Source organism: Sinorhizobium sp. BJ1 (genome assembly GCF_002531555.1).
GTDB classification, from domain to species: Bacteria; Pseudomonadota; Alphaproteobacteria; order Rhizobiales; family Rhizobiaceae; genus Sinorhizobium; species Sinorhizobium fredii_B.
The window spans coordinates 1-57,671 of the sequence record NZ_NWTH01000036.1 but is presented as its reverse complement, the minus strand read 5'-3'; the positions used below and the strand labels follow the sequence as shown (position 1 = coordinate 57,671).

The window sequence follows — 57,671 nt, the reverse complement described above, 5'->3', positions numbered from 1 at the left end:
CTGACTCAGGGCGAAATCGAGCCGGTTGCGTGCCTGACGGGCTTCTTCGAGCGCGCGTTCGGTCGAATCTTGCTGAGCGATCGCCATATCCAAAGCACGTTGCGCATTGGAGACCTCCGGGTGTTCCGATTGCTGGGCTGGGGCTTGAGCGCCATTAAGGGCGGGTGGCTCTGTTCCATTGGAAGACGGTTCCGGCCTCCTTCCGCCATACTTGGCAAGAGCATCGTCACGAGCTTTTTTCAGCTGCGGAATATCAGTGCGAAGCGCTTCTAGCTGTAGATCAAGATTGTTGATCTCGATCTTTTTGATGTCTTCCATCGCAGAAATGGCGGCTTTCTGCGCTGCTTCGAGGCTGCCTGCCCCGCAAAGACTCTCCGGACCTTCGACAATATTTTGCCATTCCTTATTGAGTTCGCGATCCTTAAGCTCGCCGCTCACCCTCTTGTCATTGCGTGCGAATGTCAGCTGAACTCGCTTCGGGTCGCCGTGCTCATAGGTCGTCTCAAGATATAGTTGGTGGTCTTTTGGATCCTCGACGACGTCCTGCTTCAGGATCTTGCCAAGATAATCCCCGCCATAGGTTGTGTACTCCTTTTCCCAATCGTGTAGATCAGGGTAATCCTTCCGATGTTCGGCGATAATTTTCTGCGTTGTGCCCTCCGCCTTTTGCTGCAGGGCCGTCAGCTGCTTGTTGGCGCTGTAGTAGATCCCGTATGTCTCCGCGGCGCGCACATTCTCGCTCGCCTGCTTCTGCTGCTTCAGGGCGTTATCGAGTTCCTGTCTGGCTTTTTTGTTCTCAGTCGTAGCAGGCTTGGTGGCATCAAGCTGCTGCTGCTTCATGCCGACCAGGTAGTCGGCGAAAGACTGGTCGCCCCTGGCAGTATAGGTATTCGCCCGGGCAAAGAGATCATCGACTTCAGCCTTTTTCGCGTTTCGATCAACGATCGCCTCGCCCCTGTTGTAACCGGGCGCGGAAACGTACGTTCCGCCCTTTGCTATGGGAGGGGGCAATGTCCCAGTCTTGGCCACGGCCTCGCGGGTCAGGCGCTCGGCTTCGGCATACTCTTTTGACGTCCCACTGGCTGCCACGACCTGTTTGTCGGCCACAGAAAGCCTTTGCCGGGCCTGCTTGAGTGTACCCAAGGGTGCGGGTTTCTCCCAACGCAGGTCATGTAGGGCCAAGGCCTCGTCAAGAATCTTCGTTGAAGCCCTAATAGCCGTACTGTAGGCGGGATCGAGAGCGTAGACGTTCAGTTGCTCAGTCGCCTGATCGATCTTTGCCTGCGTCTCGATCAGGCTCGCTGCCGCTGTGTTCTCCGCAGCCATGGCCCTGGCGACCTCGGGATCCATCCAGAGGCCGCCAACCTGGACCCATTCCTTGCCGGATGGCGCCTTGGGCTCCGTCGGTTGCGTCGTTTGGCCGACGCCGTATTTCTCAATCGCCGCCTTCGTCTCTTTCGATGCTGCTTTCGCTGCTGCATCCAACTCATTATAGTTCTGACCAAGCAGCATCGCATCTATGGCCGTCTTGGCGACGATACCTTCTTTCGCCTTGGCGGGATCGTTGCTGTTTGGATTCATTTTCAGCAGCGTTTGCGCCAGCGACAATTCAGGCGTCCCCGGCTTGAGGGTCAGTCGCGTGTCGTCGGTTTCCTTGAGCAGCGTTGAAGTGCCGTCCGCAGCGGTCGTCAGCGTATAGCCGTTGAACGAGACCCTCTCCGTGGCCTTCCCAAGCTTTGGATCCTCGACGCGCGTTGTTGTCTCACCGGTCTTTGCATCGCTGACGGTGCGGCTGCTTGCGCCGTCGCTATACTTGATTTCCGTTATCCCCGTTCCATCCTCATTGAACTTCGACGTGGTTGCGCCATGTTGGAAATCTTCATAGTGGGCGGCAATGACCTTACCGTTGGACTGATCGACGATTTTTACTGTTCTGACGTCACCATTGTCGCTGGTTGGCTCGACTATTTTGATTTGATACTCGTATCCATTCGCTTCAAACTTTTTTTTCTGAGCCGCAATTAATCTGTCGAACTTTGCCTCGGGTGGTTCCGCAGCGGCTTCAAGTTTGGGAATGACGAGAACAACACCTGCCTCGAGCTTCTGATCCAGGCGCAAGTCGTTAGCCGCAGCGATAGCGCGCCCACCATCGCGGTGGCCAAGCACCTTGGCGATTGTCTGCGGCGTCTGCTCGTTGCGCACGGTATAGGTGCTTTTGGATGTCGATACCTGCGCCGGCGGCGCCTTCTGCAGATTTTCGATACTGCGGAAAAATCTCGCGATGCGACCAATGTTGAACGTCAAGAAATCACCTCCGCCCCGACCACCGCCTGGGTTCCTCTGACTTATGCATCATCTTTAGTTTGATGGTGACCAGCACGAGCCGGTCACAGGCATTTGGCCCGAAGCAGGGATGGACGTTGGGCGAGCTTCGGATCGAAACGTCCAGGCAACATACGAGAACTGGTGTCCACGCCGTCAGGGACGGGAGGTCTCCCGTAAGCCTCGTTGCCACCGAGCGCCTGTAAAGCCGTCATCTCACGCTTGGTGCTCGCGTCATTCGACCGAAACCTTTGGCCGACGGCCTCCAAAGTGAACGCCATGCTTACCTCCCCTGCGTGCGTCAATCGTGGTGGAGTTGCGCCTACCTACAGGCGTCTGATGTATTCAGCTCTCTGCGGTGCACCCCATACGACACGTTTTGCAAGATGAAAAGAGTTTGCCGCAACTATTAGTTACTGCACATTTTCGAAAGAACTTGAACAGGGGACTTATTAGCGTTGCTTGACTTGAACCTGTCGTTTCCAGGATGTCGGCAACCTGAGCGGTAGTTATCTCGCTTTGTTCATGTCGCCTGGGAAATGCGGGTGCCAAGGCAGCACGGCATAACAATGCATGATGCCGTTCCCTCACGCACAGGCATCGCAATAAGTAGAAGGTAAAAAAAGGCGAGTGCCCGTGGCTTGGCTCTGCACCGGCCCCTGCACCCTACCCTGCTAGAACCTAGAATTCCCTTGCAAGCATTGCTGCCTCTCTCTTGGCATTCTCTCTCGCCTGCGTATCGATTTCCGCTCCATAAAGGGTCTTCTCAACGATGATCGTGCTGATATCGCTGATGCCGATGAAATTCAGCCACATCTCCATGTAGGGCCGTTGAAAGTCATAGCCTGCTTGGGGAGTCGCCGTCGAGCTCGAAAAATAATCGAGCCCGCGCGCATAAATAACTGCTGCTTTCTTTCCGGTGAGGCGGCCTGTAAAGCCATTCTCATCGAAGTTGAAAAGGACGTCCTTTTGCGAGATCAAATCAATAAGGTGTTTCAACTTGTAGGGAATGCTGAAGTTCCATAGCGGCACGGCAAACAGGATCTTGTCGGCAGCTGAAAAAGGTTGCGCGAGTTGCTTTATTCTATCCCAGGCGGCCTCTTGAGAACACGTTCGTACTCCACCGCTCAGTCCAGTATATTTTGCGGCCATGGCCTCTTCGTCGAACTCAGGCAGGTCCGTATTCCACAGGTTCATCTGTTGGACCGTGCTCCCCGGATGCTTTTCCTGATAGGCGTCAAGAAATGACTGCGAGACTTCGATTGACGCCGAGCGCTGTTTGCGGGGCGAGCATTCCACGTAAAGCAAGCTTGTCATGATCTGCCTCTCTGGTCCTTGCTTGGTCGACGCACCAGTTCGATTGCGGTTGGCGCAGTGAACTGTTTGGGGGACCATAGGAGCGGTGTTTTGCAGACACCAACGAATTAAAGTGCGGTCACTTAGAACGATTCGCGATAGGTGACCTGAATGTTCAAGTTAGAACAACTGCGCTGCTTCGTGGCAGTGGCCGAGGACGGCGGATTCAGCCGCGCCGCGGCGCGGCTTCACCTTACTCAGTCAGCCGTGAGTGCACAAATAAGGCGTCTGGAGGATCAGGCCGGATGTCAGTTGCTGACCCGGAGCACACGCTCAGTCGCCCTCACCCCCGAAGGCGAAAGGCTGTTGGGCTACGCGCGCGCCATTCTGCGTCTTAACGAAGATGCTCATGCCGGTGTCGCTGCTTCGCGGTTCGTCGGCAAGGTCAGGATTGGGGCGTCGGAGGATCTTGCGAGCACCTGGCTCCCACGCACCCTACGGCGGTTCAAGGCATTGCATCCTGAAGTACTCCTCGAAGTTGACGTCGGAATACCGACGAACCTGTTCACAGCACTCGACGATGAGCGCCTTGATGTGGTGATTGGCAGCCGCTGTCGTGGCGAGGGCCGCGGATGGCGGCTCTGGCGGGAGCCGCTCGTCTGGGCATTCGCCGAACACGATAGAATTGTGTCCCCGGAGCCAATTCCGCTCGCATTTTTCCCAGAGCCATGCCCATACCGCGAAGCTGCGATCGAGTCGCTGGCGGAGAGTCAGCGGCCATGGCGGATCGCTTACACTAGCCCGAGCATCGCTGGTGTTCGAGCTGCCGCGCTTGCAGGCTTGGCCGTGACACCCCTGCCACGCAGCTCGCTCTGTGGCGGATTGGTCGAACTAGGACCAGAAGTCGGCCTACCTGTTCTTCCCGATGCTGAGTTTTTGATTGCCGTGAATGAGGCCAAGTCTTTCGGCGCAGTGCGGACATTGGCGGACATGATCCGGGGCACTGCCCCCTCTTCTCGAGAAGATACCGCTTAGTGTTAGAAAGGGTTCGGATAACTTCGTTCACCCGTTCCTAGATCTAGGATCAGGCCGGCCGCGCTCCTTCCAGTGCAGGAAGACTTCGACCACGCCGAGCACCACAAAGGCGGATCGCGATTGGTGCGGTCGTCTTCAGCATGGAAACGACCTCGCATGCAGGCAGGCAAAGCCGCAGGTCGGCGACTGGAACAGCGCGACGCCGGTTAAGCATCCGGCGAAGTCCGGTGGAGCGATTGCGCCCAATGCACCTGTAGTTACGTCGCGAGTCCGCAGCTTGCGACGTATCCAAGGGAGGATTTTTTGGGGTCAAGCAGTCCGCTATCCTGTGTGTTCGACTTTGTAGCCCTCCGGCAGCGTTAGCTTGTCTCCCACTACGAGCTCATTTGGATTCCGACCGCGCGTCCCGCCTCCGAGCTGCGACCATTGCTCGAGCCTGTCATCCAGCCAGGGGTTAAGGCGGTAGATCTCGTCGACGATGAGATGATCGTTCCCAGCGATCCTGTAGATGCTGTCGCCCCGCTTGACCTCATAAACGTTCAGCCTATCGACTGGAGGGGGCGCCGGTTCAAGCGGTTTCGCCGGTTTCAGCGGCACGACGTCCATGTGATGTGGACCCGGCACACCGTGCGCGTTCAGCCAATTTTCTAGGCCTTCAATGCTGAGCGGCCTGATCGGCATCGAGGTCACTCTCGGTTCGGTGACGTGGGTCCTCGGATCGTACTCGTAGACGGCTCGCCTGCCCGAACCATGTTCGACAGTGACCGGTGGCACGCCGAGATCGTGATCGTAGCGCCAGCGCTCGTCGCCATCTCGAAGAACCATTCCGGTGGCAGGGTCTTCCCAGCGTTTCTTCTCCGCGTCATATTTGATGTTGGAATAGAGCTGGACGTTGACCCGGGACGGATCGGGCGGCAATCGGAGCAACGCCACGCCGGGCTGCGAATACGGCACCTCTCCGCCATTCTCCGGAGAGAGACCAGCGGCCGCCTTCATGGTATCTTCAAACTTGTCCGGCGGGATGCCGTTGACGTAGTCGATGAATTTCTCCGGATCACCGCCCATCAAATGATAGGCGAACGCGAAGCCGTTCGCTTGGGAACTGCCTGTCCACCAGCCGTGCCTCTTCAGCACCTCGGCCTGCGGTTCCGTGATACCCGCGCCCATCAGGAAGGTCTTCTCGAGGCCTTCCAGCTTGTTCTGCGAGCGGTTCTGGTCGACCGCCCAATTGACGATCGTTGTCGTCAAATAGCCGATATTGACAAGCCAGCCGATCGGGTTGGAAGCGAGGATCGGGATCCTGAACAACGCCCGTTCGATGAGGTCTAGCCCCTTGCTCGTGGCCAGCTTGCCGAGGACTTTCTTGTAGACTTCGTTGCGCAGCATTGGCGATTCGAGGATTTTCTTCGCCAGTTCGCGTGTCTGCAAACGCAGCAGGATTGTATCGCTTGCGAGATTAGCGCCATGTGTCCATGCTTTGACGTTGTCTTTGCCTGCGTTGTACCAGACGCCCGACGCGTCCCAGACGAAAGCGACGGCCATCATCCCAGCCAAAGTGCCGACCAGCGGCGTGGTCGCCTCAACTACTGCACGAGTCATCATGTCGCGCTTGCTGCCGGGCTCCACGTAGATCCAAGGCGCATTTTCGGCCAAAGCGTCGCGCAGCCGGGGCAACTGATCGAACATATGCGGGCGCAAGCGCGCCATCGCCATGCCCGCTTCGGCCAGGTGGAAGGCGGCGAAGCCGCCGACCAGTCCGAGCAAGATCGGCTTGCGCCACTGCTGGTCCTGGTCGAACTTGACGTTGTCGTAAAGATAGGCGGTCAGCGCAGCCTGCAGGCCACCACCGACGGCAAATATGGCGGGACCGGCCAGCGCGGGCAAATGCGCGATGCGCGATGCCTGAACGCCGGGGACGTTCACACCCCCCGCGACGCCCTTTACGACGTAGGTTTCCGCCAGGAACTCGGTGAAATCCCCTAAAAACTGCGCCCCGAGGCCGTATTTTTGCGGCAGCGGAGCACCGGCCGCTTCCCAGGAGTCGCCGAGCATCTTGCGGGCGGCCTGAGTCGCGACCCGCCGGGTGGCCGAGTCACTGAGGAAGAGGGCGCTCGCCGTTTCTTGTTGGCTCATCAGGTTCACGCGCGCGCCGTCGACTTCCTTGTAGCCATCTAACCCGCCGAGTTCGTTGCGGTAGAACTGGACGGCCTCACTAGAACGGATCAGTCGATAGCCGAGATCGTCCAGCTTCTTACGGTCTTGGCCGATCGTCTCGAAGATCTTTGGATTGTTCTTGCCCAGCGCCTCGATGCCGGCCCGCAACTGTTCCTCGGTCATCGCGGTGCCGTAGCGATCTGTCGGCACCAGGAAAGGCGAGAGGTTCTTTTGAACACCCTCGAGTTCGGTCTTGGTATTCTTCTGGAACTGCCCCAGGCCCTGCTCTACTGCAAGCAGCATACGGTCGAGGATCGCGCCCCTGTTATGTTCGAAAATATCGAAGTCTTTGCCAGGGGGTAGGTCGCCGCGGTCGAGGTTCTTGATCTGCGTTATGGTTTCCAGCGCCAGCGTCACATGGCCATTAGCCACCGCCTCCTGGAAGCCCATCATCTGAAGCGGTGCGTTCGGAATGGTGGCGACCAGGTGGCCGACTCCCTGGACGGCATTCCGGATCGAATCGGAATCCCATCGGCTATTGATCGGGTCTGAGCCTGCAGCTGCGAAATCAACCGCTGCCGAAAGATCGACAGCCACACGGTTGATATCGACCTGAACCGTGCCCATTCTCACATCATTTGACCACCGGGTGCTTCCCCCCGGGCTGATATCCTTGACGATATCGGTGATCGTTCCAGGCAACGCCTCGTTGATGATGCGCGCCGAAATCTCCGGCGTCACCGCCGGATTGTTTTTCGGATCGACCACCTCGCGCAGCTTGGCCGCCGCCGGCAGGGTCCCTTCCTTCTGGTAGGTCTGGTCGACCTGCGTCTTGGCGTTGGCGACGTAATTGTCGATCACCTTCTGTACTCGCGGATCGCTCATCACGACGCGGCGAACGGTCGGATCGAGCGACTTGGGCGTCAGCTCGCCGAGTTTCTGCATTCGGTTCTCTTCCGGAGCCTCGCCGACTTCGCGGATGATGCGAGCCGCATCGGTCGCGTTCTTCAGTTCCGGATCACTGAGGTAGCGGTCGTAGACCAGGCGCTGCGCATAGCCCAGCGGGTCGAGGTCCTTGAGCAGAACTGTGGTTGGCAGCCCCTTATAGGTGTCCTCGAGCTCTTTTGTCGCTGCCGCCAGCAGCTCTTTGCGCCGCGCGTCGAGATCATCGGAGGCGCCCTGCAGATCCCTGTCGGAAACCGGCTTCTTGTCAGCCTTGTCGGCAAGCAGTGCATCGAGCTTGTCACCGGCCCGATTGACCTCATGAAGCTTCTCATTTGTCGCGCGCTGGGTGGGCGTTTCCGTTTTGGCCGTCTCGAACGCCTTGGCGACGATCCGCTGAATCTGCGGATCGTCACGGTATCGATAGGCGATCTCGTGGACGGCAGCTTCGGTGACGCCTGCATTTCTGGCGTCGCCGCGGTAAAGCCGCCGCAAACCGGCCGCGATCGCCTGTTCGGCCTTTGCCATGTCCTGATTGGCGATAGCCTTCTGCGCAGCGTAGAGGTTCCAGGCCGTCGGGTCGCTTCCCGGCTGCTTCCTTCCAAACGGTTTGTGCAACATTTCCGCATGGCGCTGCGACGCCTGTGCTTTCGTGATCGCCGCTTCGATCTCTGCTGGGGCGTTGGTGCGCTGTGGCGCCTGTGGCACGGGCGACGCTTTCACCGAAGCGCCATTGCGCAGCAACGAACGAAACTTCGTTTCTGCTTCGCGATTGAGCGCCGACGTGCGCAGGATCAAAGAGAGGGGGAAGTCTGTTCCTATCCGTGTCAACCGAATACTCCGGCCTTGGCGACTCCGACCCAGTTGATCGGATTCATTCCATCATAGTCATCGCCCCGGTGTAACCGCCCTCTTTCGCCGGCTACCAAATCAGAACGTGCATGTCAAGTAGCATCCTCAAGTCAGGGTAGCATCGATGGCTCAACGCCTGCGTTCCACTTCTCTGCAACGCTCGAGTCGCGATCACGCCGATCGCTTATCAGGAGATCATCGACATCGGGCGCCATGTCGGGCTGGTTCTGCCCCTCTGGAACGATCTTTCCGCATTGATCGATCAAGAAATCGCGACGGCCTCATCACGATTGCCGGACCCTCGCGGGGCTTAACAGGGATCGCCGCGCGGTAGGCGTTGCTCCCTCACAACGCGCGGATCGGCTCGAAGCTCTTGAGAGTACCCGCTGGCACAGAACGCGATCTTGCCGCCTGGAGGCGAGTTCAAGCTGATCGTCCAACGCCAAAACCCGAATGGTCGCGCCAATCGCTCGCGCGTTGCCCTGTCGATCGACAGTTCACTCATCGCGGTTCTACCGTCACTGTCGCCGTGATCTATGGAAAGCTGCAGATCAGCGACATCGTGAAACGTCAGCGTCGCTGGCGCTACGCGGAAGCTTTTCCAGAAGCTTCGCAAAGGCACTCGGCGATGAAGGCGATGTCGAACACCAGGTCGCTGCGCCAATCCTGCTTTTCGGGATCACCGATATCGAACCGTATCCCGTAGATGCGGTTGTCATGCCATAGCCAGTCGAGATCGTCGTCGCATATGCCGTCATCCTTGGCGCCAGTAGTCATCAGAGCCGTCCCCGCGGCATCCGCACCGAGCACAGCTTCAAGGCCCGTGCCCTCTGATCTATCGTGCTGTCTACCAGCAAATGCCGACAAGTTCGAGTTCGGTGGAACCGCTCAATACGGTAACCACGGGAAGGTTTAGCACGGCAATCGCATCGACCCGATGTCCTCAGACCTAAAAGGGCAGCCACTCCACCCACCATGTCGGCCGCAAAAAGCGCTCGGCCTTCTTTCGATCATGACCAAGTGCTGGCTCCTATGGATAACCACGGTGTCAAACCAATTTGAAGTGCGCCGAAATTGGCAAACACCTGCCGATGACCATGAGTGACGATCCGTCTTCGAGCCAAAAATGCTGGTGCATCCGTCACACAGCCGCTGAACGCGACTTTCGCCAAAAGTCGTATCGCTCTAGTGTCTCGGCGTTTGGCGGGTAGACCCCAAGCGTCGGCTTGCCTGACTCGATTTCAGCTTTGAGGAATTCCTCCTGCTCTTCTATGGCGATGGCTTCGTCGGCGATTTCGTTGACATATTCTCGCGGAATGACAATGACTGCAGATCGACAACGCCGAGGGCGACGCGGTCTTCACTCTGGCGAACCGGTTTACCAGCGACGGCAACACCTCGACGATTGACGACCCCAAACTCGACAGCCTGATTGCCGACGCCTCAAAAGCCACCGGGGAGGAACGCAAGCGCCTGTTCCAGGAGGCGTTCAAGTATATCGCGGTCGATGCTGTCAATATCGTGCCTCTGTTCCACATGGTCACGATTGCACGCGTAGCATCTGACGTGAACTATACGCCCGATGTACAGGCGGGCAACGAGATCAAGCTCAAGTCGATTTTTTACCGCTGACCCTTTCGGAACGGGTGGCACTCCGGCTCGAGGAGAGGCGATGACCCTCATGTATTTCCTCAGACGCGCGGCGTTCGCGGCATTTGCGCTGGCCGCGCTGATGACATCTGCGTTCTTCCTGGTCCGCCTCACCGGCGACCCGGTCGATCTTTACCTGCCGGTCGATGCTTCGGATGTGGCGCGAGAAGCCATGCGGGTGCGGCTCGGCCTTGATCGACCGCTTCTGGCCCAGTTCGCCGATTGGGCGGGCGACCTGCTCCGCTTGGACTTCGGCATGTCGCTTTGGCACAACCGGCCTGCGAGGGATGTGGTGCTGGAGGCGCTGCCGAACACGCTGGCGCTCGGCGCGATCGCGCTCACGCTGGCCTTCCTGATGGCGATCGTGTTCGGCTCCATTGCCGCCGTCCAAGCCGGCGGGTGGATCGATCGTGGCGTGAACGTTCTCTCGCAGGCCGCGGCGAGCGTTCCCGACTTCTGGCTCGGCCTAATGGGCGTATTGCTTTTTGCCGTAACGTTCCGGATCCTGCCAACCTCCGGCTTCGGCGGGCCGAGCTATTGGGTTCTGCCGGTCGCCTGCCTCTTTGCGAGGCCGTTTGGCACCCTGGTGCAGATCGTCCGGGGTTCGATGATCGAGGCGCTGAACGCGTCGTTCGTGCGTACCGCACGGGCCAAGGGCGCCCAGTCCGGTCGCGTCGTCTTCATCCACGCCCTGCGCAACGCGCTTCTTCCGGCCGTCACCGTCACAGGAGACCTCGCCGCGCAGTTTGCGGGTGGCGGTGGGGTGGTCGAAGTGGTGTTTGGTTTTCCGGGGATCGGCAAGCTCCTGATCGACGGCATCCTCAAGCGGGACTTCGCCATCGTGCAGGCGTCGATCTTTGCCGTGGCGGTGGTCATCTTCGTCATCAATATTCTGGTCGACATGCTCTATGCCGCCATCGATCCGCGCGTGAGGGTCGAATGACGGAAGTCTCGTCGGAACTCCTCCCTGCCCGCGAGCGCTTGAGCCGACGCATCCTCTGGCTCATGCGTGCGCTCGCGGGCGATCCGATGGCAGTCGCCGCGACGATCTGGCTGTTGATCGTGGCGATCGCGATCGTCGCCGATACGCTCTCGTTGTTGGGAGACAACCGTATCTCGCTGAAGGCGCGCAATCTGCCGCCATTCGACTTCGACCAGTCGTGGACACTGTGGCTTGGGGCCGATGCGCTTGGCCGTCCACTCCTCGTGCGCCTGGTCCAGGCGGCCTCCACGACCGTCGGGATCGCTCTCGCTACCGTCTTGACGAGCCTTGTGGGGGGAACGCTGCTCGGCGTCGTCGCCGGTTATTTCGGCGGCATGATCGGCAATCTGATCATGCGAGTCTCGGACATCATCCTCGGCTTCCCGACGCTGCTCGTGGCGCTATTCGGTCTCTACCTGTTCGGCCCGAGCGTCATGAATCTCGTGCTGGTTCTTGCGATCACCCGCATGCCCGCCTACATCCGGGTGGCCCGTGCCGAGACGCTCGAGGTTCGCGAACGTCTGTTCGTCGACGCGGCCCGGGTCTTCGGCGGCGGTCCAATATGGATTCTCCGAATCCACATTCTGCCGAGCGTTGCACCGACGATGCTGACGCTCGCATCCGTTAACCTTGCCATGGTCATGCTGTTTGAATCTGGGCTCAGCTACATCGGGCTCGGCATCCAGCCTCCCGCGGTCAGCTGGGGTTTGATGGTGGCGCAGGGTCAGGGATACCTCTCCTCGGCCTGGTGGCTGGGCTTCTTCCCCGGGCTTGCGGTCATGCTGACCACCATGTCTTTCAATCTCCTCGCCAACTGGTTCCGGATCGTCAACGACCCATCCCAGCGCTGGCGCCTTGCGAGCCGGAGGCGCTGTGGCTCTCCTGGAAATCACCGACCTTGAAGTCAGCTTCGATACGGCGGGCGGACGAATCCTTGCCCTCAACGGTGTTTCGTTTTCGCTTGACCGCGGCGAGGTGCTCGCCCTTCTCGGCGAAAGCGGTTCAGGCAAGTCGGTGACCGCCGCTGCGATCATGGATCTGATTCCCGATCCGCCGGGGGCGATCAGCCATAGATCGATCCGTTTCGATGGCCATAATCTGCTCGAAATGTCGACGACCGAGCGGAGATCGCTCTGCGGTGCCCGCATTGCCCTCATCTTCCAGGATGCCCTTGCCGCACTGAACCCGGTCTATCCGGTCGGCTGGCAGATCGCGGAGATGTTCCGGATCCATGGCCGCAGGCCGGCCGGCGGCATCGAGCGGGCCGTGCTCGCGCTTCTTGCGGCGGTCGGCATCCCGGACCCGGCGCTGCGTTCCAGACAGTACCCGCATGAATTTTCCGGCGGCATGCGTCAGCGGATCATGATCGCCATGGCAGTCGCGCTCGAACCGGACATCATCATTGCCGACGAGCCAACCACGGCGCTCGACGTCACCATCCGGGCGCAAATTGTCGATCTGCTGAACGCGGTACGCAAACGCAGTGGGGCCGGCATGATCTTCATCACACACGATCTCGGCGTCGTTGCCGAACTGGCCGACCGGGTCGCCGTGATGTATGCCGGCCGGATTGTCGAAACCGCGAGCGTTTCGGACCTCTTCGCCGAACCGAGGCACCCCTATAGTGTCGGCCTTCTCGCCTCCCGGCCGCGCATAGACGGAGTGTCGGTCGAACTCGTCCCGATCCCGGGTTCGGCTCCAAATCCGATCAACCTGCCGTCCGGGTGCGCATGCCGAACGCGCTGTCCCCGTGCGCAGGACCTCTGTGCACAGGTCGTCCCTGCCCTTCAAGCCCTCGGCGCTGGCCGTCAGGCCGCCTGCCATTTCCCGGTATCGAAAGCATGAAGCGTCCTCTCCTCAAAGTTGAAAACCTCTCCAAGCATTTCGGTAGCCCGCGAGCTCCCATCCGCGCCGTCGAAGACGTGAGTTTCGAGATTGCGCGCGGAGAGACGCTCGGGCTCGTCGGCGAGAGCGGATGTGGCAAGACCTCCCTCGTCAGGACCTTGCTGCGGCTGACGGATGCAACCAGCGGCAATGTGCTGCTCGACGGCGCGGACCTGAGCCGGGCACGCGGCAGGCAACTCCACGAGCTTCGCCGCAAGATGCAGGTCGTGTTCCAGGATCCCTACCAGTCGCTCAATCCACGCATGCGGGTCGACCGGCTGATCTCGGAACCATGGGCGCTGCAGCCCGGTACTTTGCCGCGCGCGCGGTGGGCGCAGGAAACGGTGAATCTGCTCGAAGCCGTCGGGCTGGGAGCGGAGCATGCCCATCGCTACCCGTCGGAATTCTCTGGAGGCCAGCGGCAGCGCCTCGGCATCGCCAGGGCACTTGCACTCACTGAGCTGCTCGTCTGTGACGAACCCGTCTCGGCTCTTGATGTATCGGTGCAAGCACAGGTCATAAACCTGCTCGGCAGGCTTCGACGCGAGCGCGATCTTGCAATGCTGTTCGTCGCCCATGACCTCGCGATCGTCCGGCATGTTTCCGATCGCGTGATGGTTATGTATCTCGGAAAGATCATCGAGACCGGGCCCAAGCAAGCGATCTTCGGTGCACCGGCCCATCCCTACACGCAGGCGTTGCTCTCCGCGGTTCCGTCACCGGATCCGCTCCTTCGCGGCACTCGGAAGCGCATTGTTCTTCAGGGCGAGCTGCCAAGCCCGGCCAATCCTCCGAGCGGATGCCGCTTCCGAACGCGCTGCTGGAAGGCAACGTCCCTCTGCGCCGAACAGGAGCCTGCACTGACGGCAAGAACATCGACCCGAGGGCTGCTCACCGCATGCCACCACGCTGAGCCGGATCGATTGTCAACGGCGGCGGCTTAGAATTCGCGGCCTGGACTGGCCACCTGCCATGACGACCGCCAGCCTCCAGCTCCTTGCCTCGAGCGGACTCTGGCGGCGCTCGAGCATGCCCGCTGGCGCAACCCATTCCATTATGGTTCCCGATGACTCATTATGCAATCTATTGAGGACGGAACGAGATCACCCCCTGCTGCGCGCTTGCGTTGGCTGAGGTACGGCTTCTCTCGATCCAAGGCGGCCCTTCAAAGAGGCAAATCCGCGTTCTACCGGAACTGCTCGAAACACGTACGCTGAGGGTAAACAGAGTGTGGACATGCATCCGAATGCGGTAGGCCGCAGATCGGGTGCGAAGAGATCGGGCCTGGGCTCGTTTTTGTTTCCTTTTGGCCGAAGTGGGTTCGCTACCTTGAAAAAACGGTAACTTTGTCGCGCGTTCCCTGGACACTCCCGGCAATCGATCATTGAGGGCACTATTGACGCCACAATCACGGCTGGCTATAGCGGGCACATATCTTGAGTTTGTGACTCAAGATATGTGCGATGCGAAAGAGCGAGCGTGAGGCCGGAACGCATGGAATATTGCCTTCTCTCCCCAGCACAATTGATCCCAACAGAAGAGGTGAACCTCGACAGCGTCGATGCACTGCAGGCCCAAATCCTGCAAGCAGGCTCATGGACCGCGCCAATAACAGCCGAGAAGGATGCCTTGTTCGTGATGGACGGCCATCACCGGTTGACAGTTGCGCATCGCCTCCGGCTCACCACGGTGCCCGTAGTTCTTCTCGACTATGATTCGGTGCGGGTGGAGAGTTGGCGCCCGGGTGAGAACATAACTCCGGCGGAAATCTTCGCGATGGCGCGCAGCGGCCGCAAGTTTCCCTACAAGACGACCCGGCACATTTTTGCCCACGGCTTGCCGATATGCGATGTGCCGCTTGAGCTTTTAAGCAGTCCCGCTCCGATGGACATGGCGCCGGTCTTTTCCGCGGGGGCGCTGTGATGACGCTGCATTGCCAGAAGATCGGCCATGGGCTGCCACCGATTTTGCGATCGGCGACTGCGGACCTTCTCACCATACACGGTCCTCTTCTTTTCGATTGGGCCGCCCGCCACGGCTCGCCCCTCAATCTGGTTTGGCCGGACGCGCTGCAGGAGAATCTCGCCGCCTTGAAAGGTGTGCTAACTGAGTGCCGCGTCGAGCATGCGATTTATTACGGGGCGAAGGTCAACAAATCGCCCGGGCTGATGCAGGCAGCGCTCAGCGCAGGCGCCGGGCTCGACGTCTCCAGTCTTTACGAAATTCGCGACGCAAGGCTGCTAGGGGCCGAGGGTGTCAGGCTCGTGGCGACAGGGCCGGCGAAGACGGGCGCATTTCATCAAGAGCTGATCGATTGCAACGCGCTGATATCGGTGGACTCGCCGGAAGAGCTGGAGGATCTCATCCACGGTCTGCCGGCAGATGTTGGTCCACAGCCGATCCTCTTGCGTTTGCGGCCGAGGAACCAGAGCAAGAGCCGCTTCGGGATGCCGGCCGACGCGGTCGTTCATTGCCTCGCTCGGCTCGCCGGTGAAAGCAGGTTGCGTTTCGACGGGCTGCATTTCCACCTCAGCGGCTATCTCTGGGAGACCCGTGTCGCAGCGCTCAGCGAGGCCGCCGACCTCATTGCCGAAGCCCGGCGGATGGGATTTTCTCCGCGCATGATCGATATTGGCGGTGGCCTGCCTATCCAATATGTCGACCGAGCCAGGTACGAAGCGCATCTCGCGGCGCAGGCGCCCGAGGACTACCGCAACGGGAAAATACCGGACTCTTTCTATCCCTATGGCAGCACTCTTTCGGCAGCCGACTGGCTGCACCGGCTCTTGGAGGCGGAGATGAGCCAGGGCCGAAGCGTAGCCGGCTACCTGGCGCGTGAGGGTCTCACGCTGGCGATGGAGCCGGGCCGCGCTCTGGCCGACCAGGCGGCGATCACCGTCTTCCGGATCTCGCGGGTGAAGGCACTCGGTCCGGATTCGCACGTCATCTTTGTCGAGGGCAGCAGTTTCAGCGCCTGCGAAACCTGGTTCGCTTCCGAATTCCTGGTCGATCCGATTCTCGTGCCGGCCACGAGGCCGGCCGCTCAATCGCCGCCGATCCGCGCCTATCTGGCCGGTCACAGCTGCCTGGATGAGGACGTTCTCAGCAACAGATGGCTGAGCTTCCCGATCGCGCCGCATGCCGGTGACCTTCTGGTCTACGCCAACACCGGCGGCTATCAGATGGATCTCCTCGAAAACGAATTCCATCGCCACGCCATGCCCGCCCGCCTCTGCGTCGTGAAGGACGCGGAAGGGCATCCCATTCTCGTTCCCGACACAATTGGAGAGGTTTAGATGCTGCACACGACCGTAACGCAATTGATCGGCCAGACGCCGGTCATGTCGATCGACGTACCCGGCCGCAACGCCACCCTTGTTCTGAAGATCGAGAAGAACAATCCCGGCGGCTCGATGAAGGATCGTATGGCGCGCAGCATGGTGGTTGCGGCGCTTGAGGATGGGCGCCTCGCTCCCGGCGGCACGATCGTTGAATCATCGTCCGGAAATACCGGCACGGGGCTGGCGCTCGCAGCGCTGGAATTCGGTCTGCGCTTCATCGCCGTGGTGGACCACCATGCAGCGCCCGAAAAGATCCGCATGATGCGGGCGCTCGGGGCCGAGATCCGCTATGTCGAAGGCGACTTTCGCGAGGACGAGGTCGCGGTTGTCGAGCGCCAACGCCTCGCCGCGCAGCTCGGCGCGCAGCTTCCGGGCGCGCTGTTCATGAACCAGTCCGACAATCCGGCAAATCCGGAAGGCTATGCCGGCCTCGTGGACGAACTGGTTGCCCAACTTCCCGGCGGCATCGACGCCTTTGTCGGCTGCGTCGGGACCGGCGGCTCGATGACCGGAATCTCCCAGGGTCTGAAGCGCCACAATCCGGCGGTGCGCACCATTGCCGTGGAACCGGCCGGCTCGATCGTCTTCGGCAAGCCGGGGCACCCCTACTACCAGTCCGGAACGGGCACGCCCGCCGGCGACGAGGTCGGCAAGGTGCTCGACTATGGCTGCATCGACGAAGGTGTGCAGGTGACCGACACGCAAGCCTTCGAGACGGCACGCTATATCGCCCGGCGCAAGGGACTGCTTGTTGGCGGCTCGACCGGCGGTGCCATCTACAAGGCGCTGGAATTCATTGCTGCGGGCACGCTCACCGGCACGGTTGTCACCACGGTCGCCGATGGCGGCGAGAAGTATCTGGGCACGATTTTCGACGAAGAATGGATGGCGCAGCGCCGCCTGCTCGATTCAGCAATCGCTGCCCAGTTGGATCGCTGGCTCTTCGGAAGGGCGCGGGCAGCATGAAGGTAACCATTTGCGGTGCTGGCCGCACCGGACATTTGAATGCGGTCCTTTTCAAGCAGAACGCGGCCATCGAGGTTTCGGTCCTGACCACCTCCACCGCGGTCGCCGAGCGATGGGCAAGTGGGGACGATCTCTGGCAAGCAGAGACGCGAGACGGTCGCATCTTGAGCGCCAGGCCCGACCATGTCGGAACCGATCCAAGCCAGATGCTCGACAATGCCGACATGGTCGTCATAACGCAACCCGCCCAGGCAAGATCGGTGCTTTTGCACCGCATAGCTGCACATCTGCCTCCGGATAAGAGCGTCTATGTCGGCGCAATTCCCGGTTTTTGCGGCTTCGACTGGCTCGCGGCAAAGGCGCTCTCGGGGCGTGACAATGTCGTGATCTGGGGCATGAAGGACGTGCCCCATATCGCCTTCGATCTGATTGCAGGCCAGCACGTGCGTATGGGCGGCGCCAAGGCAGAACTCTTCGTTGCGCTCCATCGCCGCGAAAGCGCGGCGAGCGGCGCGGCACTCGTGGCAATGTTGAACCGCCTCTATGAGGCACCCGTCACCCTGTTGCGGGATTATCTCGAAATCACGCTGACGCCGGGCAATGCGCTGATGCACCCGGCCGTGCTCTACGCGCTCATCGGCCCCGGCGCACCCTGGGAAAAAAGACCGTTTGACGAACCGCTATGCTGGTGGAGCGACTGCTCGCAAGCAGGCGCCGAGCTCCTGGAAGCTTGCGATGCGGAAAACCAGGCGATCCGCCGGGCAAGCGAGGCGCGTCTCGGCATTGATCTCAGCTCCGTGAAGCCGCTTCAGCAGGAACTGATCGAAGCCTATGGCGACCAGATCCAGGATGACCGAACCATGTACACACTTCTACGCACCAATCGCGCCTATGCGGGCATTCGTGCCCCCCTTGTTCCCAACCCACATGGCCCGGGACTCGTCATCGATCGCGGAAGCCGCGCCTTCCATGAGGATATCGCTTTCGGACAGGCGCTGCTCGTCACGATGGCAGAACGGCTCGACGTGGCGGTACCGGCCATCGCCAAGACCTATAGCTGGGCGCGCGATTACCACGGCCAATTGGCCGCGGGCACACCGGACTATGTGCCAGCCGACTGGCCGGAGGCCGCCTGATGGACGAGAAGACGCCTTCTGTGACAAATCCCGTCGAGAACGAGGATCTTGCGCTTTTGACGCAGGCATCGCGCAACGCGATCAACCGGCTGGTGCGCTGCCTGTTCGCCGAGCGCCTGCTCGAGCCGAACGCCTTGCTGTGGGCACGCGACGGCCGCCAGACCTGGTTTCCCCTCTGGGCCTCGCGGCGTGTACTCCATTTCACCGACTTGCATCTCGCGCCTGCCGGAACCTTGCGGAACCGCGGACAGATCGAAGTGCTGGACGGGAGCGGAGCACGACAGCGGATCGATGATCCCGCCGCCCTGATGCGGGCGATTGCCCCCTCTCTCGCGATCACGACTGCTCCCGACGAACTGGAGCATCTGCTGCGCGACGTGGACAACAGCATGCGCAACGACATGCTGGCGCGCCGCGAGCGCGAGCGCTGGAGCGCCGCGCTGCGCCAGAAAATCGCCGAAGCCGGCGCGTCCGGCTTCCTTGCCTATCTCGAAGGAAGTCTCCCGCCACACCTTGCCGCGATGACTCTCGACCAATGGGGCGCGCTCGAAGGCCATCCCTTCTATCCGACCTGGAAGGCCAAGCCCGGCCTGCCGCCGGAGGACGTCGCGGCATTGTCGCCCGAGTTCGGCGCGCGCGTGTCCCTGCGCATCGCGGCGCTGCGCAGCAACTGGGCTTACGTCGAAAAGATGCCGCATGTCGGCAGCTATTCGGAATGGTTCGCCGAGAACTTCCCGGACCTCTGGCGTGACTGGGCCAAAGGGCTGAAAGCGCGGGGCAAGTCGCCCGGGGACTGGCTGCCGCTGCCGGTCCACGCCTGGCATTTGGAGCATTTCGTGCGCCGCGAATTCGCGCCGGAGATCGAAGCCGGCGTTTTCGATCCGGACGGCCCGGAGATCGTGACGCTGCCGTCCATGTCGTTCCGCACGATGCTGCCGGAAACCGAGGCGCCGAGACCCTTCATCAAACTGCCGGTCGCGATCTGGATGACGAGCGAGCAGCGCACGCTGCAGGCGAAATCGATCCACATGGGACCGCGACTCAGCGCGTTGATTTCCGAAATTCTGTCGAAGGAGGACGATCTCAGAAGCGAGCTGGAGATCTTCATCGAAGAACTGGGTGCGATCCTGCACCATCTGGATACGGGCGACGAGCACCCCGGCCGCTTCCTGTCCGTCGTCTATCGCAACACCGATGCTCTCGCACGCAAAGATGGCCTGCTGCCGGTAACGGTCGCGGCGTTGCTGACGGCAAGCCCGCTGGACGGCCGCCCGCTCATTTGCGAGCTCATCGCCAGAAATGGTGACGAGTGCGAAGCGGCCGTCGCAGCGTTCTTCCGCGCCTATGCGCGCATCGTCGTCCGGCCGGCACTGGCCATGTATCTTCTCTACGGAATTGCCTTCGAGGCACATCAGCAAAACAGCACGATCCTCTTCAACGATCGCGGCCTGCCGCGGAAACTGCTGATCCGCGACTTCGGCGACGGTCGCAGTTTCGCGCCGCTCTTCAAGGAGCGCGGTTACGAGCTGGAGCCATTCAGCCGCAAAGGCATTCTGCCGACCACCTTCGATGACGATATCGCTCTCGTGCGCTCCTTCGTCATCGATGCCTGCTTTGTCTGCCACCTTCATGAGATCGCGCTTTGCCTCACCGAGCAGTATTCGATGACCGGTGACAGCCTGTGGCGCATCCTGCGGGAAGAGACGGAAGCGGCGTTCGAGGCGCTCAGGCCGCGCATGCTGTCGGATGCGTTCTGGACCGAGGAGCGCGACGCTTTCCTCGAACAGCCCTGGCCGACGCGCTCGGTCCTCAGGATGCATCTGGAGCGCTATCGCGATTACCGGGTCGAACATCATCTGCCCAATCCGCTGACGAGCGCGCAATGACCGGGACAGTCGCCGGGCTGCGCGGCTTCGGACCAGTCTTCGCGCTGCTCTTCGCACTGCAGTTCATTTCCATGGGCGCCATGGAAATGAGCGGCCCTTTCTGGCCGATCCAGATCATGGCGTTGAGCCCTTCCGACGGCGTCTTCGGCTTGGCGGGGATCGGCGTCTATGTCTGCCCCATGCTTGGCGTGTCCCTGACAAGCGCCTTCTGGGGGCGGATGGGGGACCGCTATGGCAATCGCCTGATGATGGTCCGAGCCCTGACTGGCCTGGCGGTAACGCAACTCCTCGTCGCCTTTGCCGACGACGTCTGGACCATTCTGGCGCTGCGATTCCTGCAGGGTGCCTGCGCCGGCTATATCGCTCCGGCCCAGGCCTATGGCGTCGAGGTCACCGGCGGGCGCGATCGCGCCCGCCTCTTCGCCTGGCTGCAGGTGGCGACGAATGTCGGCTCGCTGGGCGGCGCTTTCCTCGGCGGGCTTATCCTCGACGCCTTGCCTTTTGAGGCCGTCAACCTCACCGCCGGCGTGATCTGCGCATTCTGTGCCGCTGTCGCCTGGACAAGCCTGCCGGTTCCACCAGGAGGAGCGGCACTCGCGGTAACCGCGAAGGCGACAACAGCCTCTTGCGCGCCTTCCACGGGTGTGTCCGTGCTCGCACTACTTGCGCTGATGGGATTGCTGCTTGCGAGCAGGATGGTGCTGCAGGTGCCCTTTTCCCTCTATATGTCGGAGGTCTACGGCGCTCAGCATTGGAGCACGGGTTTGAGCTACGGCCTTCTTGCGCTCGGCTTTGTCGTCGCAGCGCCGGTGTGGGCCCGGACCTTCGAAGGGCGAGCGCCGTCTTTTGTGCTCGGATGGAACGTGGTGATCGCTGGCGGATGCTTCGTCGTCACCGGGCTCGCTGGCTCGACCCGTGCGATAGGGCTGTTCGCAGCGCTCTATTTTGCCTGGGGCGCGCTGCTTGGAGGAACGACACCGGTTCTCCTGTCGCTCGTCTCGGCCGCGACGCGAAGCGAAAGGCAGGGATCGGTCCTGGGGCTTGCGCAGACCTGCCAGCAGGGCGCTTCGGTCGTCGGGATCATTGCAGGAGTCGCCGCCACGCAACGTTTTGGGCTCAAGGCAGCTTTCCCGCTCGTCACGGGCATCTACGGCCTGTCTTTTCTCGTGGCGCTCGGCCTGTGGCTCAAGGCGCGCCAATCATTTCGGTAAAGGAGAAATATCGTGTTAAAACATTGTCTCTTGGCGCGTGCCATGTTGACAGCTCTTGTCTCTATCATCTTGGGTCTGGCAACGGCCTTCGCCGGCGAACAGCCTGCAGCGACGCAAGCACCGATCACAGTCACCGACATTGCAGGCCGGCAAGTGACCGTGAACGGGCCCGTCAAGCGCATTCTTCTCGGAGAGGGGCGGCAGCTCTACCTCATTGCTTCGCTCGAAGCGGACGATCCACTGGCTCGCGTCGTCGCCTGGCGCAACGACCTGATCGAGGCCGACCCCGCCACCTATCAGCAGTATCTCGATGCCTATCCCAAATTGGCCGAGCTGCCGGCCTTCGCGGGCAAGGAGAACGGCTTGATCGATATCGAATCGACGATCGTCCGGAAGCCCGACGTCGTTCTTCTCAATCTCGAGGCGATGCGTGCCAACGAAGATGCCAAATATATCGAGAAACTGGCCGAGCTGAACATTCCGGTCCTCTACATCGACTTCCGCCACTATCCGCTGAAGAACACCGAGCCGACCATTCGCCTCCTCGGCAAGATCATGGGGCGCGAGGCGCGCGCGGAAGAGATCATCGCGTTTCGTCGCGAGGCGATGGCCCGCGTCACCGACGTCATAGCCCAAGCGAAGCCGGAGCTCCCCAGGGTGTTCATCGAGCGGATCGGCGGCTATGCCGATGATTGCTGCCTTTCCTTCGGCGCGGAGAACTTCGGCAAATATGTCGAGCTCGCCGGCGGACACAATATCGGCAGCGACATTCTTCCCTCGACCTTCGGACAGCTCAATCCCGAACAGGTGATCGCATCCAATCCCGAGCATGTTGTCGTCACCAGCGCCGACTGGGAGGCCTATGTGCCCGGTGGACATTGGATTCCGCTCGGCCCCGGCGTCGATGCGAGGGTGACCCGGCAAAGGCTCGAATGGTTCACCACCCGCAGCGCCTACACCGACATCGCAGCGCAGAAGACGCGGAACTTTCACGGCATCTGGCACCAATTCTACAACAGCCCTTACGAGTTCTTTGCCGTCCAGCAACTGGCGAAATGGTTCCATCCAGACCTGTTTACCGATCTCGACCCGGACGCGACGTTCGCCGAGTATCACCGCCGTTTCCTGCCGATCCCCTATCGGCCTGGCTATGCCGTGAGCCTTTCCGGCAGTGCGGATTGACGGTATCCGAAGAGCCGAGCCGGCCCTGGTCCAACTCGGTGCGGATCGGGGTTAGTTACAAGCGGACACAATGGTCTCCAGCAGGCGAGGTTCTCAGTTCCGAGAGCCTCGCCTTTGCCTTGTGCGGCGGCGAGGCGGCGGCACTTCAGGACGGCCGCCCCGAAGTTCATCGATCGTCCGTTCGACCCGACCATCAAACAGCAGAAAGCGCCGGCCATAGGCCGGCGCTTCCATGGAGATCACCAAAGGTGGCAGGTCGCGTCCTGCGGCGACCCGGCAATCAGAAATCGGTCGTCATCGACACCTTCACGGTCAGCGGCGCACCTTGCGATATCGTCCCGAAGCTTGCGACGCCGGACCAGTAGTCGAGGTCGAAGACGTTCTCGACGTTGGCCTGGAGGGTGACCGGCCTCTCATTGATCTCGGTCAGGTAGCGGGCGCCGAGGTCAAGCCGCGTCCAGGAGGGGATTTCCTGGGTGTTGGCGGTGTTCACAAACTGCTCGTCCGTGTGGATGACGTTGCCGGTGAGCGTCAGACCAGGCAAGAAGGGCGTATCCCACTCCGCCCCCAGATTGACCTGCAGCGAAGGAACGCCGATCGGCGTATTGCCGCGCGTCGCGTCATCGGGCGTTTTCGTGATTTCACCATGAATGAAGGTGACGCCACCGAGCACTCGGATCTCGGAGGTCACCTCGCCGAAGACGTTCAACTCCACCCCGCGGTTGCGCTGCTCGCCGCCTTCGACGAAGACCAGATCGCTGCCGCGTGTCTCGAGCACGCCGAATGGCTTTTCGATCTGGAACGCACTGACGGTCACGGCGACCCGACCCAAGTCAACCTTGGTGCCGATTTCGTACTGCCTGGATCGGTAGGGCGCGAGCGTTTCGCCCGAATTGATGGCCGTCGTCGGAGCGGTGTCGCCGACGCTCAATCCCTCGACGTAGTTGGCATAGAAGGCGATGTTGTCCCACGGCTTGACGACAATGCCGGCGAGCGGCGTCAGTGCACTCTCATCGGAAGAGCTTGTGACATCGCCCGTGACCGGGCTGTAGTTTTCCGTGTCAATGTGCTGCCAACGCCCACCCAAAGTCAGTTGCAGGCGCTCGTCGAACATCGACATCGTGTCGGAAAGCGCGACACCGTTGAGGATGTTTTCCGAGACCCTTGGCACATGCGTCGGCTGCGGCACATCCTGCTCGGGGCGAGGAAGCGGATCGAAGATATTGGTCAGTTGCGCGGTACCTGAATTCGAACCGCGAGCGAGACGCTGCTGCAGTCCACTGACCTGGAAGGTGACCGAGTGATCGATAGCGGCCGTCTCGAACTCGGCGCGAACGCCCGTCTCGGCTGTCAGCCGGTCGACATCGAAAATGAAGTTTTGCGGCGTGACGCTGACATCGCCTGCCGAGTTAAGCAGCAATGGCGTGCCGAAGAGCCGCTCGACCCGCGAATTCCCACCGCCGACGGCTGCGAACACGGTGACGGCGTCGCTCACGTCATACTCGACCCGCCCCAACCAGGACAGGTCGTCAGTCCTTGCCCATTCCCACGGCTCCTGAACATTGGAACGGCCGTCCGGTGCGTCGGGAATTTCAAAGCTGCCAAACGGGAAGAATGGGCGCAATGGGGCGTCGATGTCCTGCCGCTGCCCGATGACGTCTAGCGTCGCCCTGAAGTCTTCGCCCTCGTAGTCGAGCGCCAGTGCCCCGACCGCGACGTCGAGCGACTGGTTGTCGATCGCCGTGTCGCCCCCGTGATAGCTGCCGTTGAAGCGGACACCGAACTGGCGTTCGTCCCCGAAACGACGGCTGACGTCCACATGGCCGCCGCCGTAAAGATCGGAAGCATAGTCGGTCGTCACTCGGGTCAGGTCGACGTCGGAAGCGCGCTTCGGCACAATGTTGATGGTGCCGCCGACGCTGCTGTTCGGTGAGACGCCGTAGAGGAGTGCTGTCGGCCCTTTGAGGACCTCCACGCGTTCGATATAGTCCGTAAACAGGCGGTAGGTCGGGGCAACGCCGTAGACGCCATCGAAAGCGACCTCGCCGAAGTTCCCCTCATTCAAAGGGAAGCCCCTGATGTAAAACGAGTCCAGCATGCCGCCCGATGCGTGCGTGCTTCTGACCGACGGGTCGTTGGCCAGGACGTCGGCTACGGTCTTCGCATTCTGGTTTTCAATGGTCTCCGCCGTGTAGCTGGTGATATTGAATGGCGTGTCCATGAAGTCGCGGTTGCCGAGCAAGCCCACGCGACCGCCGCGCGCCACCTGCCCCCCGGCATAGCCTTCCGGCTCAGTGCCGATCGTTCCAGTCGAGGCCCCCGCCTTCACCTCGAGCCGCTCCAGCGCCGTCGCATCTTGCGCCAGAGCGGCGCGGCTTACCGTTGCCAGCAAAACGGCTAGCAGTCCAACACGCAGTTCCATACCCAGTCCCCTCTTAAATAGTGACCAAAGCAGCCGGCTCCATTCAGGGAGCTGGTGCGTTGGCACAAAGGGGTGTTAGATAACTTGATTTTTTCTGTCAAGAAATAGAGAGCATGATTTTGACACTTACTCACTGGCACACTCAACGCGCACCAGTCGATAAACGTCTCAATTGAGCCGAATGCGGACAAATGGGTTGCGATGCGTCCCATTTAAACTGCGCTGCCGAAGACAAAGCACCGCGATGCATAGCCGCTGGATGAGGACGGCTGAACGTCAGCCTTCTTCGATTCCGACGATCGCCGAGGAACTGCGTGAAGCGCGGAGTCGCCGGACCACTAGACCTACGCGGCGCCGCGATCCCAGCTCGGAGATGGATCGGGCAGCTTGCGCCAGAGGTTGGGAAGGAAGGCCGGGCTTGCGACCAAGCAGGCATCGAGCTCCGCGCGGATTTGCGCTTCGTCCATCGGATCAGCACCGATAAAGACGATCTCCTGCCGCCGGTCGCCCCAGTTCGGATCGAGATACGGCTTCAGCATCTGCAGGAAGCCGGGGTCCTGGGGCCATTGCTCCCTTGGCACTGATGACCACCACAGGCCCATCTTGCCCGTCCTCACGAGGGCGCCGGCCTGACTGATTTCACCGACGTAATGTGGCCGCGTCGCCAGCCAGAAGAACCCCTTGGCGCGCACGACGCCGGGCCATGACCTGTCGATGAAGGCCTGGAATCGGGTGGGATCGAAAGGCTTCTTGGCCCGATAGACGAAGGAGCGAATGCCGTATTCTTCCGTTTCAGGGATGTGGTCCTTGAAGCCGTGCAGTTCCTTGAACCAGAGCGGATGTGTCTCCGCTTTGGCGAAATTGAAGCGGCCAGTGCCCAGAACCTCCTTCAGCTCGATCTTGCCGAAGTCGGCTTCGATGAGCTTGGCGTCGGGGTTCAGGCCGACGATGATCTTGCGCGCTGCATCGCGCTGTTCGGGCGTGGCTGTGCTGATCTTGTTGAGGATCACGACGTCGGCGAACTCGATCTGCTCAACCAGGAGATCGACGATGGTGCGATTGTCCCCCTCCCCGGCGGTCTCACCGCGGTCGGACAGGAAATCCGCTGATCCATAGTCTTTCAGCAGATTTGCGGCGTCGACAACCGTGACCATCGTGTCGAGCCTTGCTACCTCAGAGAGGCTCAGGTCATTCTCGTCGCGGAAGTCGAAAGTAGCCGCCACCGGGAGCGGCTCGGCGATGCCGGTCGACTCGATCAGCAGATAGTCAAACCGACCCTCTTCGGCCAGCGCGCGCACTTCCCTCAGAAGGTCATCGCGGAGCGTGCGACAGATGCAGCCATTGGTCATTTCAACCAGTTGCTCCTGCGTGCGCGAGAGGTTGGCGCCGCCATCGCGCACGAGCGCGGCGTCGATATTCACCTCACTCATGTCGTTGACGATGACCGCAACGCGCATGCCGTCTCGATTGGCAAGGATATGGTTGAGGAGTGTTGTCTTGCCGGCGCCAAGAAAGCCGGACAGGACAGTGACAGGAAGTTTCTTCATCGGCTGCAAATCCCTTTAAGGAAGAACACAACAAAGCGGGCCCAGAGGCGCTGACCCCTGTCGCGGTTAACGGCAATCGGCGCAGAGGCCGTGGACTTCAATGGTCGTGGTCCTGATCTTGAAGCCGCTGCTCCTAGCGTGCTTCGTCAGCGCATCCTCGATCCTCGTGTCGTCGAATTCGTTGACCTTGCCGCAGGCCTCGCAGATCTCGAAAGCGGTGATCCGCGGATGGATTTGTCCGCGGCGGGAGTGACAGCAGACAACGAAAGCGTTCATGCTCTCCAGACGATGAACTCGACCTGCTTCCAATAACTTGTCGAGCGCACGATAGAGCTGGAGCGGCGCCTTCAGTCCGTGTTCGCGCAGGCGATCGAGGATGCTGTAGGCGCTGAGCGGTTGCTCCGACGATTGTAGCACCGCGAGCACGAGGCTCTGGTTCTTCGTCAGTTTCGACTCGTCAGCATGGGTCGCCTGCAGCATCTTTCTCTCCGGAACAGGTTTATCCAGAATGGTCCGGAACTGCTGCCCCAGTTCCGGACCACGCATCGCCGCTTCAGTGCGATGCGCCCGAACCACCCACAGCAACGATCGAGAAGGGCTGGCCTTCGACGGCGATCGTGCGTGTCTCCTTCAGGGTTTCGGCGTCGACGACTCGGACAAGCGAGTGCCGCGGGTCGGTGATTGCTATCTGACCGTCGGCTACGGCCAGACGTGGACGGGGGTCGCGCCAATGGCCATCCTTGCTATAGGGCTCGGTGACCTTGCCCCTGCGAACGAGTTCGCCCTCGACCACGTCCAGCACATGGAGATCGCCGTCTTCCGTGAGGATGTAGGCATTGCGCGGCGTAGCAGGATCAAGCAGGAAATCGACTCTCCGCGTCGGAAGCTCGATCAATCGAAAGGGTTGCGCATTGTCGGGATCAATGAGCACGATCTTGTCCTCGCCATAGTTGCCGAGGAAGAATTGCATCGCCTTGCCGCCCAACAGGGTTCCCGTGTAAGCCTTCGGGAAATCAGCGGGATAGGGAAGCATTTCCAGCTTCGGCCCGTCGATACCGCCAGGGCGAGCAACGAGGACACCCTCCTTGCAGCCAAAGGCGACGAGGCGCGCTGAGGTCGCCTCACCATGAAGGTCGGTGCATTTGGCCATATCGCCGATCTGCTGGCCCTTTTCATCGACCACACGCAGACCGACGCGCGGCAGCGGTAATTCATCCGGCTTCGTCTCGATCTCAGTGTCTGGTACCGATACCAGCACGTAGCGTCCCGAGGTGACTGCAACACCGTGGTGGGGTTTGGTTGCATCGACCGTGCGGACCTCGGCCTTGCCCTCCAGCAGCGCCTCCTCGTCGACAATGTCGGCTTTGCCGTCACGATCGTAAAACAGGATCGCGTGATCGTCGTGCGGCACGACATGGACCGGGCGCTTTCCCTCGAAGGTTACCGGGAGAAGCGCAACATCCGACACACCGAGGTCGCGATGCTCACCATGATCGGAGAACTCAATGCCGCTCTTGATGACATGCACTACATCATGATCCGACTGCGTCGCAAACACCGTCTGTCCGGACACGCTCGCCGTCAGTGCCGCATAGCCTTTCAAATCGTACCGGCCCAGTTCCGTGCCGTCAGAAAAGTCGATCGCCCGAACGACCGGCTGCGTATGATCGGCGACGAAGATCCGCCAAGCCTCCTGCGTTTCGTGGTCTTCGGCGAGCGCGCCCTGGGCCGCAAACACGAGGGTCGCCGCCATTGCCGTCAGCAGGCGGTTTCGGGTGAGAGACAATCTCATCGGGTGCCTTCCTTTGTCTTGAAGCTGTTCTGATTTGGAGGTTTGCGTGCGATTACTCGGCGGCTTCGCGGGTCGCGGGGCAATTGGAGAAGCCGTCGCTGATGATGTCCTTCGGAAGGTTGCGCCCGATGAAGACGAGGCGCGTCACACGCTCTTCGTCGAACTTCCAGGGACGTTGGTGATCGCCTTCCATCAGCATGTGCACGCCCTGAACGACGTACCTATCGTCGTCGCCGGCAAACGAGATGATCCCCTTCATGCGCAGCATATCCATGCCGAAGGCCTGAACCGTTTTCTGGAGCCAATTGAAGAACTTGTTCGGATCCATAGGCTCCCGCTCGACAAGCGAGAAACTCGTCACATGGTCGTCGTGTCCATGGTCATGTTCCACATCGAGGAAGTCGGGCTCGACCTCCAGGATGCGATCGAGATCGAAGGCCTTTCGATCCAAAAGGCTCGCAATATCGAGATTGCAGCGCTCGGAGCGCAGAATGCCGGCTGTCGGATTAATGCGCCTAATCCGCTCTTCGACGGAGGTTATCGCCTCCTCCGTTACGAGATCGATCTTGTTGAGGATGATGGTATCTGCAAATGCCAGTTGTTCCTGCGCCTCATGCGCCCGGTCGATCTCGCCGAGGAGATGCCTGGCATCGACAACGGTGATGATCGAATCGAGGCGTGTCTTTGACCGAACGTCGTCATCGACGAAGAAAGTCTGCGCCACGGGCGCGGGGTCGGCAAGGCCGGTCGTTTCAATGAGTATGCCGTCGAACCGCTCTCGCCGGCGCATCAGCGCTTCGATGATGCGGATAAGGTCGCCGCGCACCGTGCAGCAGATGCAGCCGTTGTTCATTTCGAAGACTTCTTCGTCCGCATCGACGATCAGATCATTATCGATACCCACCTCGCCGAATTCATTGACGATGACCGCGAATCTCTTGCCGTGCGGTTCGGTGAGGATGCGGTTCAGAAGCGTGGTCTTGCCCGCGCCAAGGTAGCCCGTAAGCACGGTGACGGGGGTTGGTTCGGTCTGCTTTGACATGGTTGACCTCACTGGTTGATGGATCGACGCAGTTCATCGCACTCGCGTCGGGAGCCGTTCTTGGATGCCGGGAGCATACGTTATTACGTTACTTTTCATTTGACGAACGTAATAACATTACATATGCAGTCGCTGTCAATCCCCGAGGACGCGATGAAAGAGATTTGCCTGGAATTCAAAGACCTCACGCTCGGCTATCAGGGCCATGCTGCTGTTCACCACCTGAGTGGCACTGCCGAGCGCGGTGTTCTGACCGCGGTCGTCGGCGCCAACGGATCGGGCAAGTCGACCCTGATGAAGGGGATTGCAGGCATTCTGAAGCCGATCAGCGGCACTTGCGAGCAGCACTTCGGGCGGCTGGCCTACCTTCCGCAGCAATCGGAACTGGACCGCACTTTTCCGGCGCGGGTTGTTGACCTGGTATCACTTGGGTTTTGGCAGGACAGGGGATTGTTAGGCCGCATTACGCGGAAGGACAGGACGAAACTGGCCGCGTGCCTAGATGCCGTCGGACTGACCGGCTTTGAGACGCGCCCTCTCGACAGTCTGTCCGGGGGACAAATGCAGCGCGCCCTGTTTGCACGCACCATGCTCCAGGACGCCGATCTGATCCTGCTCGATGAGCCTTTCAACGCAGTGGACGAACGGACGGTCGGCGACCTCCTGCGTTTGATCAAGGACTGGGTTGCGGAAGGGCGGGCGGTGCTTTGCGTGCTCCACGATCATGCTCTCGTGCGCGAGCATTTTCGACAGACGCTGTTGATCGCCCGCATGACGAAGGCGAGGAGCATGCGAAGGCCGAAGAACATTCCAAAGCCAGCGACGACCATGGCCATGAAGGTCATCACCATCATGGCGAGTTCGATCCGCACGCTTGGCAGTCGATCCACAACGCCGAAATCTACGCGAAGAATATTGCCGACGCGTTCTGCCAGGCCGACAAGTCAGGTTGCGCGACCTACACGGCCAACTCGGAAGCTTATCTCGCCAAGCTTGGCGAACTGGAGACGGAAGTGAAGGCCGCAATCGACGCCATTCCACAGGACAAGCGCACCATCATCACGTCGCATGATGCGTTCGGTTATTTCGCGCACGAATACGGTCTGAAGTTCATCGCGGCCGAGGGCGTCTCGACGGAAGCGGAGGCATCCGCCGCCGACATTGCCAAGCTCGTCGACCAGGTAAAGGAAGACAAGGCCTCGGCAATCTTTGTCGAGAACATCACCAATCCGCGCCTCGTCGAACAGATCGCGAGCGAAACCGGTCTGCAGGTCGGCGGCACGCTCTATTCCGACGCGCTCTCCAGCGAAGACGGTCCGGCATCCACCTACATCGACATGTTCCGCTACAACGTGAACACCATCAAGGCTGCCATTCTCGGAACCTGACCCGGGGGCTTGCCCGGCGCCGGCCGGGCAAGCCCTTCGAACCACCCGTGTGAACCAATGTTGGACGCGATCGCGACATGATTGCCGGACTGTTCAAGCGGCGCAATACTGTGCCCGAGAGATCGGAGAAGAGCATGAGGCGGATCTACGACCCGGTGCCCGTGACACTTCTGACCGGCTTTCTTGGCTCTGGCAAGACGACATTGCTGAACGAGATTCTTGCCGATCCCCGGATGGCAGGTGCCGCGGTTATCATCAATGAGTTCGGCACGGTCCCGATCGATCACCACCTGGTCCGCAGCGGTTCTGAAACCTATTTCCGGACCACGAGCGGCTGTATCTGCTGCACGGCGACGAGCGACATCCGTATATCATTGTACGAACTGCACGAGGCACGGCTCCGAGGCGAAATTCCTCCGGTTTCGCACGTGATCGTCGAGACCACCGGACTCGCCGATCCCGCTCCGATCGTCAACAGCCTCATTCCCGGAGGCGCACCTGCCATGGGGCTGAGGGACAATCTCGTCGCGGCACACTTCTACCTCGCCGAGGTCATCACGGCTTTCGACGTCATGAACGGCCGCGCGACCCTCGACAGTTTCCTCGAGGGCTGGAAGCAGCTTGCCTTCGCAGACCAGGTCATTCTCACGAAAACCGATGTCATTGGCGATGGTCGCGATTGGGCCGGGGAGCTCGGCGCGTTGAACCCGGCCGCCCAATATCATGACTGCCATGGCCCGGGATTTGATCTAGCGGCTTTGTTTGGCAAACGTGCTTATTCTCTTAACGGCTGGCTTGCGATGGAGGCCCTCGCATCCCACCCAGACCATAACCATGACCCGAACCGCCATGGTGACGAGATCCAGGCGTTCAGTCTCACCCATGGTCTTCCGCTCGAGCGGCATGCGGTTGAAACCTTCCTTCATATCGTGACGAGCAATATCGACTCGGGCCTCCTGCGACTGAAGGGCATATTCGCACTTTCCGACGATCCGGATCGCCCGATGATTGCGCACGCGGTGCAACACCGGCTCTATCCCTTCCAGCGCCTAGAAGGGTGGCCGAACGACGATCGTCGTACCCGCGTCGTTCTGATCGGGCAGGACATGCCCGCAAAGCCGATCCGCGACCTTTTCGACGTGTTGGCGCCGCGTTCGGCAAGAAGGCCGCGGAGACTTGCATGAACAGCGCCTTCATCAACCCCCTGGCGCGGGGTACGCCCGCAGTTGTGAGTAGGACACGCGCCATTAAACAGTGGACGCGCGAGGTGCTCACGCTGTCCGACGATGCCATCGTCTCCGTCAATGAGCTCGCTTGTCACGTGCCTGGCTGCCCGCCGAAGGAGACGGTGGTGCTTGTAATGCAGGGCGCACGAAGGATGCATGTCTCGATCCACAAAGCAATGCAGGATCTCACAAAGGCCGACTTCGCGCTTGCGTTCGCGACCATGGCAGAGAAATCAGATTGACAATTTCCACCGAAACCGGGGCTGGGTCAGCCGCGATCGGCCGTCGTTGCCCAGTAACATGTAAACCGGCGGAAGTTCGCGCACGACCCGCTGCAGACCATCCGGTGGGGCTGCCTCCATCCCCGTCCCTTCTGGGAAATCACCTAGACATGACAGAGGCTGATTACACCTTGCCGTAAGCTAGACCTTCACTTCCGAGCCCAAGCCCCGAACATCATGTCGCCAATGTAGGTGGTATTTGTGCTTAGCCGTTCCTCATCCAGCCGGTGTTGCAGGGTCTCGATTTCAATCTCATCCTCGGTTGCAACACCATGCTCCACGAGCCTGGGGAGCATTGCCCGTATGATTGCTCCCACAGCATGGGGGTTCTCGGGGGTCTGCACGATCGCCTCCGCGCGCACATGCTCCACCGCCAGGCCGGCCTGGGTGAGTACATTATGGAGATTGAAGCCCATGTGGATGTCCGCACCTTCGCGCTCGATGGTCTGTTTAATCCACCTCTGCACCTGCTCATGTAGGGGCATAGGCTTCAAACTGACCGGAACCATCGTAGTGTCGTGTTCCTGAAAGAGCACGATGCCGCCTGGACGCAGGTAGCGGACTATCTCTCGGACAGCCCTCACGGTATCAGATTGATACATAAGCACGCGCCGCCCCACGACCGCATCAAATGGTTCTAGGTCGGGCGGCACGTTTTCAAAGCTCCCTTGAGCGAACTCTACATTCACGTGGCCGCGCTCTCGCGCAAGCTTTTCTGCTGCAACAAGCGGAGCCGCTTCCCGGTCTACACCGAGGACATAGCCGCCTCGGCCAACCAGTTCACTCGCTAAGAATGTAACATCTCCTGACCCGCACCCGATATCAAGCACTCGCATCCTCGTTTGAATACCTGCATCAATCAGCAAGCGGCGTGTAAAATCGCTACCAACATTAGCCATTGGGTCAAATGTTCCTCTGCGTGATGTTTCAGCGGGTGTCTTAGTCCAGCTCGACCATTCTCGTAGAGCCATTTTACGAAATTGAACAACACTTGGGTGGAACCCGTGTGAAAACTCTACGCTTCAGCCAGAGCATAGAGCCTAATTCTCAATGGAAGCTGACGCGAGTCATTGAACGGCCTCTGCATTCGAGCTGGCGGCCACCATGGTTCGAAACATAAATCCAGTCCACGCCATGATCGGCTGCGATACGAGCGTCCTCGACTGTGGCAATTCCTTTCAGCACGAGTGGAATGTAGTAGGAGTCCTTGATCAACTTGACGGTCCGCCACTCGAGATCGGCCTGGTACGCCTGACCAGGCCACTTTCCTAATCCAGCCGTCCGATATCGATTGGCAATATCTCGGTCGCGGCGAGCGAGGACGGCGCTATCGACGGTCAAGCAGATTGCGGCACATCTGCAGGCCAGAGCACGACCGATGTATTCATGCACGAAGGCATCATCGCCTCGGACGTAGAGCTGGGCCATTCGTAGTGCTGAAGGGGCCGCCTCGGCGACAGTCTCAAGGGGCATGCATCCCGAACTGAGCATATGGGCGATACCGAAGGCCTGAGCGCCTGACGCCACGGTTGCCCCTCCACCCAGGCCGAACAGGTTCAACGGACCGGTGGGGGCAAGAAAGATTGGCAAGCGCAGCCTTCGACCGAAATGCTCGATTGAGAGGTCTACCACGCTCACATTGCGCAGCACACGCGGCTTGAAGGCAATGGAATCGATCGCCAAGCGGTTGCGTTTGAGGGTCGTTTCGGTTTCCGCCCCACCTACGAGGCTATCCCATTTTTCCTTTGGTAGAGCTCCTTGGGCCTTTTGTATGATCTCTTGCAAGCTCTCGAAGTTGCTCACATGGGGAGGGCATGTAGCTTCCTCGCCTTTGCTCATCGCGCCTCCTGAGTGATTCCGGAGACAATTCGCCCAATCGACGTGGTGTTCAATTCGCAAGATCGCAGACGAGGCGAGAATTTACAATCCGCTACGACCGCTTGTGGCGCAGTCCGGTCGGTTGCCGATTATCGAAGAAGTCCATCGCGTCCGAACTCCTCCCATCCGACCAGGTTGGAGGCGACGTCTCCGTGTTCGGCTTCGGAATTTGACCCGCCCTTGGTGGTGTTTCTCAATGACCGCGTCAACTTCGCTTTGTACGCAGCCCGTCTGCGGTTTTCGGCGGCAGCCGCCGCGTCTTCCTCGCGCCAATCTTCGACGACGCCCCCTTCGAGAATGTCTCCGACAATCCTCGCATCGAAGACGTGAAACGTTATCTTCGTGGCGCGGCCGCGCAGCTTGACCGTTCGCGTTCCAGTACTTGGTAAGCGACCGTCGGCCAGCCAGCGATGTCTTTCGCTCGTCTTGATCGTAAGGATGTCCTCGATCTCGCGCGGAATCACTGGAAGGGTCTCGATGTTTACCAACGCCTTGGCGACGACAGCCGATGCGGCGTGGAATTCAGCCTTCTCGCTTGTGGACATCATAAGCGTGAGCTCGCGACCATCGAGATTGAGCGATTTCTTCGTGGCAGGCGGAAGCCGCGCGCGAATTTCAAGAAGGATGCCCTTCATGCGGACGGATGAACCCAATGTCGCCGCTGGGGGTAGCACCCATGTCTTGAGCAGCTCGATGTGGTTCTTGTCGTGTTTCGGCATGACGCCAGGATGGGTCGCTTCCTTTAGATCGTCAATGACGTCATGCTGTTGAAGACAGAGCGTCCTCTAGGGTCAAGCCGAAAAACGTGGTAAGCGCCAGCCAAACAACAACAGGAGTGTAATGGTGAGCGAACCGACCGTCGCAGATGCAACAAACCGCATTTATGAATCGCTCCAAGCGGACGATGCCGACATCGACGCGCATATCGCGACTCTCAAGGCAGCGTTGACGCGGGAGGGGTTGAAAGAGGCCGTCTTTGACCCGGCTAGGCTCGTGCAGAACAACCGTTCTGGCAGGAAGCTAATGCAGGCCTACTTTCGGCAGCGCGGCGTAACGGTCAAATACTCGGCTTCGTGAAGCCGTCCCATGTCGTCAGACAGGCCGTAGTAGACGGCTGACCTGATCACCCTCAATGAGGCCTGACACCAAGCTTTGGCCTTCGAACGCGAATTGAAGTGCCGCGTCCGTTCCGGGGCGCGACGCTGCCGAAGTAACTTGGCACCTTTCGGCCCCCGTAGCGATCATTTATTCAAGCCGAGCCTATGTCCGCTCATGGCGCTCTTTGCTCGTTCCGATGGGCGAGTCGAACGGAAAGTTCCACCCGACCGAGACGATCGGAAGCCGGCAACATGACGCCACTCCGGGGTGTCAATCCCGATCCCTCGCCTTGAACGGGATCGAACCACAGGTACCGCAATTCGCATGCACCATTTTCGGCGCCGAGACGTGCGGTTGATGGATGGGGTTCACCAGCCGCCGCCTATGCTAGTTGCTCCAAGCGGAATTATAGCTCCATGCCTCATACGTTTCGATCCGGCCCCTGTCGGCGGACTTCACTTCAAGCGAGGTCAGGTCTGTGATCTTATAGGTACGGCGCGTGCCGCAGACCGCGCCCCCATTGGCGAAGACCTCGACGACGCCGCGGTCGAAGAACAACGTCAACCGTTCGAGCGTCAGCGGCGCTGAGCGGTACTTGATGTCACCATTATCCTCCGCCACGGCCAGCTCAAGCCGACGGGCGCTGTGAGCCAACCTAAAGCTCTCCCCGTTGCTGCCCCGCGCGACGATCTGAACTCCATCCAGATCGCCTGCCAAAGACAACTCGACCGGGCGCCCCGGTTCGCATGCGAATTGGCAAGGTGCAGTCTGTGGAAGAGTGCGGGCGCGCAGGCGCTGGTAGCCCTTCTCCGGCATCATTATCAAATTCCGTTGGGCGTCGAGGCCGAACACGCGCGGGAGCGACAGCTCCCCGCTATAGGGCGAACCTCCCGGTTTACGGAATTCCCAATTGAAGAGCCAGGCAAAAGCGATCTGGCGGTCCTTTGCCAGGAAGCTCTGCATCGCGTAAAAATCGGTGCCGAAATCCAATTCCTGCAAAGCCGGGGTCGCGGGCATGAAGCGGTCGCCCTCGAACGTGCCGACCTGCGCGTAAAGCAGGTTATGACGGCCGGTTTCCGGCTCAGTGTATCCTACAAAGCCCATCACCAGCACATGATGACCATCGAGCTCGAAGAAATCCGGACACTCCACGCAGCGTGCGCCGTGCCGGCGAAAATGCTCGGGAGCGCGATAGAGGACGGACAAGAATTTCCAGTCCTCGCCGTCCTCGGACCCATAGAGCAGGACGGCTGGATCAGCATCGATCGCCGCGCCGAGCACCATCCGATATGTGCCGCAGGCCGCATTATACCAGACCTTGGGGTCACGGAAGTCGTGGGCGCTACCGTCGGGACCGTTGACAAGCACCAGCTTATTGGCATCCGGACGCAGGAGATCGGCCGATGGCAGCACTCGCTTCTGCACCTCCTTGTAGTCCTTGAACAGGTCATAGGCCGGCAGCCGTTCTGTGTAGTAGAAGCTGAGCTTGCCCTCGGGGCCGACGAAGGCACTTCCCGAGAAGGCGCCGCCGGTGGCGCCCAGCGACCAAAGATTCTGTTCCGGATGCAGGAAGACCGGCAGATGGATCCAACGGTAGAGGTCATCGCTGACGGCATGGCCCCAGTGCATGGGTCCCCATTCGGATTCAACAGGATGGAACTGGTAGAACAGGTGATAGCGGCCGTCAACGAAACACAGCCCGTTCGGATCGTTCATCCAGGCCTGAAACGGCGAGAATCTGAGCTGCGGGCGATTTGCATCGCTCTCGTACCACTCCGGCCAGGATGTCCTCGGTCGAGCGATGACGCGGCCATCGCGCAACTCTAAGAAAGTCACGCCCTTCTCAGCGACGTCGTCCGGGTTGAAGCTGTATAACAGTGGAATTTCAATGGCGCCATCGTCCCATTCTAGCGTGAGCGGACCGGCCGCATAATGGGTATAGGAATAGAATTGAAAATAGGGCGGCAGCTGCGCGATCCGGTAAACGACCCGATCGCCGACACGCAGGACGAAGGCATCGGCGTCTTCTTGCGGAGCTGATTTTACAGGCTTTTGCCGAGCCCAAATCTCGAACCGCACGCCGTGCTCAGCATCCAATTGCACCCTGTTCTTCATTCGATGATCTCATTGATGACTTTTCCGATGTCCTGCGAGGCAGGTACCGAGCCATGAAATTTTGTGACGTCGTAAGTCGATGAATGTGGGTTGGGCATATGTCGTCGCTCCTCTATTTCTCAACCAAAGACTTTTACGGGTTTGAGGGTCGAAGAAGTGCAGTTCCTCCGCGTCTATCGAGGCCCGGGCCATGTCACCGGAGCGAACGGTGCTCTTGGGGACAAGCGCGGGACGGCATTCGCATTGCCGATGGCGCCCGCTGCGTCAGGATCACCCGCATCTACGACGGCGCGTCGATTGCCAGATGCACCATGGACTCCGAGCCGAGCGCTTCCACGAGGTAACCGCCGCTGCGATCTCGGCCGATTTCGGATTGACGCTGCGTTGACATGAAAAAAGCCGTCGCCCCGCGGCCCAAAATCTCAAACGATAGCCCAGGGAGTAGGAATAGGTTTTGCTTGATCAACGTCGCCCTGTTCTATTTGGTTCGTCATGAACAAAACTCCGAATAGTCACTGACTTTCGACAGAGTCTTCCGTTCCGTCTATATTTTACATTGCCACTAGTGCCCGAAAACTGGAGTACCCCTAAATGCATTCATTGTTTTGTCCATCTCAACCTGTTCGTCATATCCTGACTCCAGGACTGTATTCCGTGTCGCCCCTTTTTGCACAAGTACTGCCGTTACTTCCAACGCCTTCAAGTTGTTAGTCGAAAGCAATGCACCCACTTGCGTTGAAAAACAGTCACTGTTCGGTGCATCATCGATTTGCGATATTTCGGTTGTGGCCACGATATGATTATTGGCTATGTAATTGCCGCTACCGGAAACCACATTGATTATCACCGGCTTTACGGCGGGAGGCTTGACATATTGGGTGTCTATTGTTTCCGAGATGTGGTTCGCAATTATCGAATTGTTGCTGCCGTCAATTTGCAAAAGTCCGAACAGATCATCCAAGCCGTTATCGTACTTCTGCATGGGCGCCCATGGCTCGCGATCTCGCAAAAAGTGATTTGAGGAAACCAAATTCTCGCAACAGTTAGCAGCAAAAACCAACATTCCGGGATAGAACGAATGGAATCTATTTCCTGTGACCGAGGACCGCACCACGCCGGAAAAATAGATACTGCTAGCTCCTCGAGGGAATACGTTGTTTGAGGATACTAGAATTCCCCCATACTTTTCAGCATAAATGGAATGTCCCCTGTATCCGGCTCCGACAAAATTGTTTGCTATTCTTGAGGCCTGTCCCATACCTTTCAATTCGATACAGTTTCCGCACTCCGCAATGAAATTGTTGTCTATCGCCAGCGCATCTGCATCATGAACAATAACTCCATGCTCCAAATAGATAAGGCCCATCCCCGTTATTCGGCATGAGTCATTGGCGCTGCCTACATAGATTCCCGTTTTGCCATTCTTATATGTATTTTCTGCATCATTTTGCCCCGAACCATCGTCAATGAAATGCAGGCCATCAATGCAAAAGTCAGCAAACTCCACAGAGCTTATACGAGGATTTCCGGTGCGCTTAACATAAAACGCGGCTCCAGCAGTCTCACCGTCGGCGGCCTCTGGAGAAATGTCCACAAGTATACGACTACCGCCCGGCCACACTTCGTGCCAGCGTGCCAGCTCGTTTGCGGGTGTGTTGAAGCGGATACTCGAAGACGTAAAACCGTGTCCAGAGCCCACAATTTTCAGAAAGCTCACGTCTATAACGACTTGAGTGGCAAGACGGTAATCGCCCGGCGGTACATAGATGACTGCTCCAGGTTTTCCGCCATCATTTAGATCGGAAACAGGTTGCCTGCCTTTAATATCTGCAATGATGCTATTGATGACCGCTCCAATATCCTCGTAGGGATTACCTACTGGATACTTTGTCACGTCGTAACAGTTTTCGCTAACCATTGTTAATGTCTTATCGGACATTTCTTGCTCCAGAGCGGCAGTAGACTGATGTTCTTGATTGGCTTGTTGCTTGCAAGCCGAATGGGGAATGCGTTCAACCAGCTCTCTGTCTGGGTTTGTAGTAAGATCCTAGCTGGAGATCCGAAGGAGTCGCAGGCGATTGGTGGCGATAGAGGTAGTCATTCTCGTTTTTCTCCTGGCTATGCCATCACCAGATGCTGGTGCGGGTGTCCGGTTCAAAGAAGTGAAGTTCTTCGGCATCGACAGCGACGCGCGCGATGTCACCTGCGCGTACTGTGCTCTTCGGAGAAAAACGGGCTACAGCAGCTTTTTCGTCGCCGATGTCGGCGACGGCGTCCGGGTCGCCGGCATCCACCCAAGGTGCGTCGATATTCAGATGCACCATGGATTCAGAACCTAGCGCCTCAACAAGAGTGACCGGGGCCGAGATCTCGGCCGAAGAAGGCCGGATTTCGGCGTCGTTCATGTGCTCGGGCCGGACACCGACAATGACCTGACGGTTAGACGCACCGTTGAGCGAGGGGCGATATTCGAAGACCCGCTCAGGGATTTCGAAACTGTTGCTGCCCAGGGTCAGGGTCCTTCCATTCAGAACGGCCTCATACAAGTTCATCGAGGGCGATCCGATAAAGGCGGCGACAAAGACATTGTCAGGGCGATTGTACAGGTTTTGCGGTGTGTCGATTTGCTGCAGCACGCCGCCTTTCATGACAGCTACGCGGTCACCCATCGTCATCGCCTCGACCTGGTCGTGTGTCACGTAAATCGTAGTGACATTCAGTTTTCTTTGGAGGCTGGCGATCTCGGCGCGCATCTGCACGCGCAGCTTGGCATCGAGGTTCGACAACGGTTCATCCATCAGGAAGGCCGCTGGTTTGCGGACGATCGCTCGTCCCATGGCGACACGCTGACGCTGGCCTCCTGAAAGGAGTGCCGGCCTACGGTCGAGCAAAGTCGTCAATTCGAGGGTGCGTGCGGCTTCGTCTACGCGCCTGGCAATTTCGGCCTTCGGCAGCCCGGCCATCTGCAGGGGAAAAGCGATATTTTCGCGCACTGTCTTGTGGGGATAAAGCGCGTAGGACTGGAACACCATGGCGATGTCGCGATCCTTGGGATCGACATCGTTAACTAACCTGCCACCGATCCTGAGTTCACCGCTAGTAATGCTCTCCAGGCCAGCGATCATCCTGAGCGCCGTCGACTTTCCACATCCTGACGGACCAACGAAAACCATGAACTCGCCATCCCTGATGTCGAAGCTCAGATCGTGCAGAGCGTGAAAGCTGTTTCCGTAGACTTTGTTGATATTGCGCAGCTCTATGGCGGACATGCTTCTGCCTTCCTCATCCCTTTACAGCGCCGAATGTCAGGCCGCCGACGATCTGTTTTTGAAGTGCGAGCGTTACGACGATCACGGGAAGCGAATAGAGCACCGCGGCTGCGGTCATCGCTCCCCAGGCAAGCCCGTAGACTGAGTTGTATTCGGCGATGACGATCGGTGCCGTTTTCGTAGCCTCCGATGTCAGCAGCAACGCATAGAGGAACTCGTTCCAACTCGTGATGAAGGTGAAGAGCGCAGTCACTGCGATCCCACCAATCATGACCGGAAGGATAATCTTCCGGAATGCCTGGAAACGTGTGCAGCCATCCATGCGTGCTGCTTCTTCGAGTTCCTTCGGCACGCCTTCGAAGAAGGCGGACATGAGCAACAGCGCCAGCGGGACGGCAGCCGAGGTGTGGGCGAGAACCAGGCCCGGAATCGTATCAAGCAGACCCAGAGACTTTAGCAGCTGGAACAGTGGCACACCCAGGGACACCGACGGCACCATACGCGTGACCAGCGCAAACAGCAGGAACAGGGTGGTGATCCTACGCCGGTACTGCGTTGCGACGTAGGCTGCGGGGACCGCCACCGCCAGCGAGAGCACGGTTGTCAGCACCGCCACCGTGAGCGAGCTTGCGAACGCCTTCGGCAGAGCCGACGATCGCAGCACTTCGCGAAAGTTTTCGAGCGAGACCACTGCAGGCAGGAAGCTTGGCGGAATCTGCTGGACATCCGCCGCCGGCTTGATCGAGGTCATGAGCAGGTAGACGTATGGTAGCGCATAGGACAGAACGAGCACGAGGGCCGCCGCGTTGACCAGCATGCCATTGATATTGAAGCGGCGTGCCCTACCCATGAACCGGCCTCCATATCTTCCAATATGCCGCGGCGGCGAGAAGCATCATGACGATCAGGAACAGGGTCCCGGATGCCGATGCCTCGCCAAGATCGCCGAACCGAACCATGCGCTGATAGATGTTCATCGAGAACACTTCCGATGCGTGATTTGGGCCGCCTTGCGTCTGTATCCAGATGAGGTCGAAGGTCTTGGCCGCATCTACAGCGCGGACGATGACAATGACGGCGATAACCGGACGCATCAGCGGCAAGGTGACGTGCCAAAACCGCTTGAACGCATTCGCGCCATCAATCCGGGCAGCTTCGAGCAAGTCTTTCGGAATGTTCGTCAATCCGGCGTAGGACACGAGCGCGACAAAGGAGGTCGTCAGCCAGATATCGGCGAAGGAAACGGAATAGATGACGATGTCCTCGTCGGACAGCCAGGCGATCGCATCGGGTTCTCTGATAATACCCAGATGGACGAGCCCATAATTGAGAATGCCAATGTTGCCGACCAGCAGGAAGCGCCACAGCAGGCCGGCCACGATCGGCGGCACCATCAGCGGCAGCGTGAAGACCGTGCGATGCCAGCGCGATCGGCCGGGAAGTGCCGAAAACAAGAGAGCGGCGCAGAAGCCGAAGGTAAACTCGAAGAACAGCGCAAAGACCGAATATTGAATCGTTCTCAATGCGCTTTCGGCAACGCGCTTGGAGGTTAGCGCGTCGATATAGTTCTTGAGCCCGACCCACTCCCTTATATGGGGGGTGATGGTGTCGACCTTGAAAAAGGAATCAAACACCAGGAGCCCCACCGGGTATGCGACCAGCAGGCCTAGGATGGCAAGCGCCGGCGCAAGCATGCAGAGCACAAATCGGTCTTCACCCGACATGGCTGTCTCCGAAAGCTGATGATAGGCGGAGGATTTTCTCCTCCGCCGGCGATGAGGATATAGAGTTAGTTGAGGATGTCCTCGATCGTTTCCTTGGCATCGGTCAGGACCTTGCCGACATCCGCCTTACAGGCCAGGGCCTGCTGCACGGCGGGAAGGACAGCTTCATCGACGATTTCCTGATATTTCTCATTCATCGGCCGCCCTTGGGTCGCCGGCGCACTCAACGTCTCAATCAGCGGCGTGAAATGCTCATATCCAGGCTTGCCGGAATAGCTGCGATAGGCGGAGTTCGTCGCGGCAAGGCCGAGCGGCGCTTCGATGCCCAAGGCATTGTTGGCGATCGCAAAGGCTATGAATTTCTTGGCTGCGTCCTTGTGCTGCGACGTCGAAGGAACAACATTGTACCAAGGTCCTGGAATGGCGGCGATTCCGGCATCGCCCGCCAGCATCGGTGCAACGCCGACCTTGCCGCTGACCTTGGACTCCGCAGGCGTCATCTTGTAGGCGTGGGCCCAGAATTTCATCATGGCCGTCTTGCCTTGATAGAACAGGTTCTGAGCCTCGCCCCAACCGATCTCATTCACATTCTCCGGCACCGAATGATCGGTGCAGTGCGGGGCGATGTAGAATTCGAGCGCCTTCTGATGCGCTTCGTTATCGATGATAACTTTGCCATCCTTGTTGAGGATCACACCGGGCGAGCCCGCCTGAAGCACATGCGCCATCCACTCTTCGGAAAAGGTGCCGATGGTGTCGGTGCCCCAGAAGTCGGTTTTGCCGTCGCCGTCCGTGTCGCGGGTGAAGAACTTTGCCATGTCACGCCATTGTTGCCATGTCTTCGGCGGAGCAAGGGGATAGCCATACTTTTCCTGGAACGCCTTCTGCTCCTCCGGTTTGCTAAAGAGGTCCTGGCGATAAAAAACGATCTCCGCATTCGCCCAGGCGGGCATTCCGATCATTTTGCCTCCAACCTGTGCGTCGGCAAGCAAAGCTGGTGGCAGATCCTTGCGAACCGCGTCGGTGAAAAGCGGTGAGAGATCCTCAACATGGCCGGCGAATTTGGCGTTCCAGACAACATCGATCGTAACAACATCGAACGCCGATGAACCGGAGGCGATCTCGGCTGAGAACTTGTCGAACACGCCCTGGTAGGGAACGACCGTGAACTTCACCTCGATGCCGGTCTCGGCGGTGAACTTCTCAGCCACGGTCTTCTGCAGCATCTCGCCGCCGCCTTCGACCAGGATATTGATGGTTTCGGCATTCGCCGGCGCCACCATGAAGATGAGCGCAAGCGCGCTGGCTGAAAGCAAATTCTTCATGAGATCCTCCTGTCTTGAGCGAGGCTCTCACTCCAGCCTCCCATGAAGGCAACCATAATCTTGGTATGACGACGTTGTCAACGCGGATTGTCGACGTTGTCATAAAATTGTCGACGTTGTCATTCCCTTGGTGTACAACTGCTTTCAGAGAGAAAGGATTACGGTATGGTCAGCATCGTCAGTGTCGCTAAAGCGGCCGGGGTATCGAACAAGACCGTGTCCCGGGTGATCAACGGCGAACCGCATGTGACCGAGGACACGCGAGAAAGAGTGGAAAAGGCCATTCGTGATCTCGGCTACATTCCCAACATGGCCGCGCGCCAAATACGCTCAAGCCGCTCCAACACGTTCGGGATCATCACCGACTATGTTTCCACGACTCCCTATTCGGTCGATATCGTGCGCGGAATCCAGGATTGGGCCAATACGCATGGAAAAAGCATCCTGATGGCAAACACCGGCGGGTTACCCGAACGGGAGGCGGAAATCTGGAAAATGTTCCAGTCCCACCGTATCGACGGGGTACTCTACGTGACGATGTACCACCGCGTCGTGGATCCCGAGGCCGGCGATGTGAGCATACCGACAGTAATGATCAACTGCCGGCCGCAGACGAGCGAGCTCTTGCCATCCATCGAGCCTGACGACTTTCAGGGCGCCCGGGACCTCACCCGATATTTGCTTGAACGGGGACACCGAAGGATCGGCTATATCAGGCTCAACCCGATTCTGCTTGGCGCTCAACTGCGTCTCGATGCCTTCCGCCGCACTGTGAAGGAATTCGGCCTCGGGGAGAGCAACCTCTCCATTCGTCTTGGAATGGAAGGACCGGTCGGAGCAGAAGAGAATTATGTGTTTGCGGCAGCGACCGAAATGTTGCAGCAAAAAGATCGCCCAACTGCGATCATGAGCGGCAATGATGAAATGGCGATTCAGATCTATATTGCAGCTTTGACGTTGGGACTAAGAATCCCGCAGGACGTCAGCATTGTTGGCTTTGACGATTTCAGAACCGTATCATTGGCGCTGAAGCCCGAACTGACCACCGCGGCATTGCCGTACTATGATCTCGGTTTCCAAGGCGCCGAGTGGTTGAACAGCGTCATTGCTGAAGAAAAGGTGCGCGCGAGTCGTCGTGTCGTCTCGTGCAAGCTTGTCGAGCGTACATCTGTGTGTACTCTGTAAAACCGTCGGCGTGATGCCGCCCCGCTATCTATCCCGACGACTAGCTAGCCACCTGATTTGCGGGAACGCGTGGGCATGGAGGCCTGTCAGAACTCACATAATGCAGTTGAACGGGATCGAACCGTCAACCTCTTGATGATCGGCGTGCTCAGGGAACTGCAGGGACCCACGAAGTAGGAAGTGGGCCACTTCTACTCGTCGTTGAGCTCGCTGGGCCACATCTGGGCGCCATGCAGGACACGCAGAATTCGAATCCTATCCGCCATCACCATGTAGGCTGCAATATAGGTGGTCCGGCATCACAAGCTCTCGAGTTCCGGCAATGCGGCCAGGGCGGCCGCTTTCGGGAAAGTCAAGCAGACGACGTGCAGCGCTGGCGAGCTCCTCGTGGACGTGGACCGCCGCCCTCGGATTCTCCCTTTCGATGTAACTGAAGATAGCGTCGCGATCGTCAAGCGCATATCGCCCCCAGACGAGGCTCATCGATCACCCGCCGCAGCCTTGCGCAAAGCTGCCGCGCGGCGCTCTCGAAAGTGCGCATCGGCATCGTCGACGTCGCGTCGGGTGTGCTCGAGTGCCCGCAACACTTTGGCGGGGAACCAAGCGTCGTGCGCCTCGCTGTGGCTGAAAAGTTCCAGCGGCAGGGCGCCCTCATTCGCTGTCCGAGTTAACAGGATTCGAACAGCGTCCGAGACCGTTAGACCCATGTTCTCTAAAACCGCCGTGGCGCGCTCTTTGACTTCAGAATCGATCCGAGTCTGGACAAGTGCATTAGAAGCCATGTGAAAATCTCCTTCACCGCTAATGTAATGCACATGCATGACAGCTTCCAGAGCCGCCGCGACTGTCTCATGCCGAATGCACACGGACTCGGGCCGGCGGCAGCGCCGTTCCTGTTGATACATTATGCGATCTTATCGGCCCAAAAGGTGAACATCACAGCAACCCGCTCTGCCGGGCTCATGGAGGCACGATTCCGTCCGCCCCCGACGCCCACGCTTAAGTCTGTGAACGGCAGCACTGCGCCTTCAAGTCGGACACTGAGCAGAGCACGGTGGTATCCCAGAAGCGGACATGCATACATGCCGCCGAGCTGCAGGTTTGCACCACTTCCAGAGCTTACCTCGGAAGCTGCGATCGACGCGTTTCGACCCAAAGCTGCCGCCCGACGACAGCGCCGGGCATGTCCTATGTTGCCCCAAAAGCGCACCATTAGGATGGCACCCGCGTTGCTGCGTCGGTCCGTCGTCCCTGCCGGGATTTAAGTGGCTCGTAAGCTGCGACGAGCGCTGCCAGTCACCAAGGCCGGTCTTGTCCTCACGTCTATCTATTGCTGGGGTCGCGCTTTGTTTGCCAGGAGCGCGCATACGACTGTCGGCGCGGGACGCGGGCATGTGAGTTGAACATGCGATGTTCACCGTTGGACTTTGCCAAGCCAATCCATCACTCGGGTTATCGTCTGTCTCTCTTGCGGTGCCTGCATAGAGAATGCATCGGCGAGTTGCGCCTGCGGTGTATGTCTGGCCACAACCGACAAGCTGTCTCCCAGTCCGTAGCCGCCATGTGTGACCAGAGGTATGATCGTCTTGCCGGAGAAGTCGTGGCCGGTAAGGAACGAGCGGACCACGGGTGGCAACGTCATACCCCAGATTGGAAAACCCAGGAATATCGTGTTGTAGCGGGCGACGTCGGCAACCGTCCTTTTAAGGGGCGGTTCATAGCCACGGCCGCTCTCCTGTTGCGCTTGCTCCACCGTCTCGAAATAGTCTTCAGGATAAGGCTTTTCCGGTACGATCTCGAACAGGTCGGTTCGTAGCGCCCTGCTGACCTGCCCCGCGACGACACGCGTGTTTCCGCTCCGCGAAAAATACGCAACAAGTATCGTTCCCTCTATTCGGGCAGCCGCAGCCGGGGAAACGGAAGCGGCTCCCCCTGCTGCGAGAGGTAGTAACAACGAGGACATCAGGATTTCCCTTCGTGTCGGATCGTCGGGAGCCATCGCTTTCCTCCGGGATGTTAATCAATGTCCGGTCATCTTCAGCACGGCTTCGGGCAGGCGTTCGCCCTGAACCTCTACCTTGGAAGCTTCGGCGTCGATCTCAACGAGATCGTCGGCCGTCAGGTCCAGGTCGAGTGCCCCAAGGTTTTCTTCCAGACGATGCAGCTTGGTGGTGCCGGGGATCGGCACGATCCACGGCTTCTGCGCCAGCAACCAGGCAAGCGCGACCTGCGCCGGTGTCGCACCCTTGCGATCCGCCACACCCTTGACCACACTGACCAGCGCCATGTTGGCCTTGCGCGCCTCGGTCGAGAAGCGCGGCACCAAATTGCGGAAATCGCCCTGTTCAAACTTCGTGTTCTCGTCGATCCTACCGGTCAGGAAGCCGGCGCCGAGAGGGCTGAACGGTACGAAGCCGATGCCGAGTTCCTCCAACACAGACAGAAGTTCGGCCTCCGGGCCGCGCCAGAAAAGCGAATATTCGCTCTGCACCGCCGTTACGGGCTGGACCGCATGAGCGCGGCGGATGGTCTGGACGCCGGCCTCGGAAAGACCGAAGTGTTTCACCTTGCCTTCAGCGATGAGGTCCCTGACCGCGCCGGCGACGTCCTCGATCGGCACATTGAGATCGACGCGATGCTGGTAGAAGAGGTCGATGCGGTCGGTCTTCAGGCGCTTCAGCGCCGCCACCGCCACCGCCTTGATATGCTCGGGGCGACTGTTGGTGCCGCCGCTGCGCGCGCCGGTCTCAAGATCGATGTCGAAGCCAAATTTCGTGGCTATGACGACCTTGTCGCGGAACGGCTGAAGTGCTTCGCCGAGCAGTGCTTCGTTGGCAAATGGACCATAGGCTTCGGCCGTGTCGAAGAACGTCACGCCGAGATCATGTGCGTCGCGGATGAGCGTGACCATCTCGCCCTTGTCCGCACTGTTGCCGTAGACGCCCGTCATCCCCATGCAGCCAAGGCCGAGGGCCGAGACCTCGAGACTTCCGATATGTCTGTGTTTCATCGCGATAATTCCTTTACTTCTTCTCAGGCGCCTCGACGTTCGAGAACGCCAGAACGGCGTCTGGCAAGCGCTGGCCGCGCACCTCGATCGCCGCTACGGCTGAATTGAGTTCGTCGATCTCCTCGGGCGTGAAGCTGATCGAGGCAGCGCCGATATTCTCCAGCATGTGCGGCATCTGCGTCGTGCCTGGGATCGGAACAATCCACGGCCTTTGTGCCATCAGCCACGCCAAGGCGATCTGCGCCTGCGTGGCCCTCTTCCTCTCGGCCCAGTCGCCCAGCAGTTTCACGAGCGCCAGGTTCGCTGGCAGGTTCTCTGGCGAGAAGCGGGTCTCGATCCCGCGAATGTCTCCCTCGGCCAAGCGCGTCCGCTCATCGATCGCTCCCGTCAGGAAGCCGACACCGAGCGGGCTCCACGGCACGAAGCCGATGCCGAGCTCCTCGCAGGCAGGGATCACCTGATCTTCCGGCCCGCGCCACAGTATCGAATACTCGTTCTGGACGGCCGACACGGGTAGCGCGGCGTGAGCGCGGCGCAACGTGTCGAGCCCCATTTCGGAAAGGCCCAGTGCAGGATCTTGCCTTGCTCCATGAGGTCCTTGACGGCGCCGGCGACGTCCTCGACCGGAACCTCCGGATCGACGCGATGCTGGTACAGAAGGTCGATCCGGTCGGTGCGCAGGCGCTTGAGCATGCCCTCAACCGCCAACTTGATGCGCTCCGGACGGCTGTTGAGGCCGGGGCGCCGCTCACCGGTTTCCAGGTCTATGTTCCAGCCGAATTTTGAGGTGATCACGACCTTGTCTCGGAACGGCGCGATGGCTTCGCCGAGAATCCGCTCGCACTCATGCGGGCCGTAGGCCTCGGCGGTATCAAAGAACGTGACGCCGCGCCCATAGGCCGTGCGGATGATATTATTCTGGACGCCAAGGCCGACGCTCGAGACTTCCAGCAAGCCCAGCTTCCGCCGGCCGCTCAGTTTTGATGCAGTGCTGTTGACGCCCGTCCCTTGAGCGGTCTCCTGGGCTGAAGCCTGTGAACCGGTGCCGAAGAGCAGCGGCGTCGCCGCGAGACTTCCCGCTGTGCTCAGGAAACCACGGCGACCCATTTCCAACATCCTTCTGTTTGTCATGCCTGCTCGTCCTTCTATTATGTCGGGCGGTTCTTGAGTTTGAGCTTGAACGGCCCGCCTCAGCGGTTGACGAAATGCTGGTGCGAGGCGGGATAGCGGTCGCCTTGCACGACGATGCCGGCGAGCGACCGCGTGATGCGCGCGAGTTCGTCGGAAGTCAGCACGAGGTCTGCCGCCCCAAGGTTCTCCTCGAGCCGGTGGAGCTTGGTGGTGCCGGGGATTGGCACGATGTACGGACGCTGGGCGAGCAACCATGCCAGCGCGATCTGCGCTGGCGTCACCTTCTTGGCCGAGGCAATCGATCCGATAAGGTCGACGAGCGCCTGATTCGCCTTCAACGCCTCCGGTGAGAAACGTGGCACGGATGCCCGGAAGTCGTCTTTCCCGAAGGTGGCGTTCTGGTCGATCTTGCCCGTTAGAAATCCTTTCCCAAGCGGCGCGAACGGCACGAAGCCGATGCCAAGCTCATCGAGGAGCGGCAGGATCTCGGTCTCCGGCTCACGCCACCATAGGGAATACTCGCTCTGCAGCGCTGCAATCGGCTGCACCGCGTGGGCGCGGCGGATCGTGTCGACGCCAGCCTCCGAAAGCCCGAAGTGGCGCACCTTGCCTTCATGGATAAGGTCCTGGACGGCGCCGGCGACATCCTCGATGGGCACGTGCGGGTCAACGCGATGCTGATAGAAGAGGTCGATATGATCGGTCCGAAGGCGCTTCAACGCCTCGTCCGCCACGCGTCGTATGCGGTCGGGACGGCTGTCGAGCCCGTTGGCCGGCACGCCATCCCTGAAACCGAACTTCGTTGCAATTACGACCTGCTCGCGAACAGGCTGCAGCGCTTCGCCCACGACCTCCTCGTTGATGCCAGCCCCATAAGCCTCGGCGGTGTCGAAGAAGGTGACACCGCGCTCATGGGCCGCGCGGATGAGACGGATCGCGTCGCTGCGCTCGCTGGCCGGCCCATAACCATAGCTCAAGCCCATGCAGCCGAGGCCAATGGCCGAGACATCCAGCGCTCCAAGTTTTCTCGCTTCCATCGTCATGCCTTCCCAGCTTCTCCGACCGAGCAGAGATCTCCCCTGTTCAGCCGGAGTCTTCTGCGGCCTGTATGGACCGCGCGATATGCGAAGAAGATAAGTGATGCAGCAGCTTGCGATTAGCCGCTATAATGCGCATGAGCCTTTTAGATGAGCTAACAAATAGTCATGGAAAACTTCAACGATCTCGCCACATTCGCCGTCGTCGCCAAAGAACGCAGTTTCACACGCGCCGCTGCAAAGCTCCGCGTTTCGCCATCGGCGCTAAGCCAAACCATCCGCAATCTCGAAGAGCGGTTGGGTCTGCGGCTCCTGACCCGCACCACGCGCAGTGTCGCACCGTCGGAAGCCGGCGAGCGCCTGCTGCGCACCATCGCGCCGCGCTTCGAAGAAATCGAAGCCGAACTTGCCGCCTTGAGCGAGCTTCGCGAGAGACCCGCCGGCAGCGTTCGAATTACTGCCGGCGAGCACGCTGCTATCTCAGTACTGCAACCCGCTCTCAAGCGGTTCCTGCCCGTTTATCCGGACATTCAGGTCGAGATCATCATCGATTACGGCCTAACCGATATCGTGGCCGAAGGTTATGACGCTGGCGTTCGCATGGGCGAACAGGTCGCAAAGGATATGATCGCCGTTCGTATCGGCCCCGACATGCGCATGGCGCTTGTCGCGTCCCCAGGCTATTTCGAACGGCATCCGCTTCCCAAAACTCCGCAGGACCTGACGGGACATAAATGTATCAATATACGCCTCCCGACCTATGGCGGATTGTTTCCTTGGGACCTGGAAAAGGATGATCGTGAGGTCAAGGTGCGGGGAGAAGGACAACTGGTATTTAACAGTCTCGGCATGAGGCTGTACTCGGCTTTGGACGGTCTCGGCGTGGCGTACATGCCCGAGGATCACGTGCTCCCATATATTGCAGAGGGTCGGCTGATCCGGGTGCTGGAGGACTGGTGTCCGAAATTCCCCGGCTATCATCTCTACTATCCGAGCCGGCGGCACTCATCGCCCGCTCTAACCATACTCGTCGAAAATCTTCGTTACCGCATGGATTGATGTCTCTCGCTCGGAAGCGCCGATCAGCTCATGCAATGCTGGGACTGACGCACCTTAGGGGGCACTCGAATGCCGCGTTTGCCCACTGAGAGCATAGACTCGGGCTGATCTCTCGCGGCCACGTACCTCTAGCGTCCCCATCGCGACGGCATCTCGACAGGCCGAATGCAGGGCATCGAAGGTGGAGCCACTGATAAGGCAATCGGTTCCAAAGTCCTTGTTCAGCGCCTCGAGCCGCTGCGCCAAATTCACGGAATCACCATAGAGGGTGTAGGTGTGGCGGGCTTCACCTCCGACGGTGCCTGCGGCTATCGGGCCGGTGGCGACACCGATCCTTAGACGAACCTGGTGACCTTCGAAAACCTGTTTGGAAACGAGTGAAAGCAGGTCGCGAGCTGTATTAACTGCCCGATCCGGATGGTCATCGGCTGGGAGTGGCGTGTTAAAGGCAGCAATAAATGCATCGCCAATATAGTTCACAACCACCCCGCCCCGCTCGTCGACGATCGCGGTCGCAGCACCGAAAAAGCTGTTGAGCATCCGGATCACGCGCTCGGGCGGCAATGTTTCCGACAGGCGCGTGAAGCCTTCGATGTCTGCGAATAGAATGCTCGCCGTCCGCAATTGGGGCGACAGTTGCCCGGCCTGGATGAGCTGCTCGGCCACCTGCGGCGGAACATAGCGCCCGAAAATACGCTGGATCCGGTTTCGTTCAACTTCGCCGGCGGCGTTAGCCCGAACCACATTTCGAGCACGGTGGACCGCCAGCGCCGCAATACACGTCACCAGAAGGATCACCACGCCCTCGATCACCCGTACCGGAATGCCCAGGAAGTAAGGACTGAGGAGCACGGCAAAAACATCATCGCGCGAGGGCGACGATGGCAGATCCCCAAGACTGACGATGTGCTCCATGCCCAGCATGATCCACGCTGTGGCGCTGGCGAGGCCGATGACGGCGCAAAGGCCCGTCCAGATGACCAATGCCGGCGACAGCGCCAGAATGGAGGCCGCTACAATTCCATAGAAATATTCGGTTCGGCTGGACAGAAAAACGAGATTTTGGGGAACATCGCCGCCACTGCTGAGCGGCGCGAAAGCAAGGATGGCGCTCGCGGCCGCCGCATCGACCGCGAACAGCGCAAAGCGAGCGGTACGCTCATACCGGCTGTGGGCCAATCGCAGCGGGATCAGACCAATCGCGGCGGCGAGGAGGAGAACACCCGCCACATAAACATTGTTGGGAAATGCATAGAGGGTCAGATAGAAGAAGGCGAACGCAACCAGAGCGCCGGTTCGGCCGATGACGGCGAGCCGAAATCCCTTACGCTCCGCGCCAGCAAGCGCTTCTTCGGCGGATGACTGATCGGGGTGACCCGGCATTCGTCTGGTGCTCCTTGGCAAGCATCAACCGTTGGGAAGTACCTGCGCTTGCCGATCGGCGTGGGTATTCGGGCGTTTCCTTCCTTGTAGCCATTTCATGAGGTAATGGGTGAGGACTATGTATAGCCCGGCGGTCGCGATGCAGTGGACAAAAAAGCCCGCAACCGATTCCTCGAAATTCCACCAGTCGAGCGTCGTCTGCATCGAGAGCTTCGTGCCGATCGCCAATTCGAACGAACTCCGGACGCCGTAAACCGCGATGAGGACGGCGACGGCGCGCAAAACAAGGGTACGCAGGGCATTCGGCTGCGTTATGCCGGTCAGCTTGCGTGCCACGCCCATGAGCATCGGCCAGCGCAGTCCGAGATGGACGGACACGATCACCAGAACCCAATAGGCCGCCAGGGTGTGGATCTGCCGGACGGTGAAGCCGCCATAGGCCGACATGATGCCGGACAGCGCATTGGAGATGAGCACGCTGGTTACGAGCAACGCCAGCATCGCCACAAACAGCAAAATCGTCACCACGATATTGAACAGGCCGCGCACCTCGCGACGGGCTTTCGGAACCGTACCGTACCAGCGACGATTGAACGCGTTGTGCACGATGACCAGCAGGAACATGGCGGTTCCCGCCAATTCGTGGGCGACGTTGCCGAGCCACCAGTACGAGAAGGCAAACAGCAGCAGACCGGCGGCAACGAGATCGAAGACAAGTCGCGTCAGAAAAATGGGGCTCAAGCGCTCGACCTCCCGGCTCACTCGACCGGCGTGCCGTCGAAACGGGGGATGCGATAGGCGGTATAGAGGTAGTCGCTGTCCTGTTGGCCGCTATGGCAGGACTGACAGCGCGCGGTGTTTTCGTCCATGTTGATCGATTTGTCCGGCCAGAACCATTGAAACTGCCAGTCGCCGGTGCGGCGGCCTTCGTCATAGTCGGCGCCGAAGCCTTCACCCTTCTGCATGACGAAGTAGCGATAGAGTTCGCCGTCTCGATGATCGACCAGCACGAAATGCGTGCCCGTCGGGATGGGCTGGCCGTTCTTGACGGCCTCCATGGCCGCCGGCGTGGTCATGATGTGCTCCATCACATCGCCGCGTCTGACGGTCGTGTAATGAACGAGCGCATCGAGGTTGGGAAACTCGACGCGGTTCGGCTCAGCATGGACCTGCCAGCCGACGAGAGAGGCGGCGCAGGCAGCAAGTGCGCTTAATGCGACTGGATATACAAATTTGTTCATGAGCAAGCTCGCCTGGATTCGAGAATATAATGACGCTGGGCCGCGGGTCGCCTGCTGGCGACCTGCGGCGGTTTCGCTGCGATGATGATCAGCGCCCGTATTGCTCGTCCGACACCTGCTCCATCCATTCGACGGTCTTGCCGTCGAGCGCTTCGGAGAAGGCGATATGGCTCATTCCGACCGAGGGGCTCGCGCCATGCCAATGCTTCACGCCCGGCGGGATCCAGACGGTATCGCCAGGTCGGATTTCCTCGACCCGACCACCTTCTCGCTGCACCAGGCCGACGCCTTGCGTGACGATCAGAGTCTGGCCGAGCGGATGGGTGTGCCAGGCGGTGCGCGCCCCCGGTTCGAAGGTGACGGTGGCGCCGCTGATGCGGGCTTCACCACTCCCCTTGAAGCGGTCGTCGACTCGAACGGAGCCGGTGAAGTTCTCGGCGGCCCCTGCCGTGGACGGTTGCGAGCCGGCCCGCGTCACCGTGATCGCCTGATCGGACTGAGCGGAAGCGGACGAAGCGGCAAGGACGAGCGAAGCGACGGTCATGGCGGCGATTTTCATGGCGTTCCCTTGCTTCGACATCATTTCTTGAAGACGTCCTTGGCGACGGCGATCGCGGACACGGCATTCGGCCAGCCCGAATAGAAGGCGAGATGGGTGATCGCCTCGATCAGTTCTTCCTCGGTGACGCCGTTACGCTTGGCGATGGCAAGGTGCGAACGAAGCTGGTCGGGGCGGTTCATGGCGACGAGCGCGCTGACCGTCGCGAGACTCCGATCCCGCTTGGAAAGACCGGGCCGCTCCCAGATGTCGCCATAAAGCACCTCGTCGGTCAGTTCGGCCATCTTCGGTGCGATGTCGCCGTAGAGCTGCTAGGCGCGCGACTGTTGCTTGCCGGCCGTCGCATCGGACGCCGCGGGGGTCTGATCCTGGGCGATAGCCATGGTGGAGATTCCTCCGGACAGAAGCAGGCTGGCTGCGACGAACAGATTTCTGGTGAGTTTCTTCAAAGCGCATGGCTCCTTGGGATTTGCGGGGGAGGATACGGCGCCCCGGCTATCGAACCAGGGGCGCGGGAAAAATCGGGTCGACGGATTACGAGCGGTCGGAAGCAAGGGTCCGGGCGAAGAACGGCGTCAGCTTGCCCATCGCGGCATCCACATATTCGGGAACCCAGTAGGTTTCGATATGGGTTGCGCCCTCGATCTTGAACAGTTCCTTGTCTGTCGTCCCAGTGGCCTTGGCGAAAGCGTCCTCGCTCATGTACAGGCTGTCGGCCTTGCTGCCGGCGATCATCAGCAGCGGCTGGTCGATCAGTTCGAGCTGATCGGTGGCATCCCAACGCATCAGGTCCAGCAGACTGCTCATGGTGTATTTGAAGGTCGAGTTGGGATGCGCGTGCGTCTTCCAGTAGTATTCGTAACCCTGCCGATAGATTTCAAACGGCAGTGCAGCGATCTGCTCGTCCGTCAGGTTGGCATCGCCCGCATAGAGAATTTCTCCGCCGGCCACTTCCTGGGCGCGGGCCTCCGAAACCTGCTTCAGGCGCTCCTGGATGGTGGCCAATTGCGAATCCGCAAAGCCGTTGCGGCGAACCCGTCCGGAGTTGAACATGCTCAACGTCGCAATCGACTCGAAGCGCTTGTCGGTTTTCGCCGCGGCCAACGAGTATCCGCCGCCGCCGCAGATGCCGAGCAGGCCGAGGCGCGCGACATCGACGCCCGTATAACGGGTGATGAAGTCCGCCATGCCGTGGACGTCCTCGATGCGGTATGCTGGCTTGTCCACGTTGCGCGGCTGGCCGCCGCTTGCACCCTGATATGCAGCATCCGCGGTGATGGTGATGTAGCCCTGTTCGGCAAGGCGCTGGGCGTAGAGGCCCGCGACTTGTTCCTTCACCCCGCCATTCGGATGCGCCACGACGATCGCAGGATATTTTTGGCTCGGATCGTAGTTTGCCGGGGTATAGACGTTGGCGGCAATGTCCAGGCCGTTGAGCTTGTAGGTGACAGGGTGAATATGGACCTTGCCCGGCTCGTTCTTCGTGAGCGCGCCTTCATAGGTCAGCGTGAACGGGTTCTGCTTGTAGTCGGCCGCCCCGGCCTCGCCGGCCGCAAGCCCCGTCATTGCCGCCACGACGGCGGCCCTCACAATCGTGCGCTTCATCCGGATTCTCCTTCAGATTCTCAAAATCGTTCCATGCTCGGTCGATCACGGCGCATCGCCGTGATCGCCGTCAGTCCAGTTTTTTCTCGGAAAGGAACTTCGACACCTGATCCGCGATCTCGACATTGTTCAGATCGGAGAAGGGGAAATGTGTGTTCCCGCGGATGCCTACCTCGGGCAGGTGCACCAGTCGTGCATCGCCGCCACGCTTGTTGATGGCCTCGACCCAAAGCTTGGCCATGGCGAGCCGCACGCGCCAATTGTCTTCGCCGCGACGCTCGGTCGGCTCGGTCGGAATGTTGTCGCCGTAATAGATGACGATCGGAATGCGGGTCAGCTTGTCGAAGTCCGCCGGTGCCACGCCCTCCGCCTTCAGCGGGCCGGCCGCGCTCGGCATCTCCGCGGGAAGCTCGCCCTCGGGGAAAACGAAGCCGCTGCCCGGCTCGAAGGAGACGATCGCCTTGACGTTCTCGCTTTTAATCGCCGTCAGCCAGCCAGGCCCACCGGCCTGCGAATGGGTGAAGAGGATGCCGGGGCCGGTCTTGTCGAACAGCGCCGCCATCGCGTCCGAAATCACGCCGGCGTCGTAGGGTCCGGTATTGGGTGTGACGGAGCGGAAGAACTGGTTCAGCGTTTCCGGCTTGCGGTCGAACTGGACGCCGTCGAAATAATTGGGCCAGATGCCGATGCGGAACTGATCGAAGAAAAGCTGGTCGTTGGGTGTGGGTTCGATCGTCGTCGCCACGGTGCTGTTGCCGGCGCGGCCACGACGCGGCTGATCGACGAGGTAGACCGGAAAGCCGCGACGCAGGAAAATGGTTTGGAAGCCCTCGCGCCCGTCCGAAGTGGTCTCCCAACTGCGCGCCGACTGGAAGGCGCCGTGCAACATGACGATCGGTAGCGCCTTTGGGTTCTGCGGCACCTGATAGACAGCGTAGAGATGATCGCCGTGAAAACTCTGCCCGGCTGAAGTGGGCTTGCTGTTGTCATAGGTGCCGGGGGTGCTCACCACCGTTCCGCCGATCGCGAAGCTACCTTGCTCCTGGATCGTCAGAGGCTCCATTGGAGCAGCCACCGAGTTGGTAGGGGTCAGCATAGCCGCGGCAGCGAGCAACAAGACTCCGCAACGATTTCGCCAGTTCACAGCACCTATCCTTCTCGACGTACCGATTTGCCGCGAAAAATAGAGCCATTCCTATTCGTTGATTAGATGTGATTATCCGGATGGGTCTTTAAGCTCAGCTTCAAAATGGCTGACGAACCAACGCATCACACAGGCAGGTGTCCCGGTTCCCGAAATCTTCGTAAACATCACATCGCTGAACCGAAAGGCTACATCGCCTCATGCAAGGCGTGTTGCTCTCTTTTCCATATCGAAGTCCGCTCGTCGGGGCGATCCAGACCCCTGCGGAGCGCCTTCCGAACTTCCGCTTCCCACCGATACCGTTCTCTAGTAATGGGTCAAGGACGGCGGCTCGGTTATGAGCATTGTCGACGCTTTCGGGTGCCTGGGTT

General features: G+C 59.7%; 45 protein-coding genes and 7 pseudogenes (1 of these 52 running past the window's edge). 20 read left to right on the top strand and 32 right to left on the bottom strand.

Going from position 1 to position 57,671, the window contains the following annotated elements:
• The coding region annotated (locus tag CO676_RS28885) for a hypothetical protein (protein WP_144340216.1) crosses the window boundary (this coding region is incomplete at its 3' end): on the bottom strand, positions 1–2,304 show 2,304 of its 4,115 nt. Its footprint begins 1,811 nt before the window's first position.
• 699 nt (positions 2,305–3,003) lie between these two features.
• Complete coding sequence (locus CO676_RS28875) at positions 3,004–3,639, bottom strand: NAD(P)H-dependent oxidoreductase (protein WP_097523620.1); 636 nt, start codon at positions 3,637–3,639, stop codon at positions 3,004–3,006.
• A 150-nt stretch (positions 3,640–3,789) separates the two neighbouring features.
• On the opposite strand from CO676_RS28875, the gene CO676_RS28870 reads away from it, so the two are divergent.
• Complete coding sequence (locus tag CO676_RS28870; RefSeq protein ID WP_097523619.1) at positions 3,790–4,653, top strand: LysR substrate-binding domain-containing protein; 864 nt, start codon at positions 3,790–3,792, stop codon at positions 4,651–4,653.
• A gap of 321 nt (positions 4,654–4,974) precedes the next feature.
• Here CO676_RS28870 and CO676_RS28865 read toward each other — a convergent pair whose 3' ends face one another.
• The 3 genes and pseudogenes from CO676_RS28865 to CO676_RS36400 all read right to left on the bottom strand — a co-directional run.
• On the bottom strand, positions 4,975–8,580 hold the full coding sequence (locus CO676_RS28865; protein ID WP_144340215.1) for a LysM domain-containing protein: 3,606 nt from the start codon (positions 8,578–8,580) through the stop codon (positions 4,975–4,977).
• Between the two features lie 606 nt (positions 8,581–9,186).
• Entirely contained in the window at positions 9,187–9,378 is a 192-nt protein-coding gene (locus CO676_RS28860) for a hypothetical protein (RefSeq protein ID WP_014763169.1), read from the bottom strand.
• A gap of 364 nt (positions 9,379–9,742) precedes the next feature.
• Positions 9,743–9,931 (bottom strand): annotated as a pseudogene (locus CO676_RS36400) (ribonuclease activity regulator RraA); the annotation flags it as partial.
• Between CO676_RS36400 and CO676_RS37060 the strand changes: the two are divergent.
• From CO676_RS37060 to CO676_RS28795, 12 genes and pseudogenes are all read left to right on the top strand, one after another.
• A pseudogene (locus CO676_RS37060) lies at positions 9,931–10,233 on the top strand (ABC transporter substrate-binding protein); the annotation flags it as partial. The pseudogenes CO676_RS36400 and CO676_RS37060 overlap by 1 nt on opposite strands.
• A 40-nt stretch (positions 10,234–10,273) precedes the next feature.
• On the top strand, positions 10,274–11,194 hold the full coding sequence (locus CO676_RS28845; RefSeq protein ID WP_097523617.1) for an ABC transporter permease: 921 nt from the start codon (positions 10,274–10,276) through the stop codon (positions 11,192–11,194).
• A complete protein-coding gene (locus CO676_RS28840) occupies positions 11,191–12,135 on the top strand; it encodes an ABC transporter permease (RefSeq protein ID WP_097523616.1) in 945 nt (314 codons plus the stop codon). Before CO676_RS28845 ends, CO676_RS28840 begins: the two co-directional genes overlap by 4 nt.
• A complete protein-coding gene (locus CO676_RS28835) occupies positions 12,107–13,078 on the top strand; it encodes an ABC transporter ATP-binding protein (RefSeq protein ID WP_097523615.1) in 972 nt (323 codons plus the stop codon). Before CO676_RS28840 ends, CO676_RS28835 begins: the two co-directional genes overlap by 29 nt.
• Positions 13,075–14,061 carry an oligopeptide/dipeptide ABC transporter ATP-binding protein gene (locus tag CO676_RS28830; protein WP_097523614.1) on the top strand — a complete coding sequence of 329 codons (987 nt, stop codon included), beginning with the start codon at positions 13,075–13,077 and terminating at the stop codon, positions 14,059–14,061. The genes CO676_RS28835 and CO676_RS28830 overlap by 4 nt, the downstream gene beginning before the upstream one ends.
• Before the next feature lie 550 nt (positions 14,062–14,611).
• Entirely contained in the window at positions 14,612–15,040 is a 429-nt protein-coding gene (locus CO676_RS28825; RefSeq protein ID WP_097523613.1) for a ParB N-terminal domain-containing protein, read from the top strand.
• Positions 15,040–16,413 carry a Y4yA family PLP-dependent enzyme gene (locus CO676_RS28820; protein WP_097523612.1) on the top strand — a complete coding sequence of 458 codons (1,374 nt, stop codon included), beginning with the start codon at positions 15,040–15,042 and terminating at the stop codon, positions 16,411–16,413. The genes CO676_RS28825 and CO676_RS28820 overlap by 1 nt, the downstream gene beginning before the upstream one ends.
• On the top strand, positions 16,414–17,424 hold the full coding sequence (locus tag CO676_RS28815) for a cysteine synthase family protein (protein ID WP_097523611.1): 1,011 nt from the start codon (positions 16,414–16,416) through the stop codon (positions 17,422–17,424).
• On the top strand, positions 17,421–18,560 hold the full coding sequence (locus CO676_RS28810; protein ID WP_097523610.1) for an NAD/NADP octopine/nopaline dehydrogenase family protein: 1,140 nt from the start codon (positions 17,421–17,423) through the stop codon (positions 18,558–18,560). The genes CO676_RS28815 and CO676_RS28810 overlap by 4 nt, the downstream gene beginning before the upstream one ends.
• Positions 18,560–20,446 carry an IucA/IucC family protein gene (locus CO676_RS28805; RefSeq protein ID WP_097523609.1) on the top strand — a complete coding sequence of 629 codons (1,887 nt, stop codon included), beginning with the start codon at positions 18,560–18,562 and terminating at the stop codon, positions 20,444–20,446. The genes CO676_RS28810 and CO676_RS28805 overlap by 1 nt, the downstream gene beginning before the upstream one ends.
• A complete protein-coding gene (locus tag CO676_RS28800; protein ID WP_097523608.1) occupies positions 20,443–21,657 on the top strand; it encodes an MFS transporter in 1,215 nt (404 codons plus the stop codon). The genes CO676_RS28805 and CO676_RS28800 overlap by 4 nt, the downstream gene beginning before the upstream one ends.
• A 42-nt stretch (positions 21,658–21,699) precedes the next feature.
• Positions 21,700–22,839: an ABC transporter substrate-binding protein gene (locus CO676_RS28795; RefSeq protein WP_097523625.1), complete on the top strand. Its 1,140-nt coding sequence runs from the start codon at positions 21,700–21,702 to the stop codon at positions 22,837–22,839.
• 280 nt (positions 22,840–23,119) lie between these two features.
• On the opposite strand, the gene CO676_RS28790 is transcribed toward CO676_RS28795, so the two are convergent.
• From CO676_RS28790 to CO676_RS28770, 5 genes are all read right to left on the bottom strand, one after another.
• Complete coding sequence (locus CO676_RS28790; protein WP_097523607.1) at positions 23,120–25,261, bottom strand: TonB-dependent siderophore receptor; 2,142 nt, start codon at positions 25,259–25,261, stop codon at positions 23,120–23,122.
• 344 nt (positions 25,262–25,605) lie between these two features.
• Positions 25,606–26,808, bottom strand: a complete 1,203-nt coding sequence (locus CO676_RS28785; protein WP_097523606.1) for a GTP-binding protein — start codon at positions 26,806–26,808, stop codon at positions 25,606–25,608.
• Between the two features lie 66 nt (positions 26,809–26,874).
• Positions 26,875–27,288 (bottom strand): Fur family transcriptional regulator, encoded by a 414-nt coding sequence (locus tag CO676_RS28780; RefSeq protein WP_097523605.1) that lies wholly within the window; start codon positions 27,286–27,288, stop codon positions 26,875–26,877.
• A gap of 73 nt (positions 27,289–27,361) precedes the next feature.
• Positions 27,362–28,600, bottom strand: coding sequence for a zinc metallochaperone AztD (gene aztD, locus CO676_RS28775; RefSeq protein WP_097523604.1), 1,239 nt, complete (start codon positions 28,598–28,600; stop codon positions 27,362–27,364).
• Between the two features lie 52 nt (positions 28,601–28,652).
• A complete protein-coding gene (locus CO676_RS28770; RefSeq protein WP_097523603.1) occupies positions 28,653–29,642 on the bottom strand; it encodes a GTP-binding protein in 990 nt (329 codons plus the stop codon).
• 153 nt (positions 29,643–29,795) lie between these two features.
• Here CO676_RS28770 and aztA point away from each other — a divergent pair.
• From aztA to CO676_RS28750, 4 genes and pseudogenes are all read left to right on the top strand, one after another.
• Positions 29,796–30,413 (top strand): annotated as a pseudogene (gene aztA, locus CO676_RS35505) (zinc ABC transporter ATP-binding protein AztA); the annotation flags it as partial.
• Positions 30,350–31,030 (top strand): zinc ABC transporter substrate-binding protein, encoded by a 681-nt coding sequence (locus tag CO676_RS28760; RefSeq protein WP_245424524.1) that lies wholly within the window; start codon positions 30,350–30,352, stop codon positions 31,028–31,030. The pseudogene aztA and the gene CO676_RS28760, both read left to right, overlap by 64 nt.
• 134 nt (positions 31,031–31,164) lie before the next feature.
• On the top strand, positions 31,165–32,214 hold the full coding sequence (locus tag CO676_RS28755) for a GTP-binding protein (RefSeq protein ID WP_097523601.1): 1,050 nt from the start codon (positions 31,165–31,167) through the stop codon (positions 32,212–32,214).
• Positions 32,211–32,498, top strand: a complete 288-nt coding sequence (locus CO676_RS28750; RefSeq protein WP_097523600.1) for a hypothetical protein — start codon at positions 32,211–32,213, stop codon at positions 32,496–32,498. Before CO676_RS28755 ends, CO676_RS28750 begins: the two co-directional genes overlap by 4 nt.
• A 188-nt stretch (positions 32,499–32,686) precedes the next feature.
• On the opposite strand, the gene CO676_RS28745 is transcribed toward CO676_RS28750, so the two are convergent.
• The 3 genes and pseudogenes from CO676_RS28745 to CO676_RS28735 all read right to left on the bottom strand — a co-directional run bounded on the left by CO676_RS28745 (position 32,687) and on the right by CO676_RS28735 (position 35,134).
• Positions 32,687–33,436 (bottom strand): methyltransferase domain-containing protein, encoded by a 750-nt coding sequence (locus CO676_RS28745; protein WP_097523599.1) that lies wholly within the window; start codon positions 33,434–33,436, stop codon positions 32,687–32,689.
• 187 nt (positions 33,437–33,623) lie between these two features.
• Positions 33,624–34,376, bottom strand: a pseudogene (locus tag CO676_RS28740) (alpha-hydroxy acid oxidase); the annotation flags it as partial.
• A 128-nt stretch (positions 34,377–34,504) separates the two neighbouring features.
• Entirely contained in the window at positions 34,505–35,134 is a 630-nt protein-coding gene (locus CO676_RS28735; RefSeq protein ID WP_097523598.1) for a hypothetical protein, read from the bottom strand.
• 121 nt (positions 35,135–35,255) lie between these two features.
• On the opposite strand from CO676_RS28735, the gene CO676_RS28730 reads away from it, so the two are divergent.
• Positions 35,256–35,492, top strand: a complete 237-nt coding sequence (locus CO676_RS28730) for a hypothetical protein (RefSeq protein WP_097523597.1) — start codon at positions 35,256–35,258, stop codon at positions 35,490–35,492.
• A 408-nt stretch (positions 35,493–35,900) separates the two neighbouring features.
• Here the strand turns inward: CO676_RS28730 and CO676_RS28725 are convergent, their stop codons facing one another.
• From CO676_RS28725 to CO676_RS28700, 6 genes are all read right to left on the bottom strand, one after another.
• Positions 35,901–37,628: a GH32 C-terminal domain-containing protein gene (locus tag CO676_RS28725; RefSeq protein ID WP_097523596.1), complete on the bottom strand. Its 1,728-nt coding sequence runs from the start codon at positions 37,626–37,628 to the stop codon at positions 35,901–35,903.
• 562 nt (positions 37,629–38,190) lie between these two features.
• Entirely contained in the window at positions 38,191–39,546 is a 1,356-nt protein-coding gene (locus CO676_RS28720; RefSeq protein ID WP_097523624.1) for a NosD domain-containing protein, read from the bottom strand.
• A gap of 208 nt (positions 39,547–39,754) precedes the next feature.
• Positions 39,755–40,897: a sn-glycerol-3-phosphate ABC transporter ATP-binding protein UgpC gene (ugpC, locus tag CO676_RS28715; protein ID WP_097523595.1), complete on the bottom strand. Its 1,143-nt coding sequence runs from the start codon at positions 40,895–40,897 to the stop codon at positions 39,755–39,757.
• A 13-nt stretch (positions 40,898–40,910) separates the two neighbouring features.
• Entirely contained in the window at positions 40,911–41,747 is an 837-nt protein-coding gene (locus CO676_RS28710; RefSeq protein WP_097523594.1) for a carbohydrate ABC transporter permease, read from the bottom strand.
• A complete protein-coding gene (locus CO676_RS28705) occupies positions 41,740–42,621 on the bottom strand; it encodes a sugar ABC transporter permease (protein WP_097523593.1) in 882 nt (293 codons plus the stop codon). Before CO676_RS28705 ends, CO676_RS28710 begins: the two co-directional genes overlap by 8 nt.
• 65 nt (positions 42,622–42,686) lie before the next feature.
• A complete protein-coding gene (locus CO676_RS28700; protein WP_097523592.1) occupies positions 42,687–43,946 on the bottom strand; it encodes a sugar ABC transporter substrate-binding protein in 1,260 nt (419 codons plus the stop codon).
• Between the two features lie 165 nt (positions 43,947–44,111).
• On the opposite strand from CO676_RS28700, the gene CO676_RS28695 reads away from it, so the two are divergent.
• Complete coding sequence (locus tag CO676_RS28695; RefSeq protein ID WP_097523591.1) at positions 44,112–45,131, top strand: LacI family DNA-binding transcriptional regulator; 1,020 nt, start codon at positions 44,112–44,114, stop codon at positions 45,129–45,131.
• A 191-nt stretch (positions 45,132–45,322) separates the two neighbouring features.
• Here the strand turns inward: CO676_RS28695 and CO676_RS28690 are convergent.
• The 6 genes and pseudogenes from CO676_RS28690 to CO676_RS28665 all read right to left on the bottom strand — a co-directional run bounded on the left by CO676_RS28690 (position 45,323) and on the right by CO676_RS28665 (position 50,309).
• Positions 45,323–45,614, bottom strand: a pseudogene (locus CO676_RS28690) (type II toxin-antitoxin system RelE/ParE family toxin).
• The gene (locus CO676_RS28685; RefSeq protein WP_097523623.1) at positions 45,611–45,913 is read right to left on the bottom strand and encodes a type II toxin-antitoxin system RelB/DinJ family antitoxin; all 303 of its coding nucleotides are present in this window, start codon (positions 45,911–45,913) and stop codon (positions 45,611–45,613) included. The pseudogene CO676_RS28690 and the gene CO676_RS28685 overlap by 4 nt, the downstream one beginning before the upstream one ends.
• 632 nt (positions 45,914–46,545) lie before the next feature.
• A complete protein-coding gene (locus CO676_RS28680; RefSeq protein WP_097523589.1) occupies positions 46,546–47,130 on the bottom strand; it encodes a flavodoxin in 585 nt (194 codons plus the stop codon).
• Between the two features lie 21 nt (positions 47,131–47,151).
• The gene (locus CO676_RS28675; RefSeq protein ID WP_097523588.1) at positions 47,152–48,141 is read right to left on the bottom strand and encodes an aldo/keto reductase; all 990 of its coding nucleotides are present in this window, start codon (positions 48,139–48,141) and stop codon (positions 47,152–47,154) included.
• 13 nt (positions 48,142–48,154) lie between these two features.
• Positions 48,155–49,272: pseudogene (locus CO676_RS28670) on the bottom strand (aldo/keto reductase).
• A 59-nt stretch (positions 49,273–49,331) separates the two neighbouring features.
• A complete protein-coding gene (locus tag CO676_RS28665; RefSeq protein ID WP_097523622.1) occupies positions 49,332–50,309 on the bottom strand; it encodes an aldo/keto reductase in 978 nt (325 codons plus the stop codon).
• A gap of 168 nt (positions 50,310–50,477) precedes the next feature.
• Here CO676_RS28665 and CO676_RS28660 point away from each other — a divergent pair, with 168 nt between their 5' ends.
• Positions 50,478–51,368: a LysR family transcriptional regulator gene (locus CO676_RS28660; protein ID WP_179875687.1), complete on the top strand. Its 891-nt coding sequence runs from the start codon at positions 50,478–50,480 to the stop codon at positions 51,366–51,368.
• Positions 51,369–51,422: 54 nt separating this feature from the next.
• Here CO676_RS28660 and CO676_RS28655 read toward each other — a convergent pair whose 3' ends face one another.
• The 7 genes and pseudogenes from CO676_RS28655 to CO676_RS28625 all read right to left on the bottom strand — a co-directional run bounded on the left by CO676_RS28655 (position 51,423) and on the right by CO676_RS28625 (position 57,252).
• Positions 51,423–52,751, bottom strand: a complete 1,329-nt coding sequence (locus CO676_RS28655; RefSeq protein ID WP_097523586.1) for an adenylate/guanylate cyclase domain-containing protein — start codon at positions 52,749–52,751, stop codon at positions 51,423–51,425.
• A gap of 24 nt (positions 52,752–52,775) precedes the next feature.
• Entirely contained in the window at positions 52,776–53,492 is a 717-nt protein-coding gene (locus CO676_RS28650) for a DUF4405 domain-containing protein (protein WP_097523585.1), read from the bottom strand.
• 17 nt (positions 53,493–53,509) lie between these two features.
• On the bottom strand, positions 53,510–53,992 hold the full coding sequence (locus CO676_RS28645; RefSeq protein ID WP_097523584.1) for a cytochrome P460 family protein: 483 nt from the start codon (positions 53,990–53,992) through the stop codon (positions 53,510–53,512).
• An 88-nt stretch (positions 53,993–54,080) separates the two neighbouring features.
• Positions 54,081–54,575: a cupin domain-containing protein gene (locus CO676_RS28640; RefSeq protein WP_210202648.1), complete on the bottom strand. Its 495-nt coding sequence runs from the start codon at positions 54,573–54,575 to the stop codon at positions 54,081–54,083.
• Positions 54,572–55,000: pseudogene (locus CO676_RS28635) on the bottom strand (carboxymuconolactone decarboxylase family protein). The gene CO676_RS28640 and the pseudogene CO676_RS28635 overlap by 4 nt, the downstream one beginning before the upstream one ends.
• 85 nt (positions 55,001–55,085) lie before the next feature.
• A complete protein-coding gene (locus tag CO676_RS28630; RefSeq protein WP_097523583.1) occupies positions 55,086–56,156 on the bottom strand; it encodes an alpha/beta hydrolase in 1,071 nt (356 codons plus the stop codon).
• Positions 56,157–56,226: 70 nt separating this feature from the next.
• Positions 56,227–57,252: an alpha/beta fold hydrolase gene (locus CO676_RS28625; RefSeq protein ID WP_097523582.1), complete on the bottom strand. Its 1,026-nt coding sequence runs from the start codon at positions 57,250–57,252 to the stop codon at positions 56,227–56,229.
• Between the last annotated feature and the right edge of the window lie 419 nt (positions 57,253–57,671).

Bases quoted from the DNA above. Each gene is read 5' to 3' on its own strand.
- CO676_RS28780 (WP_097523605.1), bottom strand. From the start codon at position 27,288: ATGCTGCAGGCGACCCATGCTGACGAGTCGAAACTGACGAAGAACCAG.
- CO676_RS28815 (WP_097523611.1), top strand. From the start codon at position 16,414: ATGCTGCACACGACCGTAACGCAATTGATCGGCCAGACGCCGGTCATG.
- CO676_RS28825 (WP_097523613.1), top strand. From the start codon at position 14,612: ATGGAATATTGCCTTCTCTCCCCAGCACAATTGATCCCAACAGAAGAG.
- CO676_RS28680 (WP_097523589.1), bottom strand. From the start codon at position 47,130: ATGGCTCCCGACGATCCGACACGAAGGGAAATCCTGATGTCCTCGTTG.
- CO676_RS28730 (WP_097523597.1), top strand. From the start codon at position 35,256: ATGGTGAGCGAACCGACCGTCGCAGATGCAACAAACCGCATTTATGAA.
- CO676_RS28660 (WP_179875687.1), top strand. From the start codon at position 50,478: ATGGAAAACTTCAACGATCTCGCCACATTCGCCGTCGTCGCCAAAGAA.
- aztD (WP_097523604.1), bottom strand. From the start codon at position 28,600: ATGAGATTGTCTCTCACCCGAAACCGCCTGCTGACGGCAATGGCGGCG.
- CO676_RS28735 (WP_097523598.1), bottom strand. From the start codon at position 35,134: ATGCCGAAACACGACAAGAACCACATCGAGCTGCTCAAGACATGGGTG.
- CO676_RS28840 (WP_097523616.1), top strand. From the start codon at position 11,191: ATGACGGAAGTCTCGTCGGAACTCCTCCCTGCCCGCGAGCGCTTGAGC.
- CO676_RS28665 (WP_097523622.1), bottom strand. From the start codon at position 50,309: ATGGAAGCGAGAAAACTTGGAGCGCTGGATGTCTCGGCCATTGGCCTC.
- CO676_RS28695 (WP_097523591.1), top strand. From the start codon at position 44,112: ATGGTCAGCATCGTCAGTGTCGCTAAAGCGGCCGGGGTATCGAACAAG.
- CO676_RS28720 (WP_097523624.1), bottom strand. From the start codon at position 39,546: ATGGTTAGCGAAAACTGTTACGACGTGACAAAGTATCCAGTAGGTAAT.
- CO676_RS28830 (WP_097523614.1), top strand. From the start codon at position 13,075: ATGAAGCGTCCTCTCCTCAAAGTTGAAAACCTCTCCAAGCATTTCGGT.
- CO676_RS28625 (WP_097523582.1), bottom strand. From the start codon at position 57,252: ATGCTGACCCCTACCAACTCGGTGGCTGCTCCAATGGAGCCTCTGACG.
- CO676_RS28805 (WP_097523609.1), top strand. From the start codon at position 18,560: ATGGACGAGAAGACGCCTTCTGTGACAAATCCCGTCGAGAACGAGGAT.
- CO676_RS28785 (WP_097523606.1), bottom strand. From the start codon at position 26,808: ATGAAGAAACTTCCTGTCACTGTCCTGTCCGGCTTTCTTGGCGCCGGC.
- CO676_RS28705 (WP_097523593.1), bottom strand. From the start codon at position 42,621: ATGTCGGGTGAAGACCGATTTGTGCTCTGCATGCTTGCGCCGGCGCTT.
- CO676_RS28820 (WP_097523612.1), top strand. From the start codon at position 15,040: ATGACGCTGCATTGCCAGAAGATCGGCCATGGGCTGCCACCGATTTTG.
- CO676_RS28750 (WP_097523600.1), top strand. From the start codon at position 32,211: ATGAACAGCGCCTTCATCAACCCCCTGGCGCGGGGTACGCCCGCAGTT.
- CO676_RS28870 (WP_097523619.1), top strand. From the start codon at position 3,790: ATGTTCAAGTTAGAACAACTGCGCTGCTTCGTGGCAGTGGCCGAGGAC.
- CO676_RS28640 (WP_210202648.1), bottom strand. From the start codon at position 54,575: ATGATGTCGAAGCAAGGGAACGCCATGAAAATCGCCGCCATGACCGTC.
- CO676_RS28630 (WP_097523583.1), bottom strand. From the start codon at position 56,156: ATGAAGCGCACGATTGTGAGGGCCGCCGTCGTGGCGGCAATGACGGGG.
- CO676_RS28645 (WP_097523584.1), bottom strand. From the start codon at position 53,992: ATGAACAAATTTGTATATCCAGTCGCATTAAGCGCACTTGCTGCCTGC.
- CO676_RS28810 (WP_097523610.1), top strand. From the start codon at position 17,421: ATGAAGGTAACCATTTGCGGTGCTGGCCGCACCGGACATTTGAATGCG.
- CO676_RS28795 (WP_097523625.1), top strand. From the start codon at position 21,700: ATGTTGACAGCTCTTGTCTCTATCATCTTGGGTCTGGCAACGGCCTTC.
- CO676_RS28745 (WP_097523599.1), bottom strand. From the start codon at position 33,436: ATGGCTAATGTTGGTAGCGATTTTACACGCCGCTTGCTGATTGATGCA.
- CO676_RS28755 (WP_097523601.1), top strand. From the start codon at position 31,165: ATGAGGCGGATCTACGACCCGGTGCCCGTGACACTTCTGACCGGCTTT.
- CO676_RS28770 (WP_097523603.1), bottom strand. From the start codon at position 29,642: ATGTCAAAGCAGACCGAACCAACCCCCGTCACCGTGCTTACGGGCTAC.
- CO676_RS28700 (WP_097523592.1), bottom strand. From the start codon at position 43,946: ATGAAGAATTTGCTTTCAGCCAGCGCGCTTGCGCTCATCTTCATGGTG.
- ugpC (WP_097523595.1), bottom strand. From the start codon at position 40,897: ATGTCCGCCATAGAGCTGCGCAATATCAACAAAGTCTACGGAAACAGC.
- CO676_RS28845 (WP_097523617.1), top strand. From the start codon at position 10,274: ATGACCCTCATGTATTTCCTCAGACGCGCGGCGTTCGCGGCATTTGCG.
- CO676_RS28675 (WP_097523588.1), bottom strand. From the start codon at position 48,141: ATGAAACACAGACATATCGGAAGTCTCGAGGTCTCGGCCCTCGGCCTT.
- CO676_RS28655 (WP_097523586.1), bottom strand. From the start codon at position 52,751: ATGCCGGGTCACCCCGATCAGTCATCCGCCGAAGAAGCGCTTGCTGGC.
- CO676_RS28725 (WP_097523596.1), bottom strand. From the start codon at position 37,628: ATGAAGAACAGGGTGCAATTGGATGCTGAGCACGGCGTGCGGTTCGAG.
- CO676_RS28875 (WP_097523620.1), bottom strand. From the start codon at position 3,639: ATGACAAGCTTGCTTTACGTGGAATGCTCGCCCCGCAAACAGCGCTCG.
- CO676_RS28685 (WP_097523623.1), bottom strand. From the start codon at position 45,913: ATGGCTTCTAATGCACTTGTCCAGACTCGGATCGATTCTGAAGTCAAA.
- CO676_RS28710 (WP_097523594.1), bottom strand. From the start codon at position 41,747: ATGGGTAGGGCACGCCGCTTCAATATCAATGGCATGCTGGTCAACGCG.
- CO676_RS28800 (WP_097523608.1), top strand. From the start codon at position 20,443: ATGACCGGGACAGTCGCCGGGCTGCGCGGCTTCGGACCAGTCTTCGCG.
- CO676_RS28790 (WP_097523607.1), bottom strand. From the start codon at position 25,261: ATGGAACTGCGTGTTGGACTGCTAGCCGTTTTGCTGGCAACGGTAAGC.
- CO676_RS28860 (WP_014763169.1), bottom strand. From the start codon at position 9,378: ATGACTACTGGCGCCAAGGATGACGGCATATGCGACGACGATCTCGAC.